The 54738-nt window shown below is 70.9% G+C and carries 26 protein-coding genes and 7 pseudogenes; 10 read left to right on the top strand and 23 right to left on the bottom strand.

Annotated elements, in window-relative coordinates; genetic code table 11:
• Positions 1–94 precede the first annotated feature (94 nt).
• From ACZ59A_RS43460 to ACZ59A_RS43450, 3 genes and pseudogenes are all read right to left on the bottom strand, one after another.
• Positions 95–1066 (bottom strand): annotated as a pseudogene (locus tag ACZ59A_RS43460) (transposase); the annotation flags it as partial.
• Positions 1067–1301: 235 nt separating this feature from the next.
• Positions 1302–1475, bottom strand: a complete 174-nt coding sequence (locus ACZ59A_RS43455; protein ID WP_470971017.1) for a hypothetical protein — start codon at positions 1473–1475, stop codon at positions 1302–1304.
• Positions 1476–2046: 571 nt separating this feature from the next.
• Positions 2047–2322, bottom strand: a complete 276-nt coding sequence (locus ACZ59A_RS43450; RefSeq protein WP_470971005.1) for a hypothetical protein — start codon at positions 2320–2322, stop codon at positions 2047–2049.
• A gap of 490 nt (positions 2323–2812) precedes the next feature.
• Between ACZ59A_RS43450 and ACZ59A_RS43445 the strand changes: the two are divergent.
• Positions 2813–3623, top strand: a pseudogene (locus ACZ59A_RS43445) (IS5 family transposase).
• Between the two features lie 4 nt (positions 3624–3627).
• Here ACZ59A_RS43445 and ACZ59A_RS43440 read toward each other — a convergent pair.
• The 3 genes from ACZ59A_RS43440 to ACZ59A_RS43430 form a co-directional block, all read right to left on the bottom strand.
• Entirely contained in the window at positions 3628–6237 is a 2610-nt protein-coding gene (locus ACZ59A_RS43440; RefSeq protein WP_470971003.1) for an ATP-binding protein, read from the bottom strand.
• A 149-nt stretch (positions 6238–6386) separates the two neighbouring features.
• Entirely contained in the window at positions 6387–7031 is a 645-nt protein-coding gene (locus tag ACZ59A_RS43435) for a helix-turn-helix domain-containing protein (protein WP_470971001.1), read from the bottom strand.
• A gap of 1170 nt (positions 7032–8201) precedes the next feature.
• Positions 8202–9239 (bottom strand): integrase core domain-containing protein, encoded by a 1038-nt coding sequence (locus ACZ59A_RS43430; protein WP_470971015.1) that lies wholly within the window; start codon positions 9237–9239, stop codon positions 8202–8204.
• Between ACZ59A_RS43430 and ACZ59A_RS43425 the strand changes: the two are divergent.
• From ACZ59A_RS43425 to ACZ59A_RS43410, 4 genes and pseudogenes are all read left to right on the top strand, one after another.
• Positions 9192–9290 (top strand): annotated as a pseudogene (locus ACZ59A_RS43425) (hypothetical protein); the annotation flags it as partial. The gene ACZ59A_RS43430 and the pseudogene ACZ59A_RS43425 sit on opposite strands and share 48 nt — an antisense overlap.
• A gap of 6 nt (positions 9291–9296) precedes the next feature.
• Positions 9297–9584 carry a Beta-galactosidase C-terminal domain gene (locus ACZ59A_RS43420; protein ID WP_470971013.1) on the top strand — a complete coding sequence of 96 codons (288 nt, stop codon included), beginning with the start codon at positions 9297–9299 and terminating at the stop codon, positions 9582–9584.
• Between the two features lie 147 nt (positions 9585–9731).
• Positions 9732–10597: pseudogene (locus ACZ59A_RS43415) on the top strand (helix-turn-helix transcriptional regulator).
• 73 nt (positions 10598–10670) lie between these two features.
• Positions 10671–11292: pseudogene (locus ACZ59A_RS43410) on the top strand (IS5 family transposase); the annotation flags it as partial.
• Here the strand turns inward: ACZ59A_RS43410 and ACZ59A_RS43405 are convergent.
• Together ACZ59A_RS43405 and ACZ59A_RS43400 are read right to left on the bottom strand one after the other, a co-directional pair.
• On the bottom strand, positions 11271–12491 hold the full coding sequence (locus tag ACZ59A_RS43405; RefSeq protein WP_470970998.1) for an MFS transporter: 1221 nt from the start codon (positions 12489–12491) through the stop codon (positions 11271–11273). The pseudogene ACZ59A_RS43410 and the gene ACZ59A_RS43405 sit on opposite strands and share 22 nt — an antisense overlap.
• A gap of 125 nt (positions 12492–12616) precedes the next feature.
• A complete protein-coding gene (locus ACZ59A_RS43400) occupies positions 12617–13213 on the bottom strand; it encodes a TetR/AcrR family transcriptional regulator (protein WP_470970996.1) in 597 nt (198 codons plus the stop codon).
• Positions 13214–13419: 206 nt separating this feature from the next.
• Here ACZ59A_RS43400 and ACZ59A_RS43395 point away from each other — a divergent pair, with 206 nt between their 5' ends.
• Both ACZ59A_RS43395 and ACZ59A_RS43390 read left to right on the top strand, forming a co-directional pair.
• Entirely contained in the window at positions 13420–13968 is a 549-nt protein-coding gene (locus tag ACZ59A_RS43395) for a winged helix-turn-helix domain-containing protein (protein WP_470970993.1), read from the top strand.
• A gap of 10 nt (positions 13969–13978) precedes the next feature.
• Positions 13979–14554 carry a transposase gene (locus ACZ59A_RS43390; protein WP_470971010.1) on the top strand — a complete coding sequence of 192 codons (576 nt, stop codon included), beginning with the start codon at positions 13979–13981 and terminating at the stop codon, positions 14552–14554.
• 72 nt (positions 14555–14626) lie between these two features.
• On the opposite strand, the gene ACZ59A_RS43385 is transcribed toward ACZ59A_RS43390, so the two are convergent.
• From ACZ59A_RS43385 to ACZ59A_RS43370, 4 genes are all read right to left on the bottom strand, one after another.
• Complete coding sequence (locus ACZ59A_RS43385; protein ID WP_470970992.1) at positions 14627–15025, bottom strand: hypothetical protein; 399 nt, start codon at positions 15023–15025, stop codon at positions 14627–14629.
• Positions 15022–15870, bottom strand: a complete 849-nt coding sequence (locus tag ACZ59A_RS43380; protein ID WP_470970991.1) for an IS5 family transposase — start codon at positions 15868–15870, stop codon at positions 15022–15024. Before ACZ59A_RS43380 ends, ACZ59A_RS43385 begins: the two co-directional genes overlap by 4 nt.
• 159 nt (positions 15871–16029) lie before the next feature.
• On the bottom strand, positions 16030–16527 hold the full coding sequence (locus ACZ59A_RS43375) for a hypothetical protein (RefSeq protein WP_470970989.1): 498 nt from the start codon (positions 16525–16527) through the stop codon (positions 16030–16032).
• Positions 16528–16836: 309 nt separating this feature from the next.
• Positions 16837–17244, bottom strand: coding sequence for a hypothetical protein (locus ACZ59A_RS43370; RefSeq protein ID WP_470970988.1), 408 nt, complete (start codon positions 17242–17244; stop codon positions 16837–16839).
• 685 nt (positions 17245–17929) lie between these two features.
• On the opposite strand from ACZ59A_RS43370, the gene ACZ59A_RS43365 reads away from it, so the two are divergent.
• Positions 17930–18217: a hypothetical protein gene (locus ACZ59A_RS43365; RefSeq protein WP_470970985.1), complete on the top strand. Its 288-nt coding sequence runs from the start codon at positions 17930–17932 to the stop codon at positions 18215–18217.
• 662 nt (positions 18218–18879) lie between these two features.
• On the opposite strand, the pseudogene ACZ59A_RS43360 reads toward ACZ59A_RS43365, so the two are convergent.
• A pseudogene (locus ACZ59A_RS43360) lies at positions 18880–19325 on the bottom strand (hypothetical protein).
• Positions 19326–19388: 63 nt separating this feature from the next.
• Positions 19389–20378: an AraC-like ligand-binding domain-containing protein gene (locus ACZ59A_RS43355; RefSeq protein WP_470970983.1), complete on the bottom strand. Its 990-nt coding sequence runs from the start codon at positions 20376–20378 to the stop codon at positions 19389–19391.
• Positions 20379–20694: 316 nt separating this feature from the next.
• Here ACZ59A_RS43355 and ACZ59A_RS43350 point away from each other — a divergent pair, with 316 nt between their 5' ends.
• Positions 20695–23496, top strand: coding sequence for an AfsR/SARP family transcriptional regulator (locus ACZ59A_RS43350; RefSeq protein ID WP_470970981.1), 2802 nt, complete (start codon positions 20695–20697; stop codon positions 23494–23496).
• A 296-nt stretch (positions 23497–23792) separates the two neighbouring features.
• On the opposite strand, the gene ACZ59A_RS43345 is transcribed toward ACZ59A_RS43350, so the two are convergent.
• From ACZ59A_RS43345 to ACZ59A_RS43310, 8 genes are all read right to left on the bottom strand, one after another.
• Complete coding sequence (locus tag ACZ59A_RS43345) at positions 23793–34526, bottom strand: amino acid adenylation domain-containing protein (protein WP_470970978.1); 10734 nt, start codon at positions 34524–34526, stop codon at positions 23793–23795.
• A gap of 3 nt (positions 34527–34529) precedes the next feature.
• On the bottom strand, positions 34530–42782 hold the full coding sequence (locus ACZ59A_RS43340) for an amino acid adenylation domain-containing protein (protein ID WP_470970976.1): 8253 nt from the start codon (positions 42780–42782) through the stop codon (positions 34530–34532).
• Positions 42766–43641: a 3-hydroxyacyl-CoA dehydrogenase family protein gene (locus ACZ59A_RS43335; RefSeq protein ID WP_470970973.1), complete on the bottom strand. Its 876-nt coding sequence runs from the start codon at positions 43639–43641 to the stop codon at positions 42766–42768. The genes ACZ59A_RS43340 and ACZ59A_RS43335 overlap by 17 nt, the downstream gene beginning before the upstream one ends.
• Positions 43638–48212 (bottom strand): condensation domain-containing protein, encoded by a 4575-nt coding sequence (locus ACZ59A_RS43330; RefSeq protein WP_470970970.1) that lies wholly within the window; start codon positions 48210–48212, stop codon positions 43638–43640. Before ACZ59A_RS43330 ends, ACZ59A_RS43335 begins: the two co-directional genes overlap by 4 nt.
• Complete coding sequence (locus ACZ59A_RS43325; RefSeq protein ID WP_470970967.1) at positions 48209–50071, bottom strand: non-ribosomal peptide synthetase; 1863 nt, start codon at positions 50069–50071, stop codon at positions 48209–48211. The genes ACZ59A_RS43330 and ACZ59A_RS43325 overlap by 4 nt, the downstream gene beginning before the upstream one ends.
• A 70-nt stretch (positions 50072–50141) precedes the next feature.
• Entirely contained in the window at positions 50142–51152 is a 1011-nt protein-coding gene (locus tag ACZ59A_RS43320) for a 3-oxoacyl-ACP synthase (RefSeq protein WP_470970964.1), read from the bottom strand.
• Positions 51149–52267 (bottom strand): acyl-CoA dehydrogenase family protein, encoded by a 1119-nt coding sequence (locus ACZ59A_RS43315; RefSeq protein ID WP_470970962.1) that lies wholly within the window; start codon positions 52265–52267, stop codon positions 51149–51151. The genes ACZ59A_RS43320 and ACZ59A_RS43315 overlap by 4 nt, the downstream gene beginning before the upstream one ends.
• Positions 52260–52565, bottom strand: coding sequence for an acyl carrier protein (locus ACZ59A_RS43310; RefSeq protein ID WP_470970959.1), 306 nt, complete (start codon positions 52563–52565; stop codon positions 52260–52262). Before ACZ59A_RS43310 ends, ACZ59A_RS43315 begins: the two co-directional genes overlap by 8 nt.
• Before the next feature lie 628 nt (positions 52566–53193).
• Here ACZ59A_RS43310 and ACZ59A_RS43305 point away from each other — a divergent pair.
• Positions 53194–53280 (top strand): annotated as a pseudogene (locus tag ACZ59A_RS43305) (XRE family transcriptional regulator); the annotation flags it as partial.
• Between the two features lie 93 nt (positions 53281–53373).
• Here ACZ59A_RS43305 and ACZ59A_RS43300 read toward each other — a convergent pair.
• Complete coding sequence (locus ACZ59A_RS43300; RefSeq protein WP_470971008.1) at positions 53374–54639, bottom strand: tetratricopeptide repeat protein; 1266 nt, start codon at positions 54637–54639, stop codon at positions 53374–53376.
• Positions 54640–54738 lie beyond the last annotated feature (99 nt).

Below are 54738 nucleotides of genomic sequence, written 5' to 3'. Positions count from 1 at the left end.
GGCGCGGTGGTTCCACTTCTGCCATGGTTGAGCGGCGGGCCGCTGCAGCGCTCCGGCGTCGTGACCAGCACGGACGAGGTTTCTGGCACCTTCAGCGTTGCGTCTCGGAGGTGGAGGTGCAGGTTTCGCTGATGTGAAGCTTGTAGCCGTTCCAGAAGGTGTCGCGTTTGGCGGACCAGCGGGCGTCGGTGTCATACGGAGAGGACAGTCGTAGGTGGCCGGGCGGGCGGCCGTCACCGCCTTCGTCGGTCTTCTCCCGCCGTTTGACGACCTCGCGGCTGCCTCGCGTGGTGGTGCGGGTGTAGTTCTGCAGCAGCACACATCGCAGGACCTGCACTGCGGGCAGTTCGCGCAGCCAGACCGGAGAGCTGGGGTGGTAGACCGCGCCCAGCAGGGCGAAGCCATCCCGCGCGAAGTCCACGGCCAGTTTCTGCTGCCTGGCCCGGGAGGTGGGCAGACGCCAGCTGTCCACCCGCGGTCCGTACCGTTTACTCCATGAGGCCACGTCCACCGCCTGGGCGACCCAGTCCGGATCCGCACAGGTCAGCGCTTCCAGCGCGGCGCGAACCGCCTCCCCGGCCAGCTCGAGGCGGTTCAACTCCCGCACCGCCGCGACCACATGGGTGGAGTCGGTGCGTTGCTTGCCTCCTGCGGCCAGCAGCCCTTGTTCAACCAGCTTGGCCAGCAGCAGGTCCAGCACCTTCTCTTCCAGGCCATGGGCGGCAACCCGGGTGCGGAACTGTGACAGGACACTGAAGTCGAAGCCGGGATCCTCCAGACCCAGTCCGAGAGCGTAGGACCAGGAGAGTTTGTCCCGCACCGCCTCGGCAGCCTGCCGGTCGGTGAGGTTCTCGGCCATCTGCAACACCGTGACCAGGGCCAAGCGGCCCGGTGACCAGCCACGCGGACCCGTTACTGCGAAGGCCCCGGCGAACTCTGCGTCCGAGAACAACTCACCGAGCCGGTCACGTACCGCGACCGGCAGCGGCACCTGACGCCCCGAGTACTTCGCCCGCACCGCCCGAGCCACCTCCGGCATCGGCTCCGGCCACGACCGCGGCTCCATCGACACTGAGCCCCTCCCACCCCGCGACCGGGAACGAGAAGGACCGGCCACCACACCACCCTGCCGCAACGATCAACACCCCGACCAGCCCAAACAGCAAATGGGCAACAGGATCGCGCAAGGCCGAGAGTGTCGACCACGACGTGCCGCTTGCGTCCATTGATCTGTTTGCCGCCATCGAAGCCACGGCTGTCGGCGCCGACGACGGCGTCAGCCTTGACCGACTGCGAGTCGATCACACCGGCCGTCGGCTGCGCGTCCCGGCCCAGCCGCTCGCGGACCCGGGCGCGCAGCCGGTCGTGGAACTCTCTGACCAGGGCGTGGTCACGCCAGCGGCGGAAGACGCATACGTTCGGTCCCACGACGGGAAGTCGGCCGGCATCGCCCGCCACTTGATGCCGTTGTCCACGAGGTACCGGATCGCGTCCAGCAGCGCGCGGTGGCGTATCCCTCCGGCCAGCCGCCCCGCCCGCGCATCCAGCCCGGCACCGGCAGCAGCGGCCGGACCTCGGCCCACTCCGCGTCCGTCATGTCCGTCGGGTACCGGCGCTGCCGTTCGGGCCGGTCGGCCGCGTTGTCGTACACGTGCGCGAGGCAATCACACGTTGGAGCGGCCGAGTTGGACCGCCCGGCCGTCGGCACGGAAGACTGCAGCACAGGGGCCTCCTTTTGCTCTATGGATTCGACACCCACGAGCTGTTCAGGAGGCCCCGTCTTCATGCTCTGGCCACGACAGGATCACCCGACCGGGAATCCGCGTTCGACCGCCACCGCTCAAGATCGAAAAGACAACAGCTTCTCAACGAGTACCACACCCTGCCACCCCGACTGCCTCACCATCCGCAGGAAACGCCCAGATCAGCAGCCTGATCGGAATATTGACACCCTTCAGGCAAGGGCTCTGCTCGCGCTAGCGGGACCTTCTGGCCGAACTCGGCTCCTTCCAGACCGCCCGCTACGAAGTGCGAAATGCAGAAGAGTCAGAGAAGAGAGCCTCGGTGAGCTTGCTCGGCGACATCGCATGCCTTCCTCAGGATCGGCACCATGCGAGCTGGGATCCTGATGGCCCGCTCGTGATCAGGAATACCGGCCGCATGTCCGGGTACCCACTCGGTACCGCTGATCACCTGCTGCAGCATCGCCTCGGCTTCTTCACCCTGCAGGATCAGATCGGCACTCTCTTCCTCCACCCAAACCGTCGGCGATCCATTTTCGCCCCCCGTATTCGGGTCGATCCCGATGAACCGTAACGTCATGACTGTCCCCCTGCCTGACCGGTTGCGCGCTCCTGCTCCATGACCGTCCCGCGCCTGTCGGGCACTGTCAACCCCCCCATATAGTTCTGCAAAACTTAATGCCGTAGGGGCTGACGCCTCATGGCCCTTGCGAAATTCCGGCCGTATGAGGTATGCGCAGAGAGCGGACTGATCGACGAACGGCGGCCCGCCCGTGAGAAGTAGCGGTTGGAGGCGGTCGAGCACTTCCAGCAGGGCGACGACAACCCCGTCATCGCGCACCTGTCCTGAACCCCGTCGAGGGCATCTGGTCCGCCTGGCGATGCATCGGTGGTCAACCGAGCCCCCGCCGATCCCGACGAGCTGATCTCCGCTATCCGACGCGGCCTACGCCAGTTCCAGTACTGCCACGAGGTCCTCGACGGCTGCCTCGTCGGCACCGGTCTCCCAAACCGGCCACCAGGACGACACCACCCGTCACTTTCCGGCCCTCCTGTGTCAACGCTACGGCGTGAGCAAGCGGAAGCCGTACCCCAGCGACCGGTCCGACGCCCGATGGGCTCTGATTGAGCCGACCCTGACGGCATGGCGGAAATCAGGCTCGACCCCAGGCCCACCGGCCAGCCGGTCAAAGTCGACCTTCGCGACGTGTTCAACGCCATTCTCCACGCGAGCTGCATCGGAGTTCCCTGGAAATACCTCCCGCGCGACTTTCCGAGCCACGGCACCGTCTATGCCTACTACCCCGCCTGGCGCGACGAGGGAATCTTCGCTCAGCTTACAACCTGACCGGTCTGGCCCGCGCGATGGAGGGACGCAAGGCCGAACCCACGGGTTCCGTCATCGACACCCAGAGCGTGAAGACCTCCACCAACGTGCCCGTGGCCAGCCAGGGAACGGATGCCGCGAAGGAGATCGTGGGTCGGAAGCGGGGCATCCTCACCGACACAATCGGCCTGATCCTCGCCGTGAGCGTCACCGCCGCTAGCCTCTCCGATGACGCACTGGGGATCGACCAGCCAAGAAGGCCTATCCGACCATCGCCAAGAGCTGGGTCGACATCGGCTTCAAGAGGACCGTCGTCGAGCGTGGCGCGCAGCTCGGAAATCGACGTCGAAGTCGTTGATAGAAACCCGGGAGTTCGCGGCTTTCACGTCGTGAAAGGACGCTGGGTAGTGGAGCGGAGTATTGACTGGATCATGATGCACCGCCGCCTCGCCCGCGACGCCAGCTCCGAAGCCGTGATCCACGTCGACTCGATCGACAACCTCTCCAAGCGCATGACGGACGAGGCCACACCAGCCTGGCGAGGGACGTACTAGTCAATCAAGGGTAATTCGGCCACATTAGACGCCCGTTAAGCCACACAGGTTGGGCTTGCCCGCCTTCCAACTGTGTGAGGTACTGAGCGGCGGCGGGTGTCTCGGCAGCACCGATGCGACAGTAGATGGCCACGGCCTTGCGAAGGGTGGCGATTGCGGACCACGTGTCAGTGTGTGCTCGGCAGCGGGCCGTTCCTTCAAGGGCGTGTGCCTCGTCGAGGGGACTGCGGACCTGACGCGCCATGAGGAGAGCCTGCTGATAGGCAGCAAGTGCCTCCTGCGGTTCGCCAGACTCGGCGAGAAGATTGCCCGTGCTATTCAGCGCCTCTGCCTCTCCCTGCCTGTCGCCGACTTCTTTGAACAGCTTCCGTGATCGCGTCAGGAGGTCGGTAGCCGCTCTGAAGTCCCTCAACTGAGTCCGCACCACACCTAGGTCCTGCAGGGCATTGGCTTCCTCGTGCTGGTTGCCGAGGGTGCGGTACAGCTCCAGGGCCTGCCCCAGTAGCTCGTCTGCCCCATCAAAATCACCCATCACCCGCCGCACTCGGCCTAGGCCCCCCAGAGCATGGGCCTCGCCGAGGCGGTCGCCGAGGTCGCGAAATAACTCCAAAACTTGCCCGGCTAGCTCGCCCGCCCCCCCGAAGTCACCCGTCACATGCCGCACCCGACCCAGGCCCCACAGTGCGTTGGCTTCGCCGCGGCGATCGCCGAGGTCGCGGAAGAGCTCCAGGGCCTGCCCCAACAGTTCATCCGCTCCTGCAAAGTCACCTGTCACCCGCCGCACTACGCCCAGGCCTCGCAGTGCGTTGGCTTCGCCGAGGTGGTCGCCGAGGTCGCGGTACAGCTCCAGGGCCTGCCTCAGCAGTTCATCCGCTCCCGCAAAGTCAGCCATCAACCACCGCACCCAGCCCAGCTCCCACAGTGCGTTGGCTTCGCCGTGGCGGTCGTCGAGCTTGCGGTACAGCTCCAGGGCTTGCCCGGCCAGCTTGTCTGCCCCGGCAAAATCAGCCGTCACTCGCCGCACCACGCCCAGGCCCCACAGTGCGTTGGCTTCGCCGTGGCGGTCGTCGAGCTTGCGGTACAGCTCCAGGGCTTGCCCGGCCAGCTTGTCTGCCTCGACAAAGTCACCCGTCACCCGTCGCACCCAGCCCAGGTCCCAGAGGGCGTCGGCTTCGCCGTGACGGTCGTTGGTGTGATGTGCAGCCTCGGCAGCGGTTTGGTGGAGGGCGATGGCTTGGTCCCAAGGGCCTTGCTGGTAAAGGAAGGCGGCCATGGCTCTGGCTAGGGCGATCAGGTGCGTAGGTTGGGTGTGGCCGGTGTTGTGGTGAGCGCAGGCGGCCAGGTTGGGATATTCGGTGCGCATCCAGGCCAGCGCGTATTCGCGAGTGATGAGTTCGGGTGCAGCGTCGGGTGCGGTGTGGGAATGGGTGTGATGGCGTGGGGTGGTGGTCAGGTGTTGGTCGGCGATGTGGGCGGTGTACGTGTAGTAGGTGAGGAGGCGGTGGGTGGCTTGGGCGCGGGCTTCGGTGGGGTCTTGGATGGTGAGGGTATGGGCGTATTCGCGGAGGAGGTCGTGGAGGCGGTAGCGGCGGGGGGTGGGTTCTTCGATGAGGTGGTCGGTGTAGAGGGTTTCCAGGTGGCGTCGTGCCCGGGTGAGGGGGACGTTGGTGAGGGCTGCGGTGGCGTAGGGGTCGATGTCGGGGCCGGGGTGGAGGCCGAGGTGGCGGAAGAGGTGTTGGAGGTGGGGTGGGAGGTCTTGGTAGGAGAGGTCGAAGGCGGCGGCGACGGCGCGGTTGCCGGCTTCAAGTTCGCTCAGACGATCTTGGGCGGTGGCGAATTCGTCGGTGAAGGTGGTGAGGTTCCAGGTGGGGTGGTGAGCCAGGCGGGCGGCGAGCAGGGTGATGGCCAACGGAAGGTGGCCGCACAGCCGTACGGCTTCGGTTACCGCGCCGTGGTCCGCTTGGGTGGGGGTGCGTCGGGCCAGGCGGGTGAAGAGGCGGGAGGCCTGGTCGGAGGGCAGGGTGTCGAGTGGGAGGGGTTCGGCGCCGTCGAGGGCGATCAGGCGTCGGCGGCTGGTGACGAGGACCAGGCATTGCTGGGAGGCGGGCAGCAGAGGTTCGACCTGGTCGGGGCCAGCGGCGTTGTCCAGGATCAGCAGCATCTTGCGTCCGGCCACGCGGTCCCGCCACAGCGCGGCGCGCTCTTGAAGGGTGTCGGGCAGGTTCTGGGGGCTGATGCCGATCCGGATCAGTAGCGTGGCCAGGACGTCGGCAGGGTCGGCAGGGGACTGGCTGGCGGTGTGGGCGTGGAGGTCGACGAACAGCTGTCCGTCCGGGTAGTGCGCGGCGAGTTGGTGGGCGGCGTGGGTGACCAGGGCGGTTTTCCCGACGCCGGGCATGCCGTCGACGGTGTGGATGCTGATGACCGGGGTGTGGCCATCTTCGGCCGCGTGTAGGAGGCGGTGGAGTTCGTCTTCGCGGCCGGTGAAGGCCGTGACGTCCCGGGGGAGGGTGCTGTGCAGGGCGACGGGGGCGGGCCGGGGCGAGGTCTGGTATGTGATGTGCTGGGTGTTGTGGTCACCGGTCTGCACGCCGGTGCTGCGGCGCAAGTCCATCCGTCGGAGTCCCTACTGTGCGGTGCGGGTACCCCGGGAACGGCTGCGGCCCCGGGGCAGGCGGTGTGTGTTGGGCTGTCGCTTGCCGCGCTACCGGAGCCGGGGGCTGAACGACGCAGACGTCGCCCGTGGAGCGGGACTCGGACAGGTCAGCGGGTGATGTGCTGGGTGTTGCCATTGCCGAACATCACGCCTGTCGCACCGCGCAGGTCGAACGCTGCCGGAACACCGGGCTGTCCGCTGCTGGCAGCCTCGGGAGCGGACGATGCGGACGCGTGCTCGTCCGCGTCGTGCGGGGCCTGGCGTGCGACTGCGGCATCGGGGCTGGGCTGCCCCTCCTGGCCGCCAACCGCGACCTGGTGGCGCTGTGTTTGGCGTCGGCTGGCGGTGCGGGCGGTGTGGTAAGCGCGCCAGAGGCGCGTCAGGGTCTCACCGGAGCCGAAGAACTCGTCGGCTTGGCGGGCGACCGGCCGAGTGGGAGCCAGGGTGCAGCATTCCAGGTGGGTGATGTAGGACCTGTCATACCCCAGGCGCCGGGCGAGGGCGGGCTGGGAGAGTTCGGCGGCGGTGCGCAGCCGCATCAGTTCGGCCGCGAACGCCTCGGCGGCCTGCTGTACCGGACCGTCCGCGGTCGGGACTGGGTTCTCTGGCGCGCGGTCGGCCGGTGGGCTGTGCGGCTCGTCTTCGGGTAGCGGTGGCCCATCGGCCGCGTCGGGCACGGCCCGCAGGTGGGCGTTCTGCCGGAGGCGGTCCACCGGGTCTTCGTCGTCTGCTGTTCTGCCGGTGGCGTCCACGCTGTGCCCCTTACCGTCCAGGTCCCCGTCACGCGCCCCGGGCGGGTCGGATCAGCGAAAGCGGATTCGGTGCTCGAGCGAGGCGTGTCCTTGGCAGGACCACCGTTGGACAGCGCACGGGGCGCGCACCAGAAGCGCACAGGAGCAAATACCGGAGCGAACTGCCCGTCCCGTCACAACAGAGCACTCCTGCCCCAACTGTGACCGGACCGTCCGCCGCGCGGGACTGCGTCACCCCATCCTCGCAGCGGGCTTGCGGCTGTTCCCGGGGCGACCGCCGAAGCTTGCCAGCGTGCCTGTGGCCGAAGTCGCCGGGGACTGTCTGCGGTCGGGCCCATCTCGTCGGTGTGTGTGCCTGGGCTGGTGGTGAGTGAGGTGTGAGTGAGTGCTTCTCACGGTGGTCTCACCTGACTGCTCACCGGTGTGCTCAAGGCACCGGGACGCCGCATCAGGGCGAGCGGCCCGAAAGAGGGGAAGGAGAAGGCGATGACCGCGATGACGATGGTCCCGCTGGCGGACGAGGGATGGTTCAAGAGCAGCTTCAGCACGGGTGGGGGTAACTGGCCTACGTGCGCAACACTGTGGGTGCCGAATATTGCATCCGCCCTGGTCAGGCGTCGGGCGTTCCTGCTGGGCTGGTAGCGGTCCGCGGCCGGTTCATAGGTTCGAAGCCTGAGCAGTTGCGTGGTCGCGGTGCACCGCGTCGAAGCTGCTCCATGTGCCACTTGACCGCGTCGTGTACGGCATCGTACGGAGCTTGACGGCGCGGCAGATCTGCGAGAGTCTTAAAGTAGGGCATAGAGGGAGAATTGCCGCGCGGCTGGGGGTCAAGGGGTCGCAGGTTCAAATCCTGTCGTCCCGACCAGCGTTTTCGCAGGTCGGAGGCCGTTTCCGCGGGTAGCGGAGACGGCCTTAACCGTTTCCGGGATGGGAGCAAGTGGGAGCCCTCTGGGAGCCCTCGTGCTCCCAACTCGCAGACGTGTCAATGGTGTCCGATTCGTCCGTCACCCGATCCGGTAGACCTACGGCGCCGTACCGCGCCCTGCATGCCGTCGTCAATCGTAGGCCCCTGCGGTCACCCCATCGATCCGGATGCTCTCTGCATCGAGAGGCATAAGAACCCCTTGTCGGCTCCCGACCCTGTGGGGCTCGAATAATCGTCGCTCCTGGTCAAGCGGCATAGCTGTACTCGTTGATCACGCCGCCGAGGATGCGGGTACGCAGGACTCGTCGGCTGGCTGGTTTCAGGACCGGAGGTGGTTGCCCGTGAGCTTGGGGAGGTAGTTGGCATCGGGCCCGGTGGGGGCGGTGCGCGTTGTAGTGCCTCTGGTACGTGGCCCGGACCTGGCGCGCGTGACCTTCGCCAAGGATGAGTATGTGGTCCAGGACTTCTCGGCGGAGGGCGCCGATCACGCGTTCGCAGTGGGCGTTGGCCTTCGGTGCGCGGACCGGTGTCTTGATGATCTCGATGTCCTCGGCTTGGAATACGGCGTCGAAGGCGTCGGTGTACTTGCTGTCGCGGTCTCGGATGAGGAAGCGCAGCGCGTTCATGCGTATGCCCAGGTCGGTGGCGAGGTTGCGGGCTTGCTGGGTGGCCCGGGCAGCGGTCGGGTGTGCGGTGACGCCGGCGACGTGCAGGCGCCGGGTGTGGTGCTCGAGGAAGACCAGGGCGTACAGGCGGTGCAGGCTGATGGTGTCGATGTGGAGGAAGTCGCAGGCGATCAGACTGGTGGCCTGTGCGGAGAGGAACTCGCGCCAGGTTGGGCCGGTGCGGCGTGGTGCGGGGTCGATGCCTGCTGTGTGGAGGATCTGCCAGACGGTAGAGACGGCGATCGGGTGTCCGAGCCGGGCCAGTTCACCTTGAATCCGGTGGTGGCCCCATCGGCTGTTCTCGTGGGCGAGGCGCAGTACGAGGTTCTTGACGGCGGCCTGCGTGGGCGGCCGTCCGGGACCGCGGCGTCGTCGGGAGTAGTCCCATTGGCGGGCGACGAGCCTGCGGTGCCAAGCCAATAGCGTGCTGGGCGCGATGGGGAAAACCTTGGCCCAGCGGCGGCGGGGGCCTGGTATGACGAGTTCAGCAACCTCTCCGAGGACCTGCCGGTCCGCCCCGCCCCCGGTTCCCCTCTCGCCCTGCCGGACGGTGCGGCGGCCACCCGCTGGGTGGATGGCCTCCAGGCCGGTGGCGCACAGGTCCTGGCCGGATACGATCACCCGCACTTCGGCCGCTGGCCCGCCGTCACCATGCGCTCCCACGGCGAGGGACGGGTGACGTACGTGGGCACCGTCCCGGACCCGGTCCTGGCCGCGTCACTGCTCCGGTGGACCCTCCCCGCGCGGGAAGGCGGGTGGAGGTTCCCGCAGGAGGGCGTCACCAGTACGGGTGCCACCGCTCCCGACGGCCGCAGGGTGCGCTTCGTGCACAACTGGTCCTGGGACGAGGTGCCGGTCCGACTCCCCGCCGCGGTCCGGGACGTGCTCGACGGTACGGATCACCAGGCGGGGGAGGAGCTGAGGCTGAACGCCTGGGACGTCCGGGTCCTGCTGGCACGCTGACGGCAGGACCCGCCCGGCAGAGACACTTCACGGGCAGGTACAGGCGTCGACCGAGGAAGGGTGGCTGCCAGCGAGCCCTCCCCGGAGTCGTACCCAGATGGCCTGCCGGGGCACCGGCGGTGGGCGTCTTGTGCCGTTCGGAGACTCATCGCTGCTGATCGGGGCAGGTCTGTCGTTCCATCACGGTTTGCTGGAACCGTGTCCTGCCCGTTGCCCCGCACCCCCGGCCTGCGCCGCGAGGAACTGGCCACGCTCGCCGGCATCAGCATCGACTACTACGTCCGCCTGGAGCGCGGCAAGGAGACCCGGCCCAGCCCCTCCGTGCTCGACGCCCTCGCCCGCGCCCTGCATCTCGACGATGCCGAGCACCAGCACCTGCGCGAGCTCGCCGCCCGCGCCGCCCGCTACGCCCCCGAACCTCCGCCGCCGCCCAGCCGGACCGTGCGCCCGCACCTGAAGCTGATCCTGGAGACGGTGCGGCCGAACCCGCCTACGTCATCAGCCGCAGCATGGACCTGCTCGCCTGGAACCCCGGCGGCCTCGCCCTGTACGCGGGCCTCGCCGACTGGCCCGCCACACACCGCAACCTTGCCCGCTACCTCTTCCTCCACCCCACCGCGCACACCCTCTTCCCCGACTGGGACAACCAGATCCGCGGCTGCGTCGCCCGGCTGCGCGCCCAGGCCGGGACCGACCCGGACGCGCCGGACCTCACCAGCCTCGTGGGTGAGCTCCTGCTCAAGAGCCCGGACTTCGCCAAATTGTGGGAGCGCTATGACGTCGTCGGGCGCAAGAACGTTCAGAAGACGTTCCACCATCCGCAGGTCGGCGTCCTCACCCTCAGCGGCCAGAGCATGCAGCTCGAAGGCACCCCCGGTCAGCGCCTCGGCGTCTACACCGCCGAACCCGGCACCCCCGACCACGACGCCATGCTCCTGTTCGACATGAATGCGTCCCGGCCCGTCGGCCACCGGGATACGAAGGCCGAACAGCAAGAGCGGACACAGCTCTGACTGAGACCCACAACCTGCCCGCACCTTGCCGCCGTCGGGGGCTTCCTCGATGCCGGGGGCGCTTTCAGAGACGTTCGGACCGTCCTGGTCGACCGTGTGCCGACGGTTCACCGAGTGGAGCAGAGCTCGGGTCTGGGCCAAGCTGCACCGGCTGGTGTTGGACGAACTCGGCCGGAAGGGTGAGTTGGACTGGTCGCGGTGCGCGATCGACTCGGTGAACATGCGGGCGCTGAAGGGGGGGAGCTGACGGGTCCGAATCCGGTAGACCGGGGCAAGAAAGGTTCAAAGATCCACTTGGTTACCGAGCGGACCGGTCTGCCCCTCTCGGTTGGCATTTCTGCTGCCAACACCCACGACAGCCTGGGGCTCGAGCCTTTGATCCGCGGCATCCCCCGATCCGTTCCCGCCGCGGCCCTCGTCGGCGCCGCCCCTCCAAGCTCCACGCCGACAAGGGATACGACTACGACCACCTGCGGATGTGGCTTCGCAGTCGGCGTATTACACCCCGTATCGCCCGTAAGGGCGTCGAGCCTTCGACTCGGCTGGGGAGACACCGGTGGACTGTTGAGCGCACCGTGAGCTGGCTGGGCGGCTTCCGTCGTTTGCACCGCCGTTACGAGCGCAAGGCCGAGCACTTCCTTGCCTTCACCGGCATTGCCGTAGCCGTCATCTGCTACCGCCGCCTTGCCGAGTGACGCAATGGCTCACACCCTTCTGTCTGTTCAGCAGGGCGCGGGGAGCCAAGGCCGGTTGCGGGGGTGGAGCGGCGGGCGAGGTCGGGCAGGACGGTGGCCAGGCCTAGCAGTGCCATGATCGCGCCGAGCCAGAGCGGGGCGCGCAGACCCCAGGCGTCGAGCACGACGGCGCCGATGGAGGAGCCGAGGATGATGCCGAGGGTGATGAAGGAGGAGTGGACGGTGTTGACCAGCGGGCCGGCGTTTCCGGTGCGCTGGACGCGGGTCGCCATGGCCGGGTTCATGGTGACGCCGACCAGGCCGATACCCATCATGCAGACGACGGCCGGTGCGGGCAGGTCGGCGAGCAGGGCGAAGCCGGTCAGGAACACGGTGTTGAGGACGAGGCCGACAGCGAGGACGGGGACGGTGTGGCGGTCGGCGAAGCGGCCGACGATGTTGTTGCCGACGACGGTGGAGGCGCCGTAGGCGATCAGGAGGACGGGGACGGTACCGGTGGAGAAGCCGGTGAGGTCGGTGAGGATCGGGTTGAAGTAGCTGAAGGCGGAGAAGGTGGCGCCGATGATAAGCGTGCTGGTGGACAGCACCAGCCACAGCTTGGGCTTCTTGAAGACGCCGACCTCTTGCCGGAAGCCGCCGCCGCCCTCGGCGCGCTCGATGCGGGGAACGCCGAACCAGGTGGCCACGGCGGCGATCACGGTGATGGCGGTGATGGTCCAGAACGCCGCGCGCCAGCCGAAGCGCTCGCCGACCAGAGTGGAGATGGGCAGTCCGAGCAGCGTGCCGAGCATGAGGCCGTTCATCGCGACAGCGATCGCGCGGCCGCGGACTTCGGGGCGGGTGATCTGGGCGCACATCGAGATACCCACGCCAAAGAAGGCCTGTGAGGCGATGCCGGTGATGATCCGCGCGGCCATCATCGTGGAGTAGCCAGACGCGGTGGCAGCCAGGACGTTGCCCGCCAGGAAGATGACGAACAGCGCAATCAGTGCCGTCCGCGGCGGGAGTTTCATGAGAGCCACGGTGAGGAACGGCCCGCCGGCCGCCATGGCCACCGCGAACGCGGTGATGAGGTATCCGATCTGCGGGATGGTGGCGTTCAGGCCGTCGGCCATCTGTGGCATCAGTCCGGCGACCACGAACTCGCTGGTCACCATGGCAAAGATGCCGAGTGCCAGGACGTATACGGCACGGGGCACGGTCTTGTCTCCTTGGAGGTCGACACCGACCGGCGTGGGGGCCGGGTGACGTGGTGATGAAGGGTTATGGATTGGTCAGTTCAAAACGTAGGCATGTATAGGGCATCGCCCGGGTGGCGCGTGAGTCAGCGGGTCAGTGCGTCGAGGGTGACTTCGGCGATCGCCTCCAGTGCGGTCCGGTCGGCGCCGCCCTGGCTGGAGATGCGCATGCCGCCGATCGCTGCATTGATAAAGCGGGCCAGTGCTCCGGCGTCCCGCTGGGAGGTGATGCTGCCGTCCCGGCGACCCTCCTCGATCACCGCGCGCAGCACCGCGAGCCTGCGGGCGGTGTCGCGCTCCAGCAGTTCCGCCGCCCGGCTGTCGCGAGCGGCTAGTTCGACCGTGGTGTTCACGGTCAGGCAGCCCAGGCTGCGGCCTCCGGCCCGATGCTCGGTCTCGCCGTCGACGACCATGGCGAACAGGCCGCCGATGCGGTCGGCGGCACAGCGCCGCGTGTCCTCCAGGACGGCCAGCTGGGCGGTGGTCATGGTGTCGATGTAGTGGGCCAGCGCACGCTCGAACAGGTCGTGCTTGCTCTTGAACGTGTTGTAGATGCTGCTGCGCCCCAGCCCGGTGGCTTCGCACAGGTCCTGGGTGGAAGTGGCCTCGTAGCCCTTCTCCCAGAACGTGTGCATCGCCGCGTCCAGGGCCCGTTCCTCGTCGAACATCCGCGGTCGAGCCATGCTGCCACCTTAGCCATTTTAGATCGATCGTTGCAATACGTGCGTGCAAGCCTCCCGCTACTACCACTTGAGGCCCACAGTGCGGAGCGAGCCGGCGGGACAGCTTGGCCCCTTACCGAAGCTCCCCCTCCTGAACGCGACGCCCCTGCAGCCCTCCCCTCGCCAAATGCAACGACCTCTTACTGATCTTTTCGTAAGTTCGGTGGGTGTGCTGGCCTTGCGAGTGGGAGGCTTCCGGGGTGGCTTATCAACCCTCGCCTTCGGCTGCCCGCTCTTCTCTTCCTCCTTTGTCGCGGCCTCAGCTGGCGGAGGCACGGCGTGTTCGGGCGGTCGAGTTGTTCGAGGAGGGCGCCTCGAATGCTGAGATCGCGCGGGCGGTGGGTGTCTGTGCCGAGAGTGTGCGCCGTTGGCGTCGGGTGTGGGAGCAAGACGGTGCTTCGGGCCTGCGGCGGCGTGCGGCCACCGGTCGCCCGCCCAAGCTGGATGACGCCCAGGTCGAGACCGTCCGGGACGCGTTGGAACAAGGTGCCCAGGCTCATGGTTTCGAGGCCGACCTGTGGACCCTGGAACGAGTCGGCGTGGTCGTCACCCGGGCAACGGGGGTGGTGTTGTCGAGGGCGTCGGTATGGCGGCTGCTGACCGGTCGGCTCGGATGGAGCCTGCAACGGCCCGAGCGGCGGGCGGTCGAGCGGGACGAGTCGGAAATCGCCCGCTGGATCGCGCACGAGTGGCCGCGCATCAAAAAGGGGCCGTGAACACACGTGCCTGGATCGTCTTCCTCGACGAATCAGGCGTCTCCCTGCTCCCTCAGATCCGCCGCACCTACTCGCCCCGAGGGCGGACTCCGCTCCTGCGGCACCGCCTGAACTGGAAGCGCGCGTCGATGGCCGGAGCCTTGGGCTACCACTCCAGCGACCCCGATCGCGGGCCCGCCTGTGCTTCCATCTCAAGCCCGGCAGCTACGACACCGCCGGGCTCATCGAGGTCCTGGAGCAGGTGAAGGTGTTCTACCGCGGCGAGCGAGTGGTCCTGGTCTGGGACGGCCTGTCTGCCCACTGGAGCCGGGCGATGCGGGCCTGGGTCGCCGAACAGGACTGGCTCACCCTGGAGCGATTACCCGCCTACGCTCCCGAGCTGAACCCGGTGGAACTGCTGTGGTCCTCGCTCAAGAAGCGTGAACTCGCCAACCTCGCCGGCGACCACCTCGCCGATGTCGCCGACGCCACCGAACAAGGCATCCACCGCATCAACGCCACCCCCCGACTGCCATGGTCATTCCTCGCCCATACCGGCCTGACCATCCACCCACCACACCCACCGAACTTACGAAAAGATCAGTAAGAGGGCGGTTCGTAAGGTGATGCCCGTTTCCGGTTGGGGTGGGAGCAAGGCCGCTGGTGGGGGTTCCATCGGCTATTGCTTCCTGGCGAAGTTGCCGGTGTCGGCTTCGGTGAGGATCCCGAGTTTGACCAGGCGTTTCAGCTTGGCGCGGGTGCCTTCGATGTTCTTCGGCAGCAGTTCGTGGCCGAGGGCTTCGCAGACGTTCTTGGCTCGTAGCGGCCCGGTCGCGTGATTGAAGGCGGCGAGGATGCGGGGGTAGTCCGGGTGCTCGGGCAGCTCCGGCGCGGTGGCCGGGAGCCGGTCGGCGAGGCCGGTGATGGTCTTGCGGGTGATCGCGAGGTGCTCCAGATGAGTCTCGGCCTGCCGCAGCCGGGCCTGCAGGTCGTCGATCTGTGTGCGGAGGTCGTCGGCCAGGGCCCGGGCGGCGTCTTCCTGGAGGTCCAGGGCGTCGAGCAGGGGCTGGATGTTCACGCTGCCACCCCCTGCGCCACGCGCCAGGTGGGGGCGTTCGCACCGGTGAGGCGCCGGGTCATGACGTGGGTCATCGCCCAGTAGACGCGGGAGGCGGAGGAGGAGGGGCGGTGCTCGTAATCGCGGACCAGACGCCGGTGCAGTATCAGGATCCCGTAGGTCTGCTCGACCCTCCACCGCTTCGGCTGCGGCACGAACCCCTTGTTCTGCGGGTTGCGTTCGACGATCTCGACGTCGATGCCCAGGCCGGCGCCGTGTGCGACGACCTGGTTCTTGAAGCCCTGGTCGACCAGGGCTTTGCGGACGGTTCCGCCGGCGTGCTCGGCGACCTGGTCCAGCAGGATGCTGCCCGCGGTGTTGTCGTGGGTGTTCGCGGCGAGGACGACGACTGCGATGACCAGGCCGAGGACGTCCACGGCCAGGCCGCGCTTGCGGCCTGGCACCCGCTTGGCGGGGTCGTGGCCACTCGTGGTGGCGGGGACCCCGGCGGCCGCATGGACACTCTGGGTGTCCAGGACCACCAGGGTCGGGTCCTCTAATCGGCGGGCGCGTTCGCGGACCTGGCAGCGCAGGAGTTCATGGATGACCTGGTCGGTTCCGTCGTCTCGCCAGGCGGCGAAGTAGTAGTACGTCGCGCTCTTCTGCGGCAGGTCGTGCGGGAGGTAGGCCCACTGGCAGCCGGTCCGCCCCTGGTAGAGGATCGCGTTCACGATCTCCCGCATGTCGTAGGCGCCCTGGTGGCCGCTGACCGAGCGGTGCCGGTCCTTCCATGCGGTGATCACCGGCTCGATCAACGACCACTGCTCGTCCGATAAGTCACTCGGGTACGGCTTACGTTCACTCACCCGGTCACATCAGCAGAGCAACAACCGCGGACCAGCAGATTCCGCACCGCCACCACACCATCAGGCGACGGCAGATCCACTCAAATGCTTACGAATCTCCCACTGAGGTACCGGCAACGGCGTGACCCCTGGTACTCCAGCGGCGTGACATCCCGGCGGTCACCGTTGATGACGTCGCCTGTCCCTGGGCGATTCGGACCCGCCGCCGTCGGCGGGCTCGGCGGCTGGCCGACGGCCCGCGGCGGCCAAGCCGACCATCGCCGTCAGCAGCCCGAGTACCTGGCTGATCAGCCCGATCCAGGCGGTGAGCAGAGCCGCCGAATTGGCTACCACCTCCTGTGCGTCCTGGGCCAGCGGGCCCGAGGCGGGGCCGGAAGTGGCGGGCGCGGATTGCTGGGCGGGGCTGGTCTGGGGGGAGGTGGGCGGAGACGTGACGGGTGAGGTCGGCGGCGTGGTGGGCGGTGAGGTCGGCGGGCCGGACGTGGTGTCCGTGTCGGTGGGATTCGGGGTGACCGTTCGCGTGGGATGCACCGTCAGCACGGTCAGACCCCCCGCCGACAGGAGCGTGCCGAAGCCCATCAGTACGAGGGTAGCCAGGAGCAGGGCGGCTGGGAGTTTGAGGACGGCGAGGGTACCGGCTTGCGGAAGGCGCCACATGGGCCCACTGTACGAACGCGAAGAACGGATCCGATCAGGCTGCGTTACGCCTGTCGGGGTAACGCCGGGACCGCTACCGGATCCGCGTCAAAACCTGTGCACGGCCAACGGCGGCGTCCACACCGCCTACGCCTGCCGACCGTGCTGGAGCAACCGCCCGAGGCGTCGATGGCCGGAACCATCACCTCGTGCGGGAGACACCGCAATGACCCCCCCCCGCCCAGCAATCCGCGCCCGCCACTTCCGGCCCCGCCTCGGGCCCACTGGCCCAGGACGCACAGGAGGTGGTAGCCAATTCGGCGGCTCTGCTCATTGGCGCTGGAGCGCTTTGCAGGTGCTGGTGGAGGCCGGGCTGAGGTGGCAGACCTGGAACGAGACGTCCTTCACGTCGAACATGTAGACGTCGCCGAGGTACTCGGTGTTGCCGTTGTCTGTTCCCCAGATGTGCTTGCTTTGCGCTCCGTTGGAGTTGTTGTATCTGATCTTAAGACTCGGCGTGTACCCATCGTCCTTCTGCAGGTCGGTTACCACCACGTTGTCGATCCAGATCTTGTACGTGTCGAAGCCGTCGATGCGTTCGTACCGGTAGTTGTAGACACCGGCACAGCCGCGGGTGGTGCACCCGTTGTAGTCGGCGGCGGCTGCAGGGGATGCGGCCATGAGGCTGAATGCGGCAGCCGCCGGGACGGCAGTCTTCAGTGCGCGTGAAATTTTCACAGCTCTCCCTGTGGGCGTGTGTTCGGGCCGACGTGTGGCAGTTGCCGTCTCGCGGAGAGAACAATGCCAAGAAAGGCAGCACAAGTCTTTGACTATCTCTGCATGCTTGTTGGCAATCCCTGCACCCTGTGTCCGGACGTGGCGCTGGAGGCGTTTCTGCCTCCTCTACGGCGATTGGCGCGCCGTCATCGAGATCCCCCAAGCCCCGATATGCGCCATCCCCACTCCTCCCCTCGCTTACCATCGTCCGTCGCCACCAGCCGCGCGGAACGGTCCTGGCTGCGGAATGTGCTGGCCTGATGCCCGCAAATAGGGGCACCTGTCCGCCACCGAGGCGGAACTGGGGATGCCGACAGGGCGCGAAAGATCGACGAGCAGGAGCGTGAGACTGGCTCCCGCACACCTGGTCCGCGCAGCCTGACGCCACCACACCTCCGTGAACGTCAGCAGTCGCGTCTTCCTCGGTGAAGTCGCCGCCGAGATCGCCACGCATGTTTGTAGGCAATTCTTTTGGGACCGGAGTTCCGAGTGTTTTCGCTCCAGTACGCGACAGGTAGAGACCGTCAACAACTATGCAAGAACAGTCAACGACCCGCGGGCATGCTAGTGACATGCTCGGTGTATCACGTCAATGCTGACGCAGCCCCTGAACTCGGGACTGAAAATTCCAGCAGAGGAGTAAGTCATGCGTATCCGTAATGCCATCGCAGGCACGGCCGTCGGTGCCGTGCTCGCCCTGGGGGCGATGGTCGCCCCCGCCCAGGCCGCCTCGCCCCCGGCCGCGCCGACCGTTGCCAGCAGTGTTCAGGGTGGTGATTCCATCCTGGCGACATGGCGGGACTCGGGTCAGAGGTACTCGAGCCGTGGGGTGTGCGACATGTGGGCCGACCACTACAACAACGAATTGGGGATCCCCGGTCAGTGCCGCGGCCCCTACTCGGGTGGGGTCTTCCAGCTCTGGCTCTACTACTGACACGATTGCGGCTCCGCAGAGCCCGGGCTGCCCGCCAGTCTGTCGGCTGGCGGGCAGCCACGTTCGCGAGGGCCAAGCCCCAGCGGTTCCTGGCAGCGCAGCCTGTGATCATGGTGTCGGGCGGCAGATGGGCCAGCCGCCAGTCGTCCAGAAAGGTCACCGTGGCCCCGTCGGCCTCCTTCGGCGCAGACCAGGGAATACCGGCTATGGGCGCGGCGCATCTCGTCGAGCAACACGAACTGCCCCTGAACGCTCGCCTCTCATGACGCTGCTTCCCTCGCCCGGTGACTCCACCGAACCATCGTCATCCTGCCTGACAAGCGAGCGCCCACCGAGGCCGCTGCATGCGCCGATGGCTGAGGCGCCGGCGGCGGCGAAAGTGCTCTTCAGCCCGGCTCCGAGGGGGACGATCTGTGTGCGTACGGAAGGTGGTGCATAGCCTTCGCAGCCGGCCAGCAGGGCGCTGAAGAGAGGCCCGGTGCACCATCCTGCGATGGTGAAAGGGCCGCCGCGGCCCCGGCACCGGGGCCCAGGACACGGCAGCCAGGGGCATTTCCGGTGGCGAGCGGCCGATCAGCACGACGCGCTCCGGCCATTGCGTTCCCCACGGCCGTCACGCACAGCACAAGGACCCTGCTAGGTGTGCCTCTGACGATCGACGTTTACGCCCCCGGGTCGTTCTTCTGGTCGAGGCGTTGGTAGGGGGTATGGCCTTCGAGGCCGCCGTGGGGGCGGACTCGCGCAGCTTGTCGTTGAAGACCTCGGCGTTATTGATGACGATGCCGTCGAGCAGGCGGTAGAACTCCTCAGCGTCGATGCGGTGGGATCGTTCGACCTTGCCCCAGCAGCGGTGTGCGGGGCTTGATGTAGGTGTGGACGATGCCTTTGTCCAGGGCGTGCCAGTGGAAGGCGGACTGGAACTCGGCCCCGTTGTCGGTCTGGATGACCTCGACCCTGGAACGGCAGGCGTTGGAGGACGTTGTCCCTTGACGCCCTCGGCCTGGTAGCGGCGGTACCAGGTGTAGTACGCCTGCTGGCTGATCCCGAAGTAGCGGCAGGACATCGCGACGTCCCCGGTGACTTCTTCGACGTGGCGTATCACCGCCAGGCGCCGTTTGGCCCGGAGACCAAGGTGTCAACGTTGATCGTCAGTTGCAGACGTTGATTGTCTCTACAAGGTTGTTGACGGTTCTTGAGCGCGGCTGCGTGCGGCTGTGTACCGGTACTCAGTAGGAGTGATGTCGTAGGCGGCGCGGAAGGCGCGGCTGAAGTGGGCGTTGCTGGCGAAGCCCCAGCGGGCGGCGATCGCGTGGACCGGGCGGGAGCCCAGACGGGGGTCGGCCAGGTCGCGGCGGCAGTTCTCCAGGCGTCGTCTCCGGATCCACCCTGCGACGGTCAGGCCTTGTTCTCGGAAGAGCTTGTAGAGGTAGCTGACAGAGATCTGATGAGTGGCCGCGATGGTCTGTGGGGAGAGGCGGGCATCGCCGAGGTGCCGTTCGATGAAGTTCTGGAGTCGTAGCGTCAGCGAGCGTTGGTGCGACTCGGGTGGTACGGAAGCTTCGGCGTCCAGTTCGTGGGCGAGCAGGGCGGTCAGCAGGTCGAGCAGGATGCTGCCCAGCCGCGTGGCGTCTGCCACGCGGTAGTGATGGGCATCTCCGACCAGGCGGATGAGGAAGTCTGCCAGCAGTGCGCCGATTCCCTCACGGCCGGACAGCCGTACGCCGACGAGCTGGTCCACGTTTTCGGGGGCCAGAGGCAGTAGTGCTTTGGGGAATTGGACCTGGATGAGCTGGGCGGGGCCATGGTGTGTGGTCACCACCCCGTCGAACGGCCGGGAGCTGTCGTAGAGGACCATCTCTCCTGCCCCGAGCGCGGTGTCCTGGTCGGCGTGGGTGAGCATTTGAAAGCCGCATAAGGGAAGTGCCAGCTGGTACAGCTCGGGATCGGATCTGCGGACCGGTTTCGGGGTGAGCAGTACCTGGAGCGGCCCGACGGTGATGGCGGTCAGGGACCGGGTCCCGAGGTCCAGCGCGCGCGGTGGCGCTTCGAAGTCGTCCGTGCGGTCGCTGGTGACGTCCGTCGGCATGAACGTTTTGGCGGTCGGCCCGCGTTCTTGCGCGGGTACGTCGTCGCTGCGGAACATGGCCTGGTACAGCGTCATCTCCTCCTCCGGTGGATGCTTGACGGGTGGCGTGGACGGCCGGCCGTGTCGCGCCGGACAGGGGGCTGCCTGAGCGTTTCCACTTCGGCGGTGCTGCCCTGCGCCAGCACTGCCCTGGTGCCGCGTGCGATGCCGCGCCGATGGCGGCGGTCGTCAGGCATGGCGCAGTCGCATCGTTCTCTCCTCAGGTAGTTGGGGACGGTCGGGACCGGCATCACTGTGTTCGGCGGGTATCGGACGATTCTTGGATGGACCTTGAAACGGCTGGTGGGGCGGTTGTCCCGGGCCTAGGGTTCCGGTGGAGGGGGTGGTCGGGGTGGCGGTGGAGTTCGGCTTACTCGGCACGATTGAGGCGCGCGTGGATGGCCGTCTGGCGGATGTGGGGCACATTCGGCAGCGATGTGTGCTGGCCGTGTTGCTCGTGGATGCCAACCGGGTGGTGCCGGTCGACGAGCTCATCGAGCGTGTCTGGGCAGGTCGGGCGCCGCAGCGGGTCAAGGGGACGCTCTATGGCTATCTGTCTCGTCTGCGCCAGGCGCTGGATCTCGCCGCAGGGGAGGTGGGTATCGCCCGGCGGTCCGGCGGTTATGTCCTGGAGGTGGATCCGGCGGCTGTGGACCTGCACCGGTTCCGTGACCTGGTCGCGCAGGCCCGGACGGCTGGCGACGATCAGGCGGCGGTGCTGATGGGGCAGGCGTTGAGGCAGTGGCGGGGGGAGGCGTTCGCCACCGTGGATACCCCATGGTTCTGCGATCTGCGCCAGGTCCTGGAACGGGAACGGTTCTCGGCCGAGCTGGACAGCGCCGACATACGGTTACGGCGGGGGCTGCACGGCGAGCTACTGCCCGACCTCACCACCCATGCAGGGCAGCACCCGCTGGACGAGCGAGTAGCTGGTCAGCTCATGCTCGCCCTGTACCGCAACGGACGGACCGCCGACGCCCTGGCCTGCTACCAGGACATCCGGCGGCGGCTGGCCGGGGAACTGGGCGCCGCCCCCGGCACACCGCTGCTCCGGCTGCACCAGCAGATCCTCACCGCCGACCCGGCCCTGGCCCTCCCATATCCTGAGCCTGCCCCGCGCGCCGGAGTGTCCGGTCCGGTACCCCGTCAGCTTCGCGCCCGCCCGCGCTGGTTCACTGGTCGGGAATCGCAACTGACGCAACTCAGCGCGGAGTTGGACTGTTCGGATGAGCCGGGCGGAGCGGTGGTGATCCTCGCGATCGGCGGCATCGGCGGTATCGGTAAGACCTGGTTGGCCCTGCACTGGGCTCACCAGAACCTCGACCGGTTCCCGGACGGTCAGCTCTACGTGGACCTGCGCGGTTTCGACCCTTCGGGCGAGCCCCTCGTGCCCACCGCTGCCGTACGCGGGTTCCTCGATGCCCTGGGGGTGGAAGCCGGATCCGTGCCGGTGGACGTGCAGGCTCAGATCGGGCTGTACCGGAGCCTGGTCGAGGGCAGGCGGATGCTGATCGTGCTGGACAACGCTGCCGATACCGAGCAGGCGGCCGCGCTGCTGCCGGGCAGCGCCACCTGCATGGTGCTGGTCACCAGCCGCCGACGGCTGGCCGGGCTGGCCAGCGTCCACGGGGCCCGGATACTGACGCTCGACGTACTGACCGACACCGAAGCACGGGAGTTGATGGGGCGTCACCTGGCCCAGGACCGGGTAGCGGCCGAACCGGAAGCCGTCGCCGCCTTGCTGGAGCACTGCGGGGGACTGCCACTGGCGATCAGCGTGGTGGGAGCCCGCGCGGCGGCCCACCCGGACTTCCCGCTCGCAATGCTGGCAGAGGAGCTCCAGGACGAGTCGGCACGGCTGGACGCACTGGACGCAGGCGAGCTGTCGGCCAATGTGCGCGCGACCTTCACCGTGTCGTACCGCGCACTGACCGTCGCGGCGGCCGAGGTATTCCGGCTCGTGGGACTGTCGCCGGGGCCGGAGATCGGGCCGACCGCCGCTGCGGCCCTCGTTGCCAGGCCGGCCACCGCCGTGCGCGCGGCACTGCGGGAACTGGAGAACGCCCACCTCGTCCAGCAATTCGCACCCGGACGCTATCGCCAGCACGATCTGCTGCGCCTGTACGCGGCGGAGCAGGCCCAACGGACCGACCGGCAGGAAGAGCGCAATGCCGCGCTGCGGCGACTGGCCGACTTCTACCTCCACACAGCCCGCGCAGCAGAACAGATCTTGCACCCGCACCGCACGAAGATCGAATTCCCGGAGCCGTCCGCCGACTGCCGCCCGCTGGCATTGACGGATCAGGCAGAAGCGCTGACTTGGCTGGAGACCCAGCACGCCGGGTTGCTGGCAACCCAGCGGCTGGCTGTCGACTCAGGCTGGCACGAAGTGGTGTGGCGGATGGCATGGGTACTCGACACTTTTCACCGACGCAACGGCCACTTGCACGCCCAACTCGCCGCCTGGAGAAAAGGGCTGAATGCGACCCGGCAACTCGGCGACACGAAGGCAGAGATATTCGCCCGTCGCAACCTGGGCATCGCCTGCATCAGAACCAACCTCCACGAAGAGGCACTAGAACACCTTCACCAGGCCATGTCCCTGAGCCAGTCCTCCGAAGACGCTGCCCAGACGGCTCACACCCGCCTGGTACTGGCCTATGCCTGGGAGCGCCGGGAGGACTATCAGCAGGCGCTTGAACACGCCCGCCACGCCCTCGCCCTCTTTCGAACATTGGAAACGCCGGTCTGGGAAGCCCAGGCGCACAACCAGGTCTGCATGTACTGCATCCGGCTGGGTCGGTACGAGGAGGCCAGCGACCATGGTGAGACCTCGCTCGCCCTGTTCCGTCGTCACCAGGACCGGGATGGCGAGGCAGACGTCCTTGGCACGCTGGGCCGTCTGGCCCATCAGAACGGGCAGCACACACTGGCCCTGCCCCGCTTCCAGGAAGCACTGGCCCTGCTGCGGGACATCGATCATGCCTACGGCGAGGCCGACACCCTGGACTGGCTGGGGCACGTGCACGCCGCCCTCGGCCAACACGAGCAGGCTCGCCAGAACTGGCAGCAGGCTGCCGATCTGTACCGGACACAGCACCGCGAGGAGGATTCTGAGCGGCTCCGGGAGAAGCTGAACGCACTGAAACCATGAACTGTCCCGAGCTGCTGCCGATGGCGACTACTCCTCGTGCCGGTAGGCGGTCCGTGGCCACAGGGCCCCGTCGAGAAGTTGACCAGCGGCACGGCATGGGCCCGTGAGCCGTTCGTGGACGACGAGGGTGAAGGCGACACCGGAGGAGTGGATCTCCCCGGCGAGCTTGACGGCGACCTCCCGCTCGGGGCGTTTGGTGGCGAGCGCGGGTGGAGACCTCTGGGCGAGGCCCCGGTTACGGGACTGCCCCTACCTGCCGCGACGGCAGACCTCCGGTGAACGACCCCGCCTCCGGCTCACCCCTCGATCAGGTCGTCAGGGTTGTCGCACATCGCCGCCACCGTCGCCTCGATGGTGGCGGCAATGTGCCGTGCCGTGGAGGCGTCGAAGAGGGCCGACTGATAGACGAGTTCGCCGTCGATGCCCGCTGGCGCTCCGTCGGAGGTCTTCCGCTCCCGCATCTGGAGGAGGAGGTCGATTTCGGTGTGGGTGACGGGGACCGGCCGTACGCGCGCCCGGAGTCCGTTCGCCCAGGGCTGTTCGCGGATGGCCGGTGCTTCCTCGCTGTGGGTGACGGCGATCTGGAACAGCGGGTGGCGGGAGCGGGAGCGCGGCGGGTTGAGCCGGTTCACCACCGCGTCGAAGGGCAGTTCCTGGTTGTCGTGTGCGGTCAGCAGCCGGTCGCGGACCTGGCCGATCAGGCGGCGGTAGGTGGGGCGTCCGGAGGTGTCCGTGCGCAGGACGACGGTGTTGACCAGACAGCCGACGAGCCGGTCGAAGTCCTCTTCGTCGCGGCCGCTGAACGCGACGCCGACCGGGATGTCGTGGCCGGCGCCGAGCGAGGTGAGCGCGGCCGTGAGGGCGGTGTGCAGGACGGTGTAGGTGGTGGCCGCGCAGTCACGGGCGACCTCCGCCACCCGGCGGTGGGCGGACGCGTCCAGGGTGAAGGGGACGTCGGCGGCACGGCCGTCGGCGGCGTTTGTGCGTGGGCGGTCGGTCGGGAGCGGCAGCTCCGGGGGCAGGTCCGCGAGGGTTTGGGACCAGTGGCGGGCCTGCCGCGCGGCGAGGCTGCCGGGGTCGTGCTCGTCGCCGAGGCGTTCGCCCAGCCAGAAGGTGTAGTCGGCGTAACTCGCCCGCGCCCGTGACCACTGGGGCGCGGCACCGCGCAGCCGGGCCTGGTAGGCGTCCCGGATGTCCTCGATCAGCGTGCCGAGCGCGTGCCCGTCGGCCGCGGCGTGGTGGAGGACGCACAGCAGTACGTGGCGCTCGGGGGCCGTGCGGAACAGCCGTGCCCGGAGCGGCGGCTGTGTCATCAGGTCGAAGCCGGTGCCGAGTTCGGTGGTGATCGCGCTGTCGAGGGCGGTGTCGTGGAGGTCGGCGCAGGCGAAGTCGAGCGGGGCCGCCTCCGGCGGCAGGATGTGCTGCCGCTGTCCGTCGGAGGTGTACGGCAGGACGGTGCGGAGGATGGCGTGGTGGGCGACCACGTCGTCGAGTGCGGCGCGCAGCGCGGCGGTGTCCAGGGGGCCGGTCAGGTGGAGGGCGAGCGGGATGAGGTAGTCGGGGCGGTGGCCGCGCAGGTAGTTGACGGTCCACAGGCGCAGCTGGGCGGGGGAGAGCGGAATCGGCCCGGTGGCGGGTCGGAGCTCTTCGGGGCGGCGTTCGGCGGGTCGGTGGTCGGTGGGGAGCTTCTCCGGTCCGGCCCCGGGACGCCGGCCGGTGTCGTGGCCGAGGTGTTGTTCGAAGGCCGCGACGGTGGGTGCGTCGAACAGGTCGCGCAGGGACACCGGGCTGCCCAGCTCGGCGCGGATGCGGCCGATGAGCCTCATGGCGGAGATGGAGTTGCCGCCGAGGGCGAAGAAGTCGTCGTCCAGGTCGATGCCGGGGGCGTCCAGCACGGCGGCGAAGAGGCCGGTGAGAATGTGCTGGCGCGGGGTACGGGCCACCCGGCCGGATGATGTGTGCGGAGCAGGCAGGGCCCTGGTGTCGACCTTTCCGTTGCGGTTCAGCGGGAGCGCGTCGACGGTGACGATGGTGGCGGGGACCAGATGCCGGGGCAGCCGGGCGGCGAGGCTTGCGCGGAGGGCCGCGGTGTCGAGTTCGGCCCGGGGGACCACGTAGCCGGTGAGGGCTTTTCCGGAGGGGCCGTGGCCGTGGGCGACGACGGCCGCGGCGGCGACCGCGGGCTCCCTGCCGAGGGCGGCCTCGACTTCGCCCGGTTCGACGCGGAAGCCATTGATCTTCAGTTGGCTGTCCGCGCGGCCGAGGAAGTGCATCCGGCCGGAGGTGTCCCAGCGTCCGAGGTCGCCGGTGCGGTACATACGGGTTCCCGGGGGCCCCGCGGGGTCGGCGACGAACCGCTCGGCGGTGAGCCCGGGGGCGTCGTGGTAGCCGTCGGTCAGCCCGTCGCCGGTGAGGTAGATCTCTCCGGGGACGCCCGGGGGCACCGGCCGCAGCGCGGAGTCGAGCAGGGCCACGCGGGTGTTGTCGATCGGTGTGCCGATGGGCAGGGCGGAGGTGCCGGCGGCGCCCGCCGGGATCGGATGGGCGAGCGCGAAGGTGGTGGTCTCGACCGGCCCGTAGAGGTTGACCACGTCCAGCCCCGGGTTCTCCCGGCGGGCCCGGTCGACCGCGGCGGGCGCGACGACATCGCCGCCGGTGGACACCCGGCGCAGGCCGCTGAGCGCGGCCGGACGCTGTTCGGCGATGAGGTCGAACAGGCCCGCCGTCAGCCAGGCCGCGGTGGCCCCGCTGTCGCGGATGACCCGGGCGTACCGGTCGGGGTCCGGGTCGCCCGGGGGGACGACCACGACGGTGCGGCCGGTGAGCAGCGGGGTCCACAATTCGTACACCACCGGGTCCCATGAGTGCGGGGAATGGAACAGTACGCGCGCGTGCTCCTCCCCCCGCCAGGCCCGGTCGGCGGCGCGGGCGAGGATGTTGCGGTGGGTGACCCGTACCGCCTTGGGCCGACCGGTGGAGCCCGAGGTGAACATCAGGCATGCGGTGAGATCCGGTGGAAGGACGCGGTCGAGATTGGCCGGGGACCGGTGGCGGGCCCGGTGCTCCGCGTCCTCCGGCGCGTCAATGGTGAGGGTCGCGCCGCTGTGGCGGGTGATCCAGCGGATCCGCTCCTCGGGCAGGTCCCCGTGCAGGGGGACGCAGACGGCGCCGAGCTTGGCGAGCGCGAGCGAGACGACGGCGACCTGCGGGGACCGTTCGAGGGCGGTGGCGACCGGTGTTCCGGGGCGGACGCCCTGGTCGGCGAGGTGCCGGGCGAGGCGGTTGGCGCGGGCGTTGAGGTCGGCGTAGCTGATCTCGGCGCCGTCGCTCCACACCGCGGCCCGTGCCGGGTGCGCCGCCGCGACCGCCTCGAAGGTGGCGGCCAGGGAAGTGGTGGCGAGCGTGGCCGGGGTGCCCTGCCCCCAGGCGAGGAGGTGGGCCCGCCGGTCGGCGGGGAGGAGGTGCACCCGGCCGACGGGCGTGTCCTCGGGCAGGTCGGCGAGGGCGGCGCAACCGGCGAGCAGCCGGGCACGCAGATCGTCCGGGTGGACGTCGGGCAGTTGCCCGGGGCGCAGCAGCAGCCGGAAGTCGATGCGGCCGTCCCGTGGCAGCACGACGAGCGCCAGGGGGTAGTGGGTGCCGTCGTGCACATCGGTGGCTTCGAGGCGCAGGCCCGAGCCGGGCTCGGTGAACCCGGCCGTGTCCAGGGGGTAGTTCTCGAAGACCAGCACGCTGTCGAAGAGCGGCCCGGCGCCCACCGTCTCCTCGATGTCGTGGAGGGCGAGGTGCTCATGGGCGAGGAGCCGGGCGCGGCGGCGCTGGTTGCGGGCGGCGAGGTCGCCGAGGGCGGTGCCGGGGTGGAGCCGGACGCGTACCGGGACGGTATTGATCAGCAGCCCGATGAGGTGTTCGGCTCCGTCGAGTTCCGCGGGGCGACCGGAGACGGTACTGCCGAAGACGATGTCCTCGTGTCCGGTGAGGTGTCCGAGCAGCAGCGCCCACGCGGTCTCGACCAGGGTGTTGAGGGTGGTGTTCCACCGGGCGGCCCGCTCCTTGAGCCGGGCGGTGAGGTCGGCGGGGAGGCTGAAGGTGTGCAGCGCGAGGGGGTCGCTCCAGCCGTCCTTGCCCGACCGGCCCACGAGCGTCGGCTCGGCGCCGTCCAGCGCCTGCCGCCACGCGTCCCGGGCCGCTTCGGTGTCCTGCCGGGCGAGCCAGCCGAGGTAGTCGCGGTAGGGGGGTGCGGGGAGGGGCGTCCGGCCGCCGTAGGTGGAAACGATCTCGCGGAGCAGGTTCGCCACCGACCAGCCGTCGAGGAGCAGATGGTGGTGAGTGAAGACCAGCTGCCAGCCGCGGTCGTCGGTGCGGAGCAGGAGGAAGCGCAGCAGCGGCGGAGTGTGGACGGGAATCGGGAGCCGTCGCTCCCGGCGGGCCAGCCGGGCGGCTTCGGGGGCGCGCCGGGCGGCGGGGAGCCGGGTCAGATCGGCCATCCGCCAGGGCGGTTCGACGGCGGCGGGCAGGACGAGGAGGGGGTGGTCCAGCCCGTCGACGGCGAACGCGCCGGTCAGTTGGGGGTGCCGGGCCAGGGTGTGGCGGACGGCCTCGCGCAGCCGCTCGGGGTCGAGGTCTCCGGAGAGCCCCAGCTCCAGCTGCACCACATACGGGTCGGTGTGCTCGTGGTCGGCGCCGTAGAAGGCGTGGAAGAGCAGTCCGCTCTGGAGGGGGGTGACGGGCAGCAGGTCGGTGAGGTCGCCATGGGCCTCCTCCAGGGCCTCCAGACGGGCGGGAGTCACCCGGGCCAGGGCGAAGTCGGACGGGATGCGCCCGCCCGCCGCGAGATGGGGGTGGTGGGTGACGTACGCGGTGACGACCTCGCGCCAGGTGTCGGCGAGTTCGGCGACCGCCGGCCGGTCGAGCACCCCCGGATGCCAGGTCCACACCACGCGCAGCGTCGGCCCGCCGGGGCCGGGCTCGGCGAACGCGTCGATGGACAGGGCGTGCGGGACGGGCAGCCCGGGGTCGGCCTCGCCCCGGAAGGATCCGGGGGCGATCTCCCAGTGGCCCTGTGGACCGGTGTCGAACCGGCCGAGGTAGTTGAAGGCGATGGCGGCGGAGGTGGCGGGCAGCGCACCGCGCCCGCGCAGCAGTCCGTAGCCCACGCCCTTGTGCGGTACGGCGCGCAGCTGTTCCCTGACCTGTTTCACCGCGCGCGCCAGGCCGTCCCCGGCGCGGCGCATGGCGTCCCAGTCCTCGATACGGGCGTCCAGCGCCACCGGATACAGCACGGTGAACCAGCCGACGGTGCGCGACAGATCCAGTTCGGCCAGCTCCCCTAGGCCGGTGTCGCGACCGTGGCCCTCCAAGTCGACCAGTACCGGGCCGCCGTGGTGGGCACTCCAGCGCCGCAGGGCGACGGACAGGGCGGCCAGCAGGACATCGGACACCTGGGAGTGGAACCGGTCGGGTACCGCCGTGAGCAGCGTGGCGGTCCGCTCGGCGTCGAGGGTGGTGGTCAGCGACGCGGTGTCGCCGACGATGTCCCGCCGCGGGTCCAGCGGGCGGGCGCCGAGGATGTGTCCGCCGCGCGCGAGTGTCCGCCGCCAGTAGGTTTCCTCACGGTCCGGCAGCGGTCCGGCGGCCGTGGCGTGGAGGGCGGCGGCCCAGGTGCGCGGGGATACGGGGACGGGCTCCAGCCGGGCGGTGGCGCCGGTGAGGGCGGCGGCGTGAGCGGCGGCGAGGTCGGGGAGGAGGATCCGCCAGGACACGCCGTCCACCGCGAGGTGGTGGACGACCAGCAGCAGCCGCTGGGATGCTCCGTCCAGCCAGACGGCCCGGACCAGGTCGCCCCGGCGAGGGTCGAGTTCCCGCCGGGCCGCCCGGCCGTGCCCGTCGATCAGCCGGTCCAGCCGTTCGCCGTCGAGGTGTTCGGGGACGGCGGCCCGGCGCAGGCAGGTCTCGGCGCGTACGTCGCCCGGTGGCCGGACCTCCAGCCGCCAGCCGGGGCCCTCGGTGCCGGTCAGGCGGATACGCAGCGCGTCGTGGTGGTCGAGGACGGTCTGGAGGGCGGCGCGCAGGGTGTCCTCGGTGACGGTCGCGGGGACGGTACACACCACCGACTGGGCGAAGCCGTCGATGGGGCCGCCGAGCCCGGCCAGCCAGTCCACGATCGGAGTGGTGAGCAGTTCGCCCGGCCCGGTCAGGTCCTCCCGGGCGGGGGCCGTGACGGGCACCGCGCTGTCGGCGGCCGCGGCCAGCGCCCGGACGCTCTGCAGGGTGAACACGTCCTGCGGGCCGATCGGTACGCCCTGGCTCCGGGCGCGATTGGCGAGCCGGATGGCCAGGATGCTGTCGCCGCCGAGGCGGAAGAAGGCGTCGTCGGGCCCGACGTGTTCGACGCCGAGAACGGATCGGAAGAGGGCGGCGAGCAGTGCCTGGGTGGGGGAGCCGGTGGGGGAGTCGGTGGCGGGCGCCATCGCCGGGCGGGCGGCGGCCACGGGGGCCGTTGCGGGCGGTACGAGGCGCTCCTCCTCGCCGGGCTCGAAGAGAGGCAGGGTGTCGAACGGCCGTCGGGGCTCGGCGACGGCGGCCTCGACGAGCCGCCGCAACGCGGTCACGATCAGCCGGGCGGTGGGTTCGGCGAAGGAGTCGGTGCGGTACTCGAGGAACCCCTCGACGGTACCGTCGGCGCGTTCGGTGAACTCGAAGAGCAGCGGGAACTTCGCCATCACCCGGCCCAGGGCGTAGGGAGTGTGGTGGACCCCGGGCAGGGTGAGGGCCGGCTGCTCCCCCGAATGCAGGGTGATCATGACCTGGAAGAGCGGATGGAGGCCCAGCGCCCGGGCGGGGTTGACCGCCTCCACGACGCGTTCGAAGGGGGCCCGCTGGTGTGCGAAGGCCGTCAGGTCGGTCCGGCGCGCCCGGCTCACTACCTCGCTGAACCCCGGGCTGCCGGACAGATCGGTGCGCAGGGCCACGGTTTCCGCGAAGAGACCGACGAGCTGGTCCAGCGCCGGTTCGTCCCGCCCGGCGGTGACCGTGCCCACGATGACGTCGGTGCCCGCGCTCATCCGGTGCAGCAGGCAGGCGACGGCGGCGTGCAGCACGATGAACACCGTGGCCCCGTGGGAGGCGGCCAGCTTCCTGAGGTCCGCGGCCAGGTCGCGGTCCCAGGTGAAGGGGATCGCGTCACCGGGGTGGGCGGCGCTCTCCGGGGCCCGGCGGTCGACGGGCAGCGGGGTGACCTCGGGTGCACCGCGCAGCGTCGCGCGCCAGTGGTCCAGTTCGGCGGTGAGCGCTTCGCCGGGGCGCTGCGGGTCGCCGAGTCGGCGCCGCTGCCACAGGGCGTAGTCCGCGTAACTCACGGGCAGGGCGGGCCACCCCGGTGCCCGTCCGGCCGACCGCGCGGTGTAGGCGGCGGCCAGGTCGTGGGTGAGCGGGTGCAGGGAGTGTTCGTCGGCGACGATGTGGTGCAGTACCAGCAGCAGGACGTGGTGATCGCGTCCGGTGCGGAACAGGGCCGCCCGCCACGGCAGGTCACCGGCGAGGTCGAACTCCCGGCGGGCCTCTGCCCGTACGGCCTCGTCGAGCGCGGGCTCCTCCCGCCGGGTGAGGTCCACGACGGTGAGCGGGACGGCCGGTGAGTCGAGCACCAGTTGGCTGGGCTCGCCGTCGCCGGGGAAGACGGTGCGCAGACTCTCGTGGCGGTGCTGCACATCGGCGAGGGCGGCGCGGAGCGCCGTGGTGTCCAGCGGTCCGCTCAGGGTGGCGGCCAGTGGGATGTGATAGGTGGAGCGCTGCTCTCCCAGGCGGTGCAGGAACCACAGTCCGCGCTGCGCGTAGGAGGCGGGCAGTCGCGCGGGGCGGGGGACGACCGGGCGGAGCCGGTCCTCCTCTGGGGCCGCGATGCCGCCGCCGACGGTGTCCGCGAGCCGCGCGACGGTGGGTGTGTCGAAGACTTGGCGGATGGTCAGGATGGCGCCCAGTTCGGTGCGTACCCGCTGGGTGAGCCGGTGGACGAGCAGCGAGTCGCCGCCGAGGGTGAAGAAGCTGTCGTCGACGCCGAAGCCGTCGGCATCGAGGGTGAGGACGTCGGCGAACAGCCGGTGCAGGGTGCTCTGGAGCTCTCCCTCGGGCCGGCGTGAGACACCCGAGGCGGTGGGCCGTACCGCGCGCAGGGCGCGGACGTCCAGCTTCCCGTTGGCGGTCAGCGGAAGCGCGTCGACGGCGACGAAGGCCGAGGGGAGCAGATGGGCGGGCAGCCGGGCGGCGGCCTCCTCGGCCGCCCGCTCCGCGCCCGGCGCGTCCGTCACCAGGTAGGCGACCAGCCGCCGGTCGCCGGGCCGGTCCTCGGTGGCGATCACGGCAGCCCCCGCGACGCCGGGAAGACCGGTCAGCCGGGCCTCGATCTCGCCGGGCTCGACGCGGAAGCCGCGTATCTTCACCTGCCGGTCGGCCCGGCCGAGGTATTCCAGGCCGGTGCCGGGCCACCGCCGGGCGAGGTCGCCGCTGCGGTACATGCGGGCCCCGGGAGCCCCGTGCGGGTCGGCGACGAACCGCTGCGCGGTGAGCGCGGCGCGGCCGAGGTAGCCGAGCGCGACACCGGGACCGGAGACGTACATCTCGCCCGGAATGCCGGGCGGTACGGGGCGCAGCGCGGCGTCGAGCAGATGGACGCGCAGATCGGGTATGGGGTGGCCGATGACGCTGCCGCCCCCGGCCGCGGCCGTCCCCGCGTCCAGGGGATGGGCGGTCACATGGACGGTCGTCTCGGTGATGCCGTACATGTTGACCAGCCGGGGCGCGTCGTCGGCGTGCCGGGAGTACCAGCCGGTCAGCCGCCAGGGTTCGAGCGCCTCGCCGCCGAAGATGACATAGCGCAGCGCGAGCCGGTCGCGGTGTTCGGGGTGCGCTGCGTCGGCCTCGGCGAGCTGGGTGAACGCGGAGGGGGTCTGGTTGAGGACGGTGACCCGCTCGGCGGCGAGGAGGGCGAGGAAGTCGTCGGGTGAGCGGGTGGTGTCCGCGGGGACGACCACCAGCCTTCCGCCGTGCAGCAGGGCGCCCCACAGTTCCCAGACGGAGAAGTCGAACGCGTAGGAGTGGAACAGGGTCCATACGTCGTCGGGCCCGAAGTCGAACCAGTGGGCGGTGTTCGCGAAGAGACGCAGGACATTGCGATGGGTGACGACGACACCCTTGGGTCGTCCGGTGGAGCCGGACGTGTAGATGACGTACGCCGGTCCGGCCGGACGCGGCGGCCGTGGCGGGGTGTGGGCCCGTGCCCCGCCGTCGGCTGGCCCCAGGGTGCCGGGCGCGTCGGTGAGCAGCACCGGGCAGTGCGGCGTGGACGTTCGGGCCCCGGTGTCGGAGCCGGTGATGAGCAGCGACGGAGCGCAGTCGGCGAGGGTTTCGGCCAGCCGCTCGGCCGGGTACCGCGGGTCGAGCGGTACGTAGGCGGCGCCCGCCTTGAGTACGGCGATCACCGCGGTGACCAGCTCCGCGGAGCGGGGCAGCGCGATGGCGACCAGCGCGCCCGGCCGGACGCCGTGGGCGGTGACGCGCCGCGCCAGCTCGTCCGCGCGGGCGTCGAGTTCGGCGTAGCTGAGGGTGTGCCCTGCGCAGGTGACGGCCGGGGCGTGCGGGGTGGCGGCGGCCTGCCGTTCGAAGCGGCCGGTCAGGGTGGCCTCGTCGGGTGCCACCGGCGGCGGCCGGTGGGACGGTAACGGTACGTGGTGGGTGCGCAGGCCCGCCACGGTGGTCTCGTCCGGGGCGTCGGCGAGGGCGGAGACGGTGGCCAGCAGCCGGTCCAGATGCGCGGCTGCGGACCGCTCGGTGTGGCGGGCGGCGCCGGTGTCGACGTCGACCCGCAGATCGGGTTCGCCGTTGTGATAGACGCCGATGGTGAAGTCGTCGGTGAGGCCGGGCGACACCTCGTGCACGGTCGCCGGGCGACCGGCGAAGTCCAAGTCCCGGTCCATGGTCATGAGGTTGAGGGTGGGCCCGATGAGCCGGTGTCCACCGGCCAGCGCGGAGGCGTCGCGCAGCATGTCCTCGAACCGGTAGCGCTGGTGGCGCAGCACGGTGTGCGTTTCGGTGGCAACGGCGTGCACCAAGTCGCGCACGGTGGCGCCGGGCTCCACCCGCAGCCGCAGGGGAAGGACGTTGGAGACGGTCCCCATGGCCTCCCGGGCGGCCTTGCCGGTCCGGGCGGCCACGGTCAGCCCGAGGACGATGTCCCCCTCGCCGCTGTCGGCGTGGAGCGCGACAGCGGCCGCCGCGCAGAACAGGGCGGGCCACCGGACGCCGAGCCGTTCCGCCCCGGCCCGGACCCGGTCCCACCGCCCGGCGGGAAGCAGCGCGGTGGTGCGCAGATGGCCACGCGAGTCGCCGGGCACCGGGCCCTCGGCGAACATCGGCGGGTCCGCCACGCCCGCGAGCCGTCCCGCCCAGAACGCGGCGTCGGCGGCGAACCGGTCCGACTCCCGGTAGCGAGTGTCCTCGGCGAGCAGGGTCTCCAGCCGGTCGAAGACCCCGGTTTCCACCGGCCGGTCCGCGCACAGCGCCGTGTACGCGCTCGCGACGCGGCGGATGAACACGGACAGCCCGGAGCCGTCACAGACGATGTGGTGGAAGCGGACGCACCAGAGATGGTCGTCCTCTCCGGCCTTGATCAGATACTGCTCGAAGAGCGGCGCCCGGGTCACGTCGAAGGGCCGGTCGAACTCGTCGGCGATGAACCGCCGGGCGGCCGCGAGCGGATCGGGTCCGGCGGACAGGTCGATCCACCGCGGACGCCAGTCGGTGAGCGGCTCCACGCGCTGCACCACGCCGCCGGGGGTTCGTTCGTACCGCACCCTGAGGGTCTCGCTGCCGGAGACCACGGTGCGCACGGCGTCCTCGAAGCGCTCCTGGTCGACGGGGCCGTGGATGTGCACATACTGCCCGACGACATAGCGCCGCCCGTCGCGGTCGAGTTCGTCGCCGAACCAGATGCCCGACTGCGCGGCCGACAGTGGTCGTTGTCCTGTCTCGGTCATGGGTCAGCCTCGCTCGTCCCTGTGCGCCCGAAGGCTCTTGGCCAGCACCCGGCCGATGTCGGCCATCGCGTCGGGGCTGCCCATGTCACCGTGGAGATGGGCGCTGTGGTGGACCGTGATCTCGCCGTCGACGTAACGCTTCCAGCAGCCGGGATCGAGGGGCGCGCCCCGGTCGTCCTCCAGCGCCCGGAAGAACAGCAGGTCACCGGTGTAGGCCCCGGGGCGGAACGCGCCCCCCAGCCGCAGATTGTTGGTGTAGACGGCGCCCATGGCGGACAACTGGCCATCGGTGAAACCGGAGAACACGCTGTCGGTCCGGCGGACGATGTCCAGGAACTGTTCCCGGGTCAGGTCCTCCGGTGGCGGCCCGGCGGGCTGGATGCCCGCGAACACCAGCAGCGCGGCCCACATGGCGCTCTCGGAGCCGAACGCGTCGGGGCCGGGCGGACCAGGAGCGTCGGCCAGAACATAGGCGTCCAGAAGCGTCAGCAGCCCGACCCGGTCGCCCTGCCGCTGGAGCAGGGTGGCCATGGAGTGCGCCACCAGACCGCCGAAGGACCAGCCGAGCAGTTGGTACGGGCCGTCCGGGCATACCGCGCGGATCTGCTCCACGTAGTCGGCGGCCATCTCCTCGACGCTCCGGGCGAGCGGTTCGCCCGGTTCCGACCCGCGCGCCTGGAGGGCGTAGACGGGCTGGTCCGTGCCGAGCTGGCGCATCAGGGAGGAGTACATCCAGCCGATGCCCCCTGCAGGGTGTACGCAGAACAGCGGGGGCCGGTCGCCACCCGCGCGCCGGGGCCGCAGGGGCAGCAGGACATCGAGGGCGAACCGCTGGTCGTCGGCGCCGATCCGGTCGATGAGCGCCGCGACGGTCGGCGCGACGAACAGGGTGGAGGTGTCGATGTCGGCGCCCCATGTGGCGCTGACCCGCCGGGCCAGCCGGGCCGCGAGCAGCGAGTGGCCGCCGAGGTCGAAGAAGTTGTCGTCCAGCCCCACGGTGGAGCGGCCCAGCGCCTCGGCGAACAGCAGGCACAGATGCCGTTCCTGGATGGTTCGCGGGGCGCGCCCCTCCGCGCGGGCGGTGGTGAAGGGATGGGGCAGGGCGGTGTGATCCGTCTTGCCGTTGGGGGTGCGCGGGAGTTCGGGGAGCACGACCACGGCCGACGGCACCAGGGTGGGCGGCAGCGTCGTACGGAGCGCGCTGATCAGCGTGGCGGGCAGGGCGGAGGCGGCCCCGGCCGTCCCGGCCCCGCGCGGCACCGGCTCCGACGGATGGGCGGGGGCCTGGTGGACGTCGCGGAAGCGCGTGCCCTCGCCGGGCATCAGGACGGCGTCGAAGGTGCCGGGCTCGGCGCCGGGGGTGGCCAGGACGCGGTAGCCGTGGCCGCGCCCCAGCTCCACCAGCTCGTCGACGGGCACGCCGGGGACGTCCACGGGCCCGCCGGGGGCGAGCCTGCCCACCGTGGCGCCGGGTGGCGCGGTGTCCAGCGCCCGCCAGACGGCCAGGTCGGGGTGGAGCCGGGTGTCCGGCACGCCGGTGATCCGCAGCGCCAGGTCGGAGGCGGCGGCGCCCAGCAGCGCGGCGAGCCCGGCGAGACCGCCGACATCCGTGCCCCAGCGCAGTTCGGTGGCGCCCCCGGCCGAGGCGGCGGCCGTGGGTTCCTTGTGGATGACCACGTCGTAGCGGTATCGGGTCAGCTCGTTGGCGTGGCCGGACTTCAGCCGGATGTCCGCCCCGGCGCCCCAGGCGGCGAAGAACGCGGGTGCGACGGCGAGTTCCGGATCCAGCATCGCGCGGCGCCCGGCGGCCAGCCGCACCGCGTCGACCGGGGTGGACGGCGCGGCGTCGGAGTGTGCCACGACGGCGGACAGGCAGGGCACCAAGCGGGCGTCGCGCACGTCGCCGACGAACAGCGCTCCGCCGGGGGCCAGCAGCTCCAGCGCGCCGGTGAGCACCTCCGTCAGATAGTCGAGCGAAGGGAAGTACTGCACGACGGAGTTGAGGATGACGGTGTCGAAGTGTCCCCGTGGCAGTCCGGAGAAGTCGTGCGCGGCCTGCTGCCGCACCCGCACCACCTCCGCGAGCTCCGGCCGCTCCGCGAGGGCTCGGCGCAGCGCCGTGACGGCGACCCCGGACAGGTCGGTGGCGTGGTAGCTCTCGCAGTGGGGCGCGAGTCCGGCGAGGATCAGCCCCGAGCCCGCACCGATCTCCAGGACCCGGGCGGGCCGCAGTTCGCGCAGACGGCGAACCGTCGCGTTCCGCCATTCGAGCATCGCCTCACGAGGGATGGGCATCCCGTCGTAGGCGCTGTTCCACCCGGTGAAATCGGCGCCGAACGCGTTCCCGGGACCATCCCGGTGGGCCTCCGCCTCACCGCCGTAGACGCTGTCGTACGCCGAGGCCCACTCGGCGAGCCTGTCCTCCCGCGCCGCGCCGCCGTCGAGCGCGACCGGGTCGGGTACGACGTACGCCACCAGCGAGGGCTCACCGCGCTCGCCGTCGGTCCAGGTCCGTACGGCCGCCGCGGCGACCGCGTCGTGCCGCAGCAACGCGGTCTCGACCTCGCCGGGCTCGACGCGCACACCGCGGATCGTGACCTGCTGGTCGGACCGGCCCGCGAACTCCAGCTGCCCGTCGGCGTTCCAGCGGGCGAGGTCTCCGGTGCGGTACATACGGGCGCCCGGGGGGCCGCCCGGGGCGGCGACGAACCGTTCCGCGGTCATCCCCGGCCGGCCCAGGTAGCCGCGGGCCACACCGCGCCCGGCCAGGTACAGTTCACCGACCCGCCCGGGGCCGACCGGGCGCAGCGCACCGTCCAGGACATGGATCTCGGTTCCGCACACGGGGCGGCCGATGGGGGTGGACCCGCCGGTGAGGGGATCGCTGACGGAGGCGCAAATGGTGGCCTCGGTCGGGCCGTAGCCGTTCGAGAGCCGGGCGTGAGGCGCCCACCGGGCGGCGATCTCGGGGCGCAGCGCCTCGCCACCGCACCGGATCACCATCCCCTCCGGGAGACTCTCACCGGGGGTGAGGACGGCGAGGGCGGAGGGCGGCAGAGTGATCGCGGTGAGCCGCTCGTCGTGGGCGAGCCGGGTGAGCTCCCGGCCGGGGCGCAGCAGGCCGACGGGGGCGACGACGAGGGTGGAGCCGGAGGTGAGCACCTCGAAGATCTCCAGCAGGGCGGTGTCGAAGCTCGGCGAGGCGAACTGAAGCACCCGGCTGCCCTCGCCGAGCCCCATCCGGGGGGTGGTGGTACGCAGCACGCCCGCGATGCCGGTGTGCGGAACCACCACGCCCTTGGGCCGTCCGGTGGAGCCGGAGGTGTAGATGACATAGGCGGGGTGCCCGGGCCGCAGCGGCGCGGTGCGCTCGGCATCGCGCGGGGCGTCGCCGTCGCGGGCGCCGACCCTCGCCCCGGTCTCCGGATCGTCCAGGACCAGCAGGCCGTCGCGGCCACGTACCGCGGGGAGGGCGGCCCGCTCCCGGTCGGTGATGACCACGGCCGGGTCCACGTCGGCGAGCATCAGCCGCAGCCGCGCCTCGGGGTACTCGGGATCGAGGGGGACGACGGCCGCCCCGGATTTCAGGACGGCGAGCAGCGATACGATGAACTCCGCGCCCCGGGGCAGCAGCAGCGCGATATGGCCCTCGGGACCGGCGCCGCGCGCGATCAGCTCTCTGGCCAGCCGGTTCGCCCTGGTCTCCAGCTCGGCGTAGCCCAGGTCCCCGCCGTCCGCCACGGTGTGGACCGCCGTGGCGCGCGGCGTACGGGTGGCCTGGGCCTGGAACAGCTCGGGAAGGGTGCGCGCCGCCCCGGGGTCGCCGTGGCCGGTGCGGTACCCGGCCAGTACCGCGTGGTCGGCGGCGTCGAGCAGATCGATCCGGCCCACCGGGGTGTCGGGCGCGGTCGTCATCACCTCGATCAGCTTCAGCAACCCGGCGAGCAGACCCTCGATGGCCTCGGGCTCGAACAGCCCCGCGCGGTACAGGAGGTTGTGCTCCAGGACGGGCCCCCGCGGGATGCTCATCAGGCTGAGGGGGAAGTGGCCCGCGCTCTCGCTGGTGGCCGCGGTGACCTCCACACCGGGCAGCGACGTCCACATGCGGCTGTCGGAGGGGAAGTTCTCGTACACCATCGCGGTGTCGAACAGCTCGCCGAGTCCGGTGGCGCGCTGGATGTCGGCGAGCCCGACGTGGTGGTGTTCCAGCAGCCGCGCCTGCTCCGCCTGGACCCGCGGCAGCAGGGCGCCCAGCGACTCCTCCGGGGTGAACCTGATCCGTACCGGCAGCGTGTTGATCAGGAAGCCGACCACCGACTCGATCCCCGGAACCTCCGGGGAGCGCCCGGAGACGCTCACGCCGAACACGACGTCGGGGCGGCCGGTCCACTGGGCCAGGAGCAGCCCCCAGCAGCACTGGAGCAGCGTGTTGACGGTGACGCCGTGGCGGGCGGCGAACGCGCCGAGGGCGGCCGACTCCGCCTCGGTCATCCGGTGCGCGCGTCTGGCGGGCCACACCGAGGCCCGGTGGGTGCCCGCCGGGGCGAGGAGGGTCGGCTCGGGCGGCCCGGCCAGCACCTCCCGCCACACCCGCAGCGAATCCTCGCGGGCCCGCTCGTCCCGTCCCACCAGCCAGGCGAGATGGTCGCGGTACGGCACGGGTGCGGGCAACCCCTCCGGGCGGGCGCACAGTTCGAACAGCTCGCGCAGGAAGATCTGCGCCGACCAGCCGTCGAGGAGGATGTGGTGGAGGGTGATGAGCAGCCGGAACCTGCCGTCGCCGAGGCGCAGCAGCTGGAACCGGATGAGCGGTGGGTCGGCCGGGTCGAATCCACCGACCCGGTTGTCCGTGACCAGCCGGGCGGACTCGGCCTCCTGTTCTTCGGGCGGCAGACCGGCCAGATCCAGTTCCTCGAAGTGCGGCGGCCGGTCGCAGATCACCTGCACGGCACGGCCCGATGGCAGCCAGGCGAAACCGGCGCTCAGATTCGGGTGGCGGCGGCACAAAAGGTCGCCCGCCCGGCGCAGGGCGGCGACGTCCAGTGGGCCGCGCAGGTCGACGGCGACCTGCATGACGTAGACGTCGTCATCCTGCCGGTCGTACTGCCCGTGGAAGAGCAGGCCCTCTTGGAGCGGGGACAGCGGCAGCACGTCGAGGAGCGCGGGGTAGCTGTCCTTCAGCCACCGCCGGTCGGCCGCGTCCAGCCGGAGCAGCGGCCCGGCCGGGGCCGCCGGGGCGCGGGACTCCGGGGCGCGGATGACGGCCACCTCGGCGAGGCCCGCCGGGGTCTTGCGCTCGAAGACGTCCTCGGGGGAGAACCCCAGACCGGCGTTCCGGGCCCTGCGCACCAGCTTGATGGAGCGAATGCTGTCGCCGCCGAGCGCGAAGAAGCTCTCGTGCGGGCCGACTTCGTCGCGGCCGAGCACATCGCCGAAGACCTCCCGGAGCACCCGCACCGGGCCGGGAGCCGCGTCGCCGTGACCCGGCTCCGGCCCGCTCACCGCCGCCGCCGATTCGGCGGCCAGAGCGAGCCGGTCGGACTTGCCGTTGGGATTGAGCGGCAGCGTTTCGCGTACAACGATCGCCGCGGGCACCAGGGGGCCCGGCAACTCGGCGGCCAGGGCGGTACGGAGCGCCTCGGGCTCGGCCGTATGGCCGCTCGCGGCCACGACGTGCGCGGTCAGCGTACGGTCGCCCTCGCCGTCGTCGGTCGCGACGACGACGGCGGCCGAGATGCCGGGACGTGCGGTGAGCACCGCCTCGATCTCGCCCAGCTCCACCCGGTGGCCGCGCACCTTGACCTGGTGGTCGGCGCGCCCGGCGAATTCCAGCTCCCCGGTGGCCGACCAGCGGGCCAGGTCGCCGGTGCGGTACATGCGTGCGCCGGGACGGCCGAACGGGTCGGCGACGAAGCGCCCGGCGGTCAGCCCGGGGCGGTACGCGTACTCCCGGGCCAGATAGTCCCCGGACAGGTACAACTCCCCGGTACGGCCTGGTGGTACGGGACGCAGGGCCGGGTCCAGCACATGGCAGCGCACATTCCCGGCCGGGGTTCCGATGGGCAGCGGCCCGTCCACGCCGGGCGGGCACCGCCGGCTCGTCGCGTACACGGTGACCTCGGTGGGCCCGTAGACGTTGTGGACGGTGGCACCGGGCGTGCGCCGATGCACCTCGCGGACCAGCTCCGGGGGAAGCGGTTCGCCGCAGAACACATAGACGTCCGCCCGTTCGCGTACCCACTCGGCCTGACTGACCTGGCGGTAGACCGAGGGTACGGTGTTGATCAGGCTGCCCTGCCAGTCGGGGATCTCCAGCAGCGACAGCAGGTTGCGCACCAGGTCGACGCTTCCACCGACGAGGAGCGGCACCAGAATCTCGAACACGGACATGTCGAAGCTGAACGAGGTGGCACCCAGCACCCGGGAGAACGCCGCCGCGCCGAACTCGGCCTCGGACCAGGCGGCGAAGCTCAGGACGGCCCGGTGGGTGACGACGACCCCCTTCGGCGCGCCGGTCGAGCCCGAGGTGTAGATGACGTACGCGGCGCTGCCCGGCAGCGGTCGCCCCACGGGGACGTCCGCGGCGGGAGGGGCCGCCAGCTCCGCGGCCGTGGCCGGGTCGTCGAGGAGCAGCACGGCCCCGGCCCCGGCGGGCAGCCGGTCGCGCAGCGCGGTGGTCGTGAGGACGACGGCGGGGCGGGAGTCGCCGAGCAGGAACGCGATCCGGGCGGGCGGGTAGTCCGGGTCGACGGGAAGATAGGCCGCGCCCGACTTCAGGACGGCCATGATCGCGACGATCGCCTCGGTGTCGCGCGGCAGCATGAGGGCGACGGTGCGCTCGGGTCCGGCACCCCGGGCGGCCAGCAGCCGGGCGAGGGAGCCTGCCCGCTCGGCCAGCTCGCCGTAGCGCAGTTCGGTGCCCCGGCAGCGGACCGCGACGGCGTCCGGGTGGCGGCGGGCCCGCGCCTCGAACGCCACGGGCACGGTGGACTCCGGGATCTTCGTCACCGGGCCCCTGGCCGCCTCGGCCAGACGGCCGATCTCCTCCCGCGTGGCCAGGTCGAAGCCGCCGATGGGGGCGTCCGGCCGTGCCACCAGACGCCCGGCGAGGGAGAGGAACCGCGCCCGCTCATGCGGGTCCGCGCCGCGTACGTCGGTGAGCCAGCCGTCGGTGCTGTCGTCGCACCGTACGAACAGGCCATCCGCAGGTTCGCCCCAGACCCGCACGACCACGGCCTCGCAGCCGGGCCCGAACCGCAGATCGGTCCGGCTGTCCGCCGGCCCGGCGACCACGCCGTAGGGCAGGGAGGGCGACCAGGGCAGGTCCTCGTCGGGGCGGAAGCCGTGCCGCCGCGCGCGGCGAAGCTCCAGCCCGGCGTGCGCGGCGACCTCGGAGAAGCTCATCCCCGATGTCACCCCGAGCCGGACCGGCACGATTCGACCGTGCCGCCCGGGCCCGGCGCCCGCGCCGGCGCCGGTCCAGTGGCCGAGCACCAGGTCCCGCGCGCCGGTGAGCCGATGGGCATGGACGGCGAGCGCGGCCAGCAGCACGGCCGCCGGACCGCCTCCACCGGACCGTGACACCCGGGCGAGCGCCGCGGCATCGCCCAGCGGGGCCCAGTCGGGGCCCGCCGAAGGGGCCGGGGGGCCGCCGGGCACGGTGCCCCGCGGCTCCGGTCCGAGGCTGCCGCGTAGGACGCCCGCCCAGTAGCGGCGGTCGGCAGGACCGCGCTCCCGTCGCGGGCGGGCCGCCTCTTCCGCCACCGGGCCGGGGGGTGCCGCCGGGGTGCCCTCCGCCGACGACCGGTACAGCTCGGCGGTGCGGCGGGCGACTGCGAGGGCGCCCGGCTCGTCGTTGACCAGCCGGTGGTAGCGCTGGAACCAGCCGGTTCCGCCCCCGGGCAGCGGGAACAGCACGTGCCGGTACAACGGGCCTTCGCCGGGCGGCATCGGACGGGCCATCTCGTCGGCCATCCAGCCCTCGGCCCTCCGCGCTCCCGGGTCGACGGTGTCGATGACGGGCTCCGGACCGGTCCACCGGCGCAGCCCGGGCAGCGGCTGATCCACTGTCAGGACCGTGTGGAGACCAGGACACTCGGCCAGAGCGCGGCGCAGCGCGTCACGGAACACATCGGTCCGCAGCGGGCCGTCGATCGTCACATACAGCGCCACACAGTCGGTGGCCGGATCCCGGCCCTCGGCGAGTGCGGCGCGCTGGGCCGGGCTCGGCTCCACCGGTTCAGGACGTGTAGTCATGGAACCCCCTCCCTGTCTTGCGCCCGAGGTGGCCGGCCCGCACCAGCCGGGTCAGCGCGGGCGGCGCGGCGTAACGGTCGTCGTCGGTGTGCGCGTCCAGCACGGTCAGCGTGTCCAGCACGTTGTCCAGACCGATCAGGTCGGCGGTGCGCAGCGGCCCCATGGGGTGGCCGAGACACCGTTCGAAGACGGCGTCGGTGGTGGCGGCGTCGTCCGCGGCGCCGCCGAGGGCCGCGGCGGCCTCGGCGATGGTCAGCATCAGCACCCGGTTCAGGACGAATCCGGGTCCGTCGCCCACCACGACCGCCTCCTTGCCCAGCCGCTGTAGCAGGCGCAGCGCCGTGTCCAGGGTGCGCCGGGAGGTGTCCGGCGCCCGGATCACCTCGACGGTCCTCTTCAGCGGCGCGGGGTTCATGAAGTGCAGGCCGAGGACCCGGTCGGGCCGCTCGGTACGGGCGGCGAGCGAGGCAATGGGAATGGCGGAGGTGCACGAGGCGAGGGGTGCGTCCGCCGGGAGGTGACCGTCCAGCTCGGCGAGGAGCGCCTCCTTCAGGTCCACCCGCTCGGTGGCGCATTCCACGACGAACCCCGCCTCGCCCAGCGCGTCGATCCGGTTCGCCCAGCGCACCCGCGCCAGCACCTCGGCGGCGCTCTCCGCCCCGCGTCCGCCCCGGCCCAGGAGCAGGCTCAGCCGCAGCGCCTCGGCCATCGTCGCGCGCGACCGTACGACGGCGCCGGGGTCGGGCTCGACCACCACGACCGGGTATCCGGCCTGGGCGAAGCACTGGGCCACACCGGTGCCCATCGTGCCCGCGCCGACGATGCCGATGTGTTCTCCGCCGTGGGTCTGCGCTGTCACGGTGTCGCCTCCATCGGCGCGTCGGGTTCCCCTTGGACGATGTGGCGCAGCGCCACCTCGTGAACCGGCAGCCCGGGGGCGTCGAGCAGGCCACCCAGCAGCCGCCGCAGATCGGTGGCCAGGGCGGCCGCCGTGCCCGGGTCGAAGACCTCGGGAGCGAAATCCAGTCTCAGCGTCAGCCCGCCGCCGTCGTCGTCCGGCTCCCAGACGAGCCCGAGTTCGGTGCCGGACGTCACCGCCGTCTCCCGGTGCCGCCCCGGCCCGTCGAAGCGCACCGGCAAGGCGTGCGGAGCGGTCCTCCCGGGTGCCGGATCGGCCAGCGCGCGGCGGACCCGGTCGACGAGTTCGCCGAATCCGGGCTCGTCGGACAGGTCGACGCGCACCGCACGCTCCGTATCTCCCGGGACGGCCGGGGTGGTGGCGAGGGCGAGTTCGTCCTGGTCGGACACCCAGCCGAGCAGGACGAACCAGGCGGCGAGCAGCCCGGTGTGCGCTCCGTCGGGCCCGGCGAACTCGACCAGGCGGGCGTGGGTGGCCCGGTCCATGCTCAGCGGCACGCTCGCCGTGGAGTACCGCGTCCGCTCCGGGCGCGGGCGGTCGCCCGGCACACGCGGCGCCATCGCTGCGATCGCCGCCGTCGTCTCCGGGGGCGCGGGCGGGGCGGGCCGCTCGATGAACGCGGCGATGGGGCGTTCGCTGTCCCCCGGCTCGGCCAACTCGGTGAGGAGGGCGAGATACGCCGAGGCCAGCTCGTCGGCGGTCCCGGGGGAGAACAGTTCGGTGCTGAACTCCAGGCAGGCCGCCATGTCCTCCTCCCCTTCACGGTCCGACGTCATCAGCGTCAGGTCGAACTTCGCGGTACCGGCGGGCATGCCGCCGAAGTTGTTGACGACGGTGTGCCGATGGTCGAAGAACCCGCCTTCCGCTCCGTCGACCGGCTGGATCGGGGGGAGTTCCTGGTGGACGTAGAACACGTCGAACACCGGGCTGCGGCTCAGGTCCCGGTCGGAGGTGAGCGCGCTCACGACCAGGTCGAACGGAACCTCCTGGTGCTCCAGCGCCTCCAGCACCACCGACCGTACGTGCTTGAGGAACATGCCGAGGCCCGGTTCGCCGGACAGGTCCGCCCGCAGCGCCACCGTGCTGTTGAAGAAGCCGATCAGATCGCGCAGTTCGGGACGGCCGCGACCGGTGGTGGGCGTTCCGACCACCACATCCCGCTGGCCGCTGTAGCGGGCGAGGAGCAGGTAGAGCGCGGCGAGCAGCACCATGAACAGCGTCACCGACTCGCGCGCCGCCAGCGCCCGCAGCCCACGGACGACCGGTCCGGGGACGGTGAACGGGCGGAGGTCTCCCGAGAAGTGCTTGCGCGTGGGCCGGGCGTGGTCGGTGGGCAGCCGCAGCACCGGGACGTCGCGCAGTGTCTTCTTCCAGTAGTCGAGCTCGTGGTCCAGGGCCCGGCTCCGCAGCAGGTCCCGCTGCCAGCGCGCGTAGTCCCGGTACTGGAGGGGGAGCGGGTCCAGACGTGGCCGCCGCCCCTCGCGGCGCGCTGCGTACAGCTCCGGCAGCTCGCGCTCGAAGATGCGGGGCGAGCCGCCGTCGTTGACCGAGTGGTGCATGGTGACCTGCATGACGTGCTCATCGCTCCCGAGCCGGACCACGAGCAGCCGCAGCAGCGGGTCGGTGGCCAGGTCGAACCGGTGTTCCGCCGCCTCTCGCACCAGCTCACGGGCGGCCGTGAGCGGATCGGGTGCGGCGGAGACGTCGGCGAAGCGGTAGAAGTCGCCGAGGGCGGGACGGATCACCAGCACCGGTTCGGCGTCGACATCGAGGAAGTTGGAACGGAGCACCTCGTGCCGCAGAGCCAGCTCCTCCCACATGCCCTTCAGCGCGGCCACGTCGATGGAACCCGTCAGATGGCTGACCATCGGCAGGTTGTAGAGCGTGGTGTCCTCGTGCAGCTGGTGGTGGAACCACATCCGGCGCTGTCCGGAGGACACCACCAGCTCCTCCTGCGGGACGACGGGCGGCAGGGGCTCCCGTACGGCTGTCGCCCGGGAACGGATCGTCTCCGCGAAGTCCGCCACGCGCGGGTGCTCATAGAAGTCCATCAGCCGGGGACGGAAACCGAACCGCGCCTCGATCCGGTCCACGAGCTGGAGGGTGATGATGGAGTTCCCGCCGAGTTCGAAGTAGTCCTCGTCGGGGGCGACACCGGCGTCGGCGTGGAGGAGATCGGCGACCTCGGCACACAGCCACGCCACGCCATCGGCCGGCTCGGGCGCGGGGGAGGAGGGCGTGGGGGACGAGGGCGCGAGGGCGGGGGACGAGGGCGCGGGCCCTGGGGTCGTGGGTGGTTCCTGCCCGGGCGGCGGCGCCACGGCGGCCCGCCGCGTCCAGCAGGGCGTGTCGCTCAGCGGGTGGCCCGGCAGCCGTACCCTGCGGGCCGTCCCGCCCAGCGCCGCCCAGTTCAGGTCCATGCCGCGTGAGTGGAGCAGGCCCAGCACCCCGAGCAGACCGCCGTTGTGCGGGGAGGCGAAGTGGACGTGCGCGTTCTCGTGGTGGCCGACGTGCTCCGCCAGCAGGGTGCCGAGTACGCCCTCCGGGGCGAGGTCGACGAAGACCACCGGCCCGTCGGCCAGCAGCTTCCCGGCGGCGGCGGTCAGCCGGGCCAGGTCCGGGGCCCGGTCGGCCGCCGCCGGGTCTTCGGCCGCCAGCTCCCGGCTGTCGGCCGCCGAGAGCTCGCCCCGCAGATGGCGGGCCGCGTAGCGGGAGCTTCCCGAGCTGAGGATGGCGTCCACGGTCACGCCACAGCGGCGCAGCTCGTCGTAGGCGGCGAGCTGGCCCGCCAGCACCGAGGCCGTCGCACCGGTGGCCGGGAGCGAGGGAGGCAGCGGTCCGGGCGTCACGTCCGGTGTCGGGGGCGCGGGGGACAGCAGCAGCGCGACCGCCGGGACACGCGGCTTCCGGGCGACGGCGGCGGCCGGTCGGCCCTCCTCCCCGGCGGCGAGCCAGGTGGCCTGCGCGGCCAGCCGGAGCGCCAGTTCCCCGGTGTCATGGGCCAGGACCGCGACCCGGTGCGGATACCGCGCACGCCCGAGGTTGAGGGTGAACGCCACATCGTCGAGGCGGTGTTCGGTGTCGCGCAGCGCGGTGCCGAGGTCGGCGCAGAGCGTGGCCAGAGCGGTGGGGGTCCGTGCGGACACTCCGATCAGCCTGGGCGCCGCGGTGTCGCGCTCGCGCCGGTCGGGTGTGGTTTCCGGCGGCTGCTGTACCACGCAGTGGGCGTTGATGCCGCCGAGGCTGAAGGAGCTGACCCCGGCCAGTCTGCTCTCCTCGGTCCAGGGCCGGGCCTCGGTGACCACTTCGAGCCCTGCGGCGGCGAGGTCCCTGCCACCGCTGGGCCGTTCGAAGTGCAGGGAGGGGTACAGCTCGCCGTACCGGACGCTGAGCACGGCCTTGATCAGGCCCGCGATCCCCGCGGCGTGGTCCAGATGGCCGATGTTGGTCTTCACCGAGCCGATGGGCAGCGTGCCCGGCCGCTCGGCGAACGCGGCGGCGATGCCTTCGAGTTCCACGGCGTCGCCGAGCCGGGTGCCCGAGCCGTGGGCCTCCAGATATCCCGCCCGCGCGGGGTCGGCACCGGCGGCGCGCCAGGCTTTCGCCATCACCGCCGTCTGGGCGACCGCGCTGGGGGAGCTGATCGTCGCGGAGGCGCGGCCGTTGTGCAGCGTGGCGCTGCCGCGGATCACGGCGTGGATCGGGGCCCCGTCGGCGATCGCCCGTTCCACCGTGGTCAGCAGCAGGGCGGCCCCGCCTTCGCCGCCGACCGTGCCGTCGGCCCGTTCGTCGAAGGCCCGGCAGCGGCCGGAGGGCGAGGCCAGCTCGGCGAAGCCTTCGACCTCCCGCGCGGGATAGCCGTCGATCCGCAGGCTGACGCCACCCGCGATGGCGTAGTCGGCGTCCCCGCACGCCAGTTCGCGGCAGGCGTGGTGGACGGCGAGCAGGGAACTGTTGCACCCGGAGTCGACGGCGTAACAGGGACCGGTCAGGTCCAGCAGGTGTGCGATGCGGGCGGGCAGCCCGAAGGGAACGTTCCCCAGGGTGCTCAGGGCACCCGGTTCGTCCAGTCCGGCGTAGTAGTCGGAGGCGGCGGCACTGAACACCACGGCCGTCGGGCTGTCGCGCAGGGCCGAGGAGGCGTAACCGCCGTCCTCCAGGGCCTGGTGGGCGAGGGTGAGGGCGAGCCGCTGCTGCGGGTCGATCAGCGAGCCCTCGCGCCGGGACAGACCGAAGAAGGCGTGGTCGAAGGTGTGGATGTCGGCCACGTGCCCCATGGGCAGCAGGCGGGCCGCGGGGTCCAGCCCGGTCGCCTCGGCCCTGGCCGACGGCATCTGTCCGACCGAGTCACGGCCGGCGAGCAGATTGGCCCGGAATTCGGCCAGGTCGACCGCGTCGGGGAAGCGGAGGGCGATGCCGATGATGGCGAAGTGGCGGGTGTCCGGTTCCACAGTGGTGACGTCGGCGGTGGGGGAGTGCGTCGAGGAGGGCCCCTTCCCTGCCGCGCTCATACGTCGAACCCGGCGGGCTTGGGAGCCGCCCCCGCGGACTGGGCGGCGGAGGCCCACCCCATCGCCGGGGCCATGGCCTCGGCCTGGGCCGCGATGGTGACGAGGTCGAACAGCACGCCGGTCCGGATCGCTCCCGGCCAGCGCTGTTCCATGCGCAGATGCAACTCGGCGACCCGGCGCGAGTTGCCGCCGACGGCGAAGAAGTCGTCGTCCGGGCCGAACTCGTCGTGGCCCAGGACCGCCGTCCACAGCGTCGCGACCGCCTGCTGCGGCGGCGTCCAGTGGTGCGCGCCCGCGCCCGGGGCGGCGCCCGCGCCTTCCACGTCCGGCAGGAGCGCGCGCAGGGCGGCCTCGTCGGTCTTTCCGGTCACGGCGACAGGGATCCGGCCGACCGCGACGAAGACCTCGGGCACGGCCTGCTTCATCAGCCGCTCGGCGCAGAATTCCGACAGCTCCCTGGCGCCGGGCAGGGGACCGGCCGCGTCCGCCGGGCTCCAGAAGGCGGTGAGGACGGGCTCGCCGTGCTCACCGTGCACGGCGAGGACGACCGCCTGACGCACCGCCGGGTGCTCCTCCAGCACGGCGGCGACGGCGTGTCGTTCGACGCGCGCCCCGCGCACTTTGACCTGGCCATCGGCGCGGCCGTGCAGGTGGAGGTCGCCCGTGGGGCCGACGCTGGCCAGGTCCCCGCTGCGGTACATGCGCTCTCCGGGGTCGGTGCCGAATGGTGAGGCGACGAAGTGTGCCGCGGTCTCCGCCGGGCGGGCGGCGTAGCCGTCGGCCAGCTGCCGGCCGCCGAGGTAGAGGTCGCCGATCGTGCCGGGCGGTACGGGCGCGAGGCGCTCGTCCAGGACGTGGGCTGCCGCGCCGGAGTACGGCCTGCCGATGGGGACGCTGCCCGTCGGTACGGCCGTGACCCGGTGGCCCGCGATCGAGACGGTGGTCTCGGTGGGCCCGTACGCGTTGTACAGCTCGACGCCCGGCAGGGTCCGGAGGTGCTGCTCGACCAGGGCGGGCGGGAGTTGTTCGCCGCCGAGGAACACCATCCGCAGGTGGGTGTCGGCGCCGTCGAGGTGGGCCAGCATCAGCCGGTAGTACGAGGGGGTGGCGGCCAACTGGGTCGCCGACCAGCGCCGGAGAAGCCCGGCCGTCTTCTCGGAGTCGGACAGCGCGAGGTCGTCCGGGAGTACGGCGGTGCCTCCGGTGCACAGCGCCCGGAACGTCAGCATGAACGAGCCGTCCCACTGCAGGCGCAGCGCCGACAGGGCGACCTGACCGGGCTCGTGGCGGCGTGCGGCCAGCCAACTGGCGAAGGCGGCACGGCTGACGAGGACGGCCTTGGGCGCCCCGGTCGAGCCGGAGGTGCTGATCAGGTAGGCCGGGGTGCCCTCAGGCACATCGGCGGGCGGGATCGTGCCGGACACCTCAGGCGGGGCGGGAGCGTCCAGATCGCACCGGACCGGAGCGGAGCGCGAACCGGTCAGGGCGCGCACCGCGTCGGCCCGGGTGCCGGGATCCTGGCCGTGGAACACGACGGCCGCGCAGTCGATGTCACCGAGCAGCGCACGGGTGGGGCCCACCGGATACCCGGGCTCCACGAGGCACCAGGGAGCGCCCATCCGCAGCGCGGCGACCATACCGACCAGGGTGTCGGTGCTCTGCCGCAGGAGCAGCAGGACGACCCGGCCGGGACGCACCCCCGCGGCGGTCAGCCGCGCGGCCAGGGCCGCGCTGGCCCGGTCGAGTTCGCGGTACGTCAGGGAGGCGTCTCCGACGGCGATGGCGGGCCGGTCGGGCACCCGGCGGATCTGGCCGAGGATCGCCCGCAGCACATCGGGAGGCTTGGGTCCGTGCGTCACATCTACCCCTCTTGGGCGACGACTTGACGTGGTCGGTGTCGGGAACCTCTGGGTTCACCACGGCTTTCGCTCAGCTTGTCCCCGTCGCCGGGTCCCGGAGCCGGCGCAGCAGCCAACTGCTCCAGGCCGCCACCGGACTGCTGTTCATGACCAGCGTGTACGCGCCGGGCGGCTGCGACGGCGCCGCGTCCTCCAGGTTGATCAGCACGTCGACGGGGCCCAGGTGCCCGTACCGGGCGAGATTGCGGCGGCAGACGGGGGCGAGGGTGAGGCCGAGCGCCTCCTCCCAGAAGGAGAACGCCCCGGTGGCGAGGTTCTGCATGAGCCAGGTGGCGACGTCGGCGCTCCGCAGACCGTTGCGGCGCAGCAGTTCGCCGTTGAGCTCGGTGAAGCGGTTACGACTGGTGACCGCGAGCCGGAAGGAGTATCCGGGCTCGTCGGCGCACTCCTCGGTCCACTCCGCCTCGGGCACACCGCGGTAGTCGATCCGGAACAGGTCGGCGTAGGCGCCGTCGCTGCGCATGATCTGGTCGACCAGTTCGTAGCGTCCGGTGCCGTCCGTGGTCATCAGGACCGCGGCGGCGCCGTCGCCCAGCAGGGTCATCGGCGGGCGGTAGCGTGAGCGGGTGGCCGCCTTGGCCGTGGCGACGACGAGTACGGTGCGGCAGCCGGGGTGGCCGCGCAACAGGGCCGCGCCGAGGGTGAACCCGGCCGAGACGGACACGCACCCGAGCTCACCGACGCCGGTGGTCAGCGCCTTCGTGGCGCCCAGCGCGTGCTGGAGCCGGGTCGCCTCGGAGGCGAGCAGATAGCGTGGCGCCCTGCCCTGCACCAGCAGCAGGGCGTCGAGGTCGGCGGGGTCCAGCCCATGGCGGCGCAGCGCCTCGGCGGCGGCGCGCGCGCCGAGGTCCGTCTCGTCGAGTCCCTCGGCGACCGTGACCTCCTCCACCCCCAGCGACAGGGCGTGTCGCCGTCGCGCAGGCGGCAGCGCGTCGAGCCCGGGCAGGTCGGCCACGGCCAGTGATGTGTCGGGGAACCAGGTCGCGACGGGGCCGATGGTGATCGGCGCGGTGGCCGTCATCGCGTGGCACCGCTTCCGGCGTGGGCGGCGAGCACCTGATCGCCGATGTTCACCTCGGCCACCTCATCCGCTCCTTCGATAATCTGCATGATCTTGGCGTCCCGGAAGAACCGGCCGACGCGGCTGCCGGGGGCACACCCGGCCGAGCCGAGCAGTTGCACCGACCGCTCGCTGACGGAGGCCGCCGTGGTCGCCGCCGCGTACTTCGCGGCGACCGTCGCGAGTACGGCCTCCGGCGCCCCGTCGTCGCGGTGCCGCGCGGCCCGCTCGCACAGTCCGCGAACGGCCTCGATACGGACGTGGGCGCGGCCCAGGACGGCGCGGACCGTCTGGTGTTCGGCGAGTGCCGTGCCGCCCTGACGTCGGGCCAGGACATGGGCCGCGGCGTCGGCGAGGCAGGCCCGCGCCATGCCCAGACACCCCCAGGCGACCGTGAACCGGCCGTGGTCCAGGGCCGTGGCGGCCACATGGGACAGTCCGAACCCGGGCGGACCGATCAGCCGGTCGGCGCCCACCTCGGCCTCGTCGAAGGACACATGTGCCAAACGGGCGCCACGCATGCCCAGAGCTCCGCGCACCGGCTCGGTCCGTACTCCCGGCTGGCCGGTGTCCACCAACGCGGCGACCAGCCCGCCCGGCGCCCGGGCGAGCACCAGCAGCACATCGGCGACCTGACCGAAGGTGACCCAGAGCTTCCGGCCGGTCAGGCGGTACCCCGCCCCGGGGGCGGGATCGAGCCGCGAGCCGACGGCCGACAGCGCGCTTCCCGCGTCCGGTTCGGTGGCGGCGAAGCCCACGAGGTTTTCCCCCGACACCAGCCGCGGCAGCCACTCGTCCCGCTGGGCCGCCGTTCCCCAACGGTCGACCGCCGCGTTGACCATGCCGCTCACCGTCAGCAGGGCGCGCAGCGCGGTGCATCGCGCGCCGAGCCGCTCCGCCGCCGCCGCGAGTCGGCCGGAGTCGGCATCACCGCCACCGTAGCCGGAGGGCCGGTCGAGGCCGAGAAGCCCGAGCCGTGCGGCCAGCCCGATCGTCTCCCGGGGCAGTCCGTCCCCGGCATCCCAGTCGTCGGCACGAGCCTCCGCCGCCGTGAGCAACGCGGCGAGGTCAGCCACCGCGCCGCTCCCCGGCCGGGGTGTGTGCGGCGGGGGAGTCCTGACGTCTGCGTGACACGAAAGCCGCGATCCTGGTGGCGGTACGGAAGTTGTCGAGGTCCAGGTCCTCGACTTCGACCGTGATGCCGAATGTCTTCTCTACATAGACGACGATTTCGAGGGAACGCAGGGAGTCGACCATTCCGAGGGCGAAGAAGTCGTCATCCGGTCCGACGTCGGACGACGTGAGTGTGCTCAGGTGCCGCCGCACCTTCTCCACAAGCGCCAACGTGTCTTCGGGGTGGGAATCAGCCGACACCACGTCTCCGTTTCCTCCACTGTCCCTGGGCGGGGATGCCCCCGTCGTGATCGCAGTTCAGACTGCCTGTCCCCATCCGATGTGGGTGTCGGCCGAACCCGGGAGTTCGAAATCCCAGCCGGGGGTGAATAAGCCTCGGATGTGCTGCGTTCGTCGGCGTTATCCGCACCCTTCATGCTCGTATCGAATTCTCTTTGATTTTCGCGAAATTGAGGCTAGCACTGGAATTCGAAAGAGTCAGCGACCTTAAGGTGCCGATAAATAACGCTGGTTGGCGCGGAGCCGAGGCACGCCTCCGTGGGCCTGTCCACACCGATCGTCACGCAGGGCGTCGTCACCCTGAGCGTGCTGCACGCCCGGCCGGTGACCTGGAGGTGCGGCAGCCCGCCGCGGGTCGGTGCCCCACCGCAGGGGGTCGTGGTCGTGCCGGGCCCCATCCGTGGTCATCCTCCGTGCCGTGCTTGGTCTGGCTGCCGGCCGCGTTTGTCGCCTCTGCCTTCGGGCGGCGAGCGGGTCGGCGGCGGCACAGTAGTGCAGACCTCTGCCCTGCCCCGGGTGGCCGACACCCGCAGAAATAGGGCAGAGGTCTGCACTGACAGGGCAGGGGTCTGCACCGTGCGATAGGCAAGTGACGATCTTCCCGCCCGACCCCAACCTCGACGAGCTCCGCCTCGAGCTCTCCCGGCTGCGGGCCGCGCGCGGATGGAGCTACGACGTGTCGGAGGACACCTATCCCACCGACGCCTGGTGGACTTCCGTACGGGGGACGACTTTCGCTACGCATACGCTGGCCGCTCTTCCGCCCGCGTCATTCGATTGATGGTTGACTTCCGCGGCCACGGCCGCGGTCCAGGACGAGGAGGATGGGGGACAGGAGCTTCAAAGACCAGTCGACTCGCTTGGCGTCCTCGCTCGCGGGCTGGTTGTTCAGGGCGGTGACAACGCGGCGTAGCATTCTGAGGCTCTCGATCAGCAGCCGCGGGCTTGGACGGAGGGCAAGTACGGAACCCAATTGTTTGGCCAGGCCTGGCCACTGCACCTGGTGGGAGAGGAGCGCAGCAAGCCGGATCGCGGCGGTGACGGGAACGCGGTTTCCCGCCAGGTGTTCCCGCAGCAAGTCCACGAGTGGCCCAGCGATCTCATGTTCTGCCTCGGTGAGCCCGAACTGGATGCTAAACGCCTGGGCGAGATCATCGACCGCTTCCTCGTAGCGCTGCCCGTAGAGGCGCACTACGCCGCGGCCCACCAGGCACCACGTCCACTGATGGTTCCCGGACAGGACCCGGTTAAAATCTTGCTCCGCCTCGGCGAGCCGCCCTGCTTCCCACAGCAGCCATCCACGCATCGCGAATGCGATCGAGCTCGAGCTGTCGATGGCCACCGCATGATGGAGGTCGGACAAAGCCTCGACATCCCGGCCCAGGCCGTGCAGCGCCCAGGCACGGAGCTCGTAGGGCCAGGCATGGCCGCGCGGACCGTCTTCGTCGGGATCGGACAAGGCGCGGCTGACCTCTGCCAAGGCCTTCGCGTGCATGCCAAGGTTGAGGAGCATGTCAGCGAGCTGAATTCGGTACCGCGACCTGTGGGCTTCGAGGCCCGCTGCCCGTGCCATGTCACGGACCGCTTCGTCCCACCGCTCCATTTGCCACAGGCATCGCGATCGCTCCGCATACGCCATGGTGTACTCCGGATCGATCCCGAGCGCGCGATCCAGATCCGCCAGCGCCTCCTGGCTACGGCCCTGCGCGCGGTGCACCTCGGCGCGCTGGACGAGGGCCCAGTCCTGCGCAGGGTCCAGTTCGATGGCTCGGTTGAAGTCGGCCAGCGCTTCGTCGCGGCGACCGAGGCTCAAGCTGGCGTGCCCGCGGAACGTGTGATTCCAGGAACGGTCGGGCTCGATACGGATGGCCTCGCCCCAATCGGCAATCGCTTCCTCGAAGTTCCGCATCCGCTGATGAATGAGGGCACGCCCCACGAAGGCCTCTTCATGCTCCGGGTCCAGGACCAGCGCTGCGGTGTAGTCGGACACTGCATGCCCGTACCGCTCGGCCTGCCAGTGCACCCGGCCCCGCAGCAGCCTAGTACTGCAACGGTGCTTGTTCTGAGTGCTGGGCAGGTTTCAGGGGCTGTGTCTGCGGCGTTTGTAGTGACTGACGCGGGCTTGGTGCTGGCG

The sequence above is a fragment of the Streptomyces sp. NPDC040405 genome, from assembly GCF_055595765.1.
The sequence above is the reverse complement of the archived record's forward strand: the minus strand, read 5'-3'. Positions and strand labels throughout refer to the sequence as shown.

Excerpts from the sequence above, each read along its gene's own strand:
- ACZ59A_RS43400 (WP_470970996.1), bottom strand. The coding sequence starts at position 13,213 with ATGGCTCGACCGCGGATGTTCGACGAGGAACGGGCCCTGGACGCGGCG.
- ACZ59A_RS43450 (WP_470971005.1), bottom strand. The coding sequence starts at position 2,322 with ATGACGTTACGGTTCATCGGGATCGACCCGAATACGGGGGGCGAAAAT.
- ACZ59A_RS43320 (WP_470970964.1), bottom strand. The coding sequence starts at position 51,152 with ATGACGGCCACCGCGCCGATCACCATCGGCCCCGTCGCGACCTGGTTC.
- ACZ59A_RS43355 (WP_470970983.1), bottom strand. The coding sequence starts at position 20,378 with ATGACGCTGTACCAGGCCATGTTCCGCAGCGACGACGTACCCGCGCAA.
- ACZ59A_RS43345 (WP_470970978.1), bottom strand. The coding sequence starts at position 34,526 with ATGACCGAGACAGGACAACGACCACTGTCGGCCGCGCAGTCGGGCATC.
- ACZ59A_RS43330 (WP_470970970.1), bottom strand. The coding sequence starts at position 48,212 with ATGAGCGCGGCAGGGAAGGGGCCCTCCTCGACGCACTCCCCCACCGCC.
- ACZ59A_RS43340 (WP_470970976.1), bottom strand. The coding sequence starts at position 42,782 with ATGACTACACGTCCTGAACCGGTGGAGCCGAGCCCGGCCCAGCGCGCC.
- ACZ59A_RS43365 (WP_470970985.1), top strand. The coding sequence starts at position 17,930 with ATGCGTATCCGTAATGCCATCGCAGGCACGGCCGTCGGTGCCGTGCTC.
- ACZ59A_RS43440 (WP_470971003.1), bottom strand. The coding sequence starts at position 6,237 with ATGGACTTGCGCCGCAGCACCGGCGTGCAGACCGGTGACCACAACACC.
- ACZ59A_RS43375 (WP_470970989.1), bottom strand. The coding sequence starts at position 16,527 with ATGTGGCGCCTTCCGCAAGCCGGTACCCTCGCCGTCCTCAAACTCCCA.